The 57,671-nt window shown below is 67.0% G+C and carries 31 protein-coding genes and 2 pseudogenes (1 of these 33 running past the window's edge); 17 read left to right on the top strand and 16 right to left on the bottom strand.

The window, feature by feature from the left end:
* Positions 1–212 precede the first annotated feature (212 nt).
* The 7 genes from J2Y49_RS27700 to J2Y49_RS27730 all read right to left on the bottom strand — a co-directional run bounded on the left by J2Y49_RS27700 (position 213) and on the right by J2Y49_RS27730 (position 8,477).
* Positions 213–677 carry a hypothetical protein gene (locus J2Y49_RS27700; RefSeq protein WP_310118601.1) on the bottom strand — a complete coding sequence of 155 codons (465 nt, stop codon included), beginning with the start codon at positions 675–677 and terminating at the stop codon, positions 213–215.
* A 173-nt stretch (positions 678–850) separates the two neighbouring features.
* Positions 851–1,663: a phosphate ABC transporter ATP-binding protein PstB gene (gene pstB / locus J2Y49_RS27705; RefSeq protein ID WP_409017923.1), complete on the bottom strand. Its 813-nt coding sequence runs from the start codon at positions 1,661–1,663 to the stop codon at positions 851–853.
* Positions 1,664–1,731: 68 nt separating this feature from the next.
* Complete coding sequence (pstA, locus tag J2Y49_RS27710) at positions 1,732–2,613, bottom strand: phosphate ABC transporter permease PstA (RefSeq protein ID WP_310118602.1); 882 nt, start codon at positions 2,611–2,613, stop codon at positions 1,732–1,734.
* A gap of 4 nt (positions 2,614–2,617) precedes the next feature.
* A complete protein-coding gene (gene pstC / locus J2Y49_RS27715; protein WP_310118605.1) occupies positions 2,618–3,601 on the bottom strand; it encodes a phosphate ABC transporter permease subunit PstC in 984 nt (327 codons plus the stop codon).
* A gap of 112 nt (positions 3,602–3,713) precedes the next feature.
* A complete protein-coding gene (gene pstS / locus J2Y49_RS27720; protein WP_310118727.1) occupies positions 3,714–4,781 on the bottom strand; it encodes a phosphate ABC transporter substrate-binding protein PstS in 1,068 nt (355 codons plus the stop codon).
* Between the two features lie 186 nt (positions 4,782–4,967).
* Positions 4,968–7,565, bottom strand: coding sequence for a methyl-accepting chemotaxis protein (locus tag J2Y49_RS27725; protein ID WP_310118606.1), 2,598 nt, complete (start codon positions 7,563–7,565; stop codon positions 4,968–4,970).
* Positions 7,566–7,871: 306 nt separating this feature from the next.
* Positions 7,872–8,477, bottom strand: a complete 606-nt coding sequence (locus tag J2Y49_RS27730; RefSeq protein ID WP_310118607.1) for a glutathione S-transferase N-terminal domain-containing protein — start codon at positions 8,475–8,477, stop codon at positions 7,872–7,874.
* 212 nt (positions 8,478–8,689) lie between these two features.
* On the opposite strand from J2Y49_RS27730, the gene J2Y49_RS27735 reads away from it, so the two are divergent.
* The 3 genes from J2Y49_RS27735 to J2Y49_RS27745 all read left to right on the top strand — a co-directional run bounded on the left by J2Y49_RS27735 (position 8,690) and on the right by J2Y49_RS27745 (position 12,468).
* Entirely contained in the window at positions 8,690–9,277 is a 588-nt protein-coding gene (locus J2Y49_RS27735) for a hypothetical protein (protein WP_310118610.1), read from the top strand.
* A gap of 280 nt (positions 9,278–9,557) precedes the next feature.
* The gene (gene trkA, locus J2Y49_RS27740; protein ID WP_310118728.1) at positions 9,558–10,937 is read left to right on the top strand and encodes a Trk system potassium transporter TrkA; all 1,380 of its coding nucleotides are present in this window, start codon (positions 9,558–9,560) and stop codon (positions 10,935–10,937) included.
* 70 nt (positions 10,938–11,007) lie between these two features.
* Positions 11,008–12,468, top strand: a complete 1,461-nt coding sequence (locus J2Y49_RS27745; protein ID WP_310118611.1) for a TrkH family potassium uptake protein — start codon at positions 11,008–11,010, stop codon at positions 12,466–12,468.
* 44 nt (positions 12,469–12,512) lie between these two features.
* On the opposite strand, the gene J2Y49_RS27750 is transcribed toward J2Y49_RS27745, so the two are convergent.
* Together J2Y49_RS27750 and J2Y49_RS27755 are read right to left on the bottom strand one after the other, a co-directional pair.
* Entirely contained in the window at positions 12,513–12,731 is a 219-nt protein-coding gene (locus tag J2Y49_RS27750; RefSeq protein WP_310118613.1) for a hypothetical protein, read from the bottom strand.
* An 89-nt stretch (positions 12,732–12,820) separates the two neighbouring features.
* The gene (locus tag J2Y49_RS27755; RefSeq protein ID WP_310118614.1) at positions 12,821–13,792 is read right to left on the bottom strand and encodes a DUF4142 domain-containing protein; all 972 of its coding nucleotides are present in this window, start codon (positions 13,790–13,792) and stop codon (positions 12,821–12,823) included.
* A gap of 292 nt (positions 13,793–14,084) precedes the next feature.
* On the opposite strand from J2Y49_RS27755, the gene J2Y49_RS27760 reads away from it, so the two are divergent.
* The 3 genes from J2Y49_RS27760 to J2Y49_RS27770 all read left to right on the top strand — a co-directional run bounded on the left by J2Y49_RS27760 (position 14,085) and on the right by J2Y49_RS27770 (position 17,046).
* Positions 14,085–15,773: a GMC family oxidoreductase gene (locus J2Y49_RS27760; protein WP_310118616.1), complete on the top strand. Its 1,689-nt coding sequence runs from the start codon at positions 14,085–14,087 to the stop codon at positions 15,771–15,773.
* A 51-nt stretch (positions 15,774–15,824) separates the two neighbouring features.
* Positions 15,825–16,415, top strand: coding sequence for a mismatch-specific DNA-glycosylase (locus J2Y49_RS27765; protein ID WP_310118618.1), 591 nt, complete (start codon positions 15,825–15,827; stop codon positions 16,413–16,415).
* Positions 16,416–16,527: 112 nt separating this feature from the next.
* Positions 16,528–17,046: a hypothetical protein gene (locus J2Y49_RS27770; protein ID WP_310118619.1), complete on the top strand. Its 519-nt coding sequence runs from the start codon at positions 16,528–16,530 to the stop codon at positions 17,044–17,046.
* Between the two features lie 10 nt (positions 17,047–17,056).
* Here the strand turns inward: J2Y49_RS27770 and J2Y49_RS27775 are convergent, their stop codons facing one another.
* Complete coding sequence (locus J2Y49_RS27775) at positions 17,057–19,309, bottom strand: xanthine dehydrogenase family protein molybdopterin-binding subunit (protein ID WP_310118621.1); 2,253 nt, start codon at positions 19,307–19,309, stop codon at positions 17,057–17,059.
* A 3-nt stretch (positions 19,310–19,312) separates the two neighbouring features.
* A complete protein-coding gene (locus J2Y49_RS27780; protein WP_014249905.1) occupies positions 19,313–19,774 on the bottom strand; it encodes a (2Fe-2S)-binding protein in 462 nt (153 codons plus the stop codon).
* A 183-nt stretch (positions 19,775–19,957) separates the two neighbouring features.
* On the opposite strand from J2Y49_RS27780, the gene J2Y49_RS27785 reads away from it, so the two are divergent.
* The gene (locus J2Y49_RS27785; protein ID WP_310118622.1) at positions 19,958–20,872 is read left to right on the top strand and encodes a LysR family transcriptional regulator; all 915 of its coding nucleotides are present in this window, start codon (positions 19,958–19,960) and stop codon (positions 20,870–20,872) included.
* Between the two features lie 59 nt (positions 20,873–20,931).
* Here the strand turns inward: J2Y49_RS27785 and J2Y49_RS27790 are convergent, their stop codons facing one another.
* The 3 genes from J2Y49_RS27790 to J2Y49_RS27800 all read right to left on the bottom strand — a co-directional run bounded on the left by J2Y49_RS27790 (position 20,932) and on the right by J2Y49_RS27800 (position 44,340).
* Positions 20,932–40,647: a calcium-binding protein gene (locus tag J2Y49_RS27790; RefSeq protein WP_310118623.1), complete on the bottom strand. Its 19,716-nt coding sequence runs from the start codon at positions 40,645–40,647 to the stop codon at positions 20,932–20,934.
* 74 nt (positions 40,648–40,721) lie between these two features.
* Positions 40,722–42,191, bottom strand: coding sequence for an HlyD family type I secretion periplasmic adaptor subunit (locus tag J2Y49_RS27795; RefSeq protein WP_310118624.1), 1,470 nt, complete (start codon positions 42,189–42,191; stop codon positions 40,722–40,724).
* On the bottom strand, positions 42,178–44,340 hold the full coding sequence (locus J2Y49_RS27800; protein WP_310118625.1) for a type I secretion system permease/ATPase: 2,163 nt from the start codon (positions 44,338–44,340) through the stop codon (positions 42,178–42,180). Before J2Y49_RS27800 ends, J2Y49_RS27795 begins: the two co-directional genes overlap by 14 nt.
* Positions 44,341–44,801: 461 nt before the next feature.
* Between J2Y49_RS27800 and J2Y49_RS27805 the strand changes: the two are divergent.
* Positions 44,802–44,918 (top strand): annotated as a pseudogene (locus J2Y49_RS27805) (IS3 family transposase); the annotation flags it as partial.
* A gap of 236 nt (positions 44,919–45,154) precedes the next feature.
* Positions 45,155–45,259 (top strand): annotated as a pseudogene (locus tag J2Y49_RS27810) (IS630 family transposase); the annotation flags it as partial.
* 189 nt (positions 45,260–45,448) lie between these two features.
* Here J2Y49_RS27810 and J2Y49_RS27815 read toward each other — a convergent pair.
* Both J2Y49_RS27815 and J2Y49_RS27820 read right to left on the bottom strand, forming a co-directional pair.
* Positions 45,449–46,714 carry an aminotransferase class I/II-fold pyridoxal phosphate-dependent enzyme gene (locus J2Y49_RS27815; protein ID WP_310118626.1) on the bottom strand — a complete coding sequence of 422 codons (1,266 nt, stop codon included), beginning with the start codon at positions 46,712–46,714 and terminating at the stop codon, positions 45,449–45,451.
* Positions 46,698–49,682 carry an NB-ARC domain-containing protein gene (locus J2Y49_RS27820; RefSeq protein WP_310118628.1) on the bottom strand — a complete coding sequence of 995 codons (2,985 nt, stop codon included), beginning with the start codon at positions 49,680–49,682 and terminating at the stop codon, positions 46,698–46,700. Before J2Y49_RS27820 ends, J2Y49_RS27815 begins: the two co-directional genes overlap by 17 nt.
* Before the next feature lie 257 nt (positions 49,683–49,939).
* On the opposite strand from J2Y49_RS27820, the gene J2Y49_RS27825 reads away from it, so the two are divergent.
* The 8 genes in view from J2Y49_RS27825 to nadE are tightly spaced (at most 7 nt apart) and all read left to right on the top strand, a layout consistent with a single transcriptional unit that may run on beyond the window.
* The gene (locus J2Y49_RS27825) at positions 49,940–52,183 is read left to right on the top strand and encodes an excinuclease ABC subunit UvrA (protein ID WP_310118629.1); all 2,244 of its coding nucleotides are present in this window, start codon (positions 49,940–49,942) and stop codon (positions 52,181–52,183) included.
* Between the two features lie 7 nt (positions 52,184–52,190).
* Complete coding sequence (locus J2Y49_RS27830) at positions 52,191–52,976, top strand: class I SAM-dependent methyltransferase (RefSeq protein ID WP_310118631.1); 786 nt, start codon at positions 52,191–52,193, stop codon at positions 52,974–52,976.
* Complete coding sequence (locus J2Y49_RS27835; RefSeq protein WP_310118633.1) at positions 52,973–53,917, top strand: hypothetical protein; 945 nt, start codon at positions 52,973–52,975, stop codon at positions 53,915–53,917. Before J2Y49_RS27830 ends, J2Y49_RS27835 begins: the two co-directional genes overlap by 4 nt.
* Positions 53,914–55,209 (top strand): alanine racemase, encoded by a 1,296-nt coding sequence (locus J2Y49_RS27840; RefSeq protein ID WP_310118634.1) that lies wholly within the window; start codon positions 53,914–53,916, stop codon positions 55,207–55,209. The genes J2Y49_RS27835 and J2Y49_RS27840 overlap by 4 nt, the downstream gene beginning before the upstream one ends.
* Entirely contained in the window at positions 55,210–55,485 is a 276-nt protein-coding gene (locus J2Y49_RS27845; protein ID WP_310118636.1) for an acyl carrier protein, read from the top strand.
* Entirely contained in the window at positions 55,482–56,654 is a 1,173-nt protein-coding gene (locus tag J2Y49_RS27850) for a hypothetical protein (protein WP_310118637.1), read from the top strand. Before J2Y49_RS27845 ends, J2Y49_RS27850 begins: the two co-directional genes overlap by 4 nt.
* A gap of 3 nt (positions 56,655–56,657) precedes the next feature.
* Positions 56,658–57,548, top strand: a complete 891-nt coding sequence (locus tag J2Y49_RS27855) for a hypothetical protein (protein ID WP_310118640.1) — start codon at positions 56,658–56,660, stop codon at positions 57,546–57,548.
* Between the two features lie 6 nt (positions 57,549–57,554).
* A protein-coding gene (gene nadE, locus J2Y49_RS27860; RefSeq protein ID WP_310118641.1) for an NAD(+) synthase crosses the window boundary here: on the top strand, positions 57,555–57,671 show its start. The gene runs 774 nt beyond the window's last position; the window shows 117 of its 891 coding nt (coding positions 1–117); the start codon lies at positions 57,555–57,557; its stop codon lies off the right edge, out of view.

Genomic DNA, 57,671 nt, shown 5'->3' on the forward strand with positions numbered 1-57,671 from the left:
TCCAGCCCATCGCCAGCCTCCCAGCCGTCGAAAACCCGACAGAAGACTGACACTTCTATGTTGCGAGGGACTGACATTCTGACATTGCGCTTACAGAGTTCAAACACATAAGTGCAGTTATGGAAATCCGTGGCCACGCCTCGCACTGGCCACTGCTTTTACCACCTATCATGACCTGTCGGGTGGCTTCTTGCGGTGACGCATCGGACACGCTATTTTTCGTTACAGGTGGCGGGGTCTGTAAGGGATGCCGGGTAGCCTTCGGGTCCGTGGGGCGTGTTTCCCTCCCCAACCGCCACCTGTCTTCCCGTAACGCTCCTGATAACTTCGGGGATCTTCCTGAATTTGCGGATTTGGCGCTCGTTCGATCGATGGAAGGTCAACAGGTAGACTTCCCTCAGGTCTGCCGTGACTTTCAAACTTGCGATCCACCAGTTTGCATCAAAATAAGCCGCAACGACATGCCTCGCCCGGTCCGACCTGACCTCCCCGAAAGCCAAGATGTCGTTCAGCAATGAGAATCCTTCGCTCGTCCAGCGATGATGCCCATGGCTGTCCCTGGTTTCCGATGACAGGAAGAGGCGGGTCGTTTTGGCGCCGAGGTGTTTTTGGATATCGGCCGGCAGGCGCGCCACGACGATGATGCCAGAGGCCTCCGACTCAAGAAAATCCTTCACGCCGCAGCCGTTCCCGCCATCACAGTGAGCGGCCCGATCCTACCCCACTCGAGAAACGCACGAAAGGCGGCGGTTGAATGAACCGCCGCCCTGAACAGCTTCCAGTATGCAACCCAACCACAATTCCCCGCCGGCCTTCCCCTTGGTGGGAAGGCCTCGGCGGAGCATGGGCGTCAGCCGAACCGGCCGGTGATGTATTCGGACGTCTTTTCCTTGGTCGGGTTGGTGAATATTTCTTCCGTGTTCCCGAACTCGATCAGCTCGCCCAGATACATGAAGGCGGTGAAATTGGAGATGCGGGCCGCCTGCTGCATGTTGTGGGTGACGATGGCGATGCAGTAGTCGGAGCGCAGCTCGTCCACCAGTTCCTCGCACTTGGCGGTGGAGATCGGATCGAGCGCCGAGGTCGGCTCGTCCAGCAGCAGAACCGACGGCTTGACCGCGATGGCGCGGGCGATGCACAGGCGCTGCTGCTGGCCGCCGGACAGGCTCATGCCATTCTGGCGCAGCTTGTCCTTCACCTCGTCCCACAGGGCGGCGCGGCGCAGCGAGAATTCCACCCGCTCGTCCATCTCGGCACGGGACAGCTTCTCGTACAGCTTCACGCCGAAGGCGATGTTGTCGTAGATCGACATCGGGAACGGCGTCGGCTTCTGGAACACCATCCCGACGCGGGCGCGCAGCAGGTTCAGATCCTGCTTGGGCGACAGGATGTTGACGCCGTCCAGCATGACCTCGCCGGTCGCAACCTGCTTGGGATAGAGGTCGTACATCCGGTTCAGGATGCGCAGCAGGGTCGACTTGCCGCAGCCAGACGGGCCGATGAAGGCGGTGACCTGACGATCGTACAGCGGCAGCGAAACGTCTTTCAGCGCACGGTAGCCGTCATAGAAGAAGTCCAGGTTGCGGATGCTGATCTTCTCGGGCAGGCCGGCACCGGCGATTGGGCGGTCGGCACCGGCGCTGGGGATCATGCCGGGGGGCATCGCGTGGCTTCCGTGGGCGTGGCTGCCGTGGGCGGGGCTGTTGGCGTCCATGTGGGTCATCGTCATGGTTACTTTCTCGTCGAGCCGAGACCGGCCAGCAGCCGGGCGCCGATGTTGAGGAGCAGGATGGCGACCGTGATCAGCAGCGCGCCGCCCCAGGCCAGCTGGCGCCAGTCCTCATAGGGAGACATCGCGTACTGGAAGATGACCACCGGCAGGTTGGCCATCGGCGCGTTCATGTCCGCGCTCCAGAACTGGTTGTTCAGGGCGGTGAAGAGCAGAGGGGCCGTCTCGCCGCTGATGCGGGCGATGGCCAGCAGGACGCCGGTGATCATGCCGTTGCGCGCGGCGCGGTAGGCGACCATGGTGATCACCTTCCACTGCGGCGCGCCAAGGGCGGCCGCGGCCTCGCGCAGGCTGTTGGGCACCAGCTTCAACATGTCCTCGGTCGTGCGGACCACGACGGGGATGACGATGACCGCCAGGGCCATGGCCCCCGCCCAGGCCGAGAAATGGCCCATGCGGATGACCATCACCTCGTACACGAACAGGCCGACCATGATCGACGGCGCGCTCAGCAGCACGTCGTTGATGAAGCGAACCACCTCGGCCAGCTTGCTGTCGCGGCCGAATTCGGCGAGGTAGGTTCCGGCCATGATGCCGATCGGCGTGCCGACCAGGGTGGCGACCGTGGTCATGATGACGCTGCCGAAGATGGCGTTCAGCAGACCGCCCTCCCCGCCCGGCGGCGGCGTGTTCTCGGTGAACAGGGCGATGTTGATGGCCGACACCCCGTTGTAGAGCAGCGTCCACAGGATGGCGACCAGCCAGAACAGGCCGAAGCCGGCCGCACCGAGCGCCAGGGTCAGCGCCACCTTGTTGACGATGCGGCGGCGGTTGTACAGGCCGCCGGCCGGAGCGGCCAGCGTCGCGGAAGTTGACATGCTCATGGCCTCAGACTCCGGCCTGGCGCTGCAGGCGCAGCAGCATCAGCTTGGCGATCGACAGCACGGCGAAGGTGATCAGGAACAGGATCAGGCCCAGCGCCACCAGCGAGGCGGTGTAGACGTCGCCGACCGCCTCGGTGAACTCATTGGCGATGGAGGCCGAGATCGTCGTGCCCGGCGCCATGATGGAGGAGCTGATGCGGTGCGCGTTGCCGATGACGAAGGTGACCGCCATGGTTTCGCCCAGCGCGCGGCCCAGCCCCAGCATGACGCCGCCCATCACGCCGGTGCGGGTGTAGGGCAGCACCACGTTCCACACCACTTCCCAGGTGGTGGCGCCCAGCCCATAGGCGGATTCGCGCACCATCGGCGGCACCGTCTCGAAGACGTCGCGGGTGATGGAGGTGATGAAGGGCAGCACCATGATGCCCAGGATCAGCCCGGCGGTCAGGATGCCGATGCCGTAGGGCGGGCCCATGAACAGGTTGCCGATGCCCGGGATCTGACCCAGCGTGGAGATCAGGAAGGGCTGGATGGTCGACTGCATGAAGGGGGCGAAGACGAACAGGCCCCAGATGCCGTAGATGATGCTGGGGATGCCGGCCAGCAGCTCGATCGCGACGCCGAGCGGTCGCTTGAGCCAGGCCGGGCACATCTCGGTGATGAACAGCGCGATGCCGAAGCTGACCGGAATGCCGACAGCCATGGCGATGACCGAGGTGATCAGCGTGCCGTAAATGGGGGCGAGCGCGCCGAATTCCTCCGACACCGGGTTCCAGACTTCGGTCGTGACGAACCCGAAGCCGAACGCGCGCAGCGCCGGAAGCGCGCCGTCGATGAGAGAAACCGTGACGCCGCCCAGGATGAACAGGACGAGCAGCGCGAAAAAGAGCGTGGCGTTGCGGAAAGCCGCATCCTGCAGGCGCTGGCGGCGGGCCCGTCGGGCGGTGGAAGCGTGTGCGTCGGTCAAGGTCAGCGCGATCTCGGTCATGGCCGCTCCGTGAGGCGTGCGGTGGGGGCGGCGAAATTTCCGTCCCCACCGGCGGATCATGCCCCCGGGGCGCACCGTCTGACGGCGCATCCCGGGGTCGGGTTGGCCGTGGTTACTTGGCCGACGCGGTCCAGATCGGCTTGCCGTCGGCCTGGATCGACTGCGACCAGGTCTTCTGGACCAAGGAGACGACCGCCTCCGGCATCGGCACGTAATCCAGATCGGTGGCCATCTTGGCGCCGCTCTTGTACGCCCAGTCGAAGAACTTCAGCGCTTCGGCCGAGGTCGCGACATCCTGCGGGTTCTTGTACATCAGGATGAAGCTGGCACCGGTGATCGGCCAGCTCTCCGCACCCGGCTCGTCGGTCAGGATGACGTAGTAGCCCTTGGAGTTGGCCCAGTCGGCGTTCGCCGCGGCGGCCTGGAAGGCCTCGATCTTCGGAACGACGGTCTTGCCGTCCTTGTTCTGCAGGCCGAGATACGTGATGTTGTTCTGCTTGGCGTAGGCGTATTCGACGTAGCCGATCGAGCCGTCCGTCTGCTTGACCATGTTGGCCACGCCTTCGTTGCCCTTGGCGCCGATGCCGGCCGGCCACTGGACGGAGGTGTTGGCGCCGATCTGGGTCTTGAACTTCGGGCTGGTCTTCGACAGGTAGTCGGTGAACAGGAAGTTGGTGCCCGACCCGTCAGAACGGTACACCGGCGCGATGGCGGTGTTCGGCAGGTTGACGTTCGGGTTCAGCGCCTTGATCTGCGGGTCGTTCCACTTGGTGACCTCGCCCATGTAGATGTTGGCGAGAACGGTGCCCGACAGCTTGACCTCGCCGGACTTCAGACCCTTCAGGTTCACGACCGGAACGACGCCGCCCATGATCATCGGGAACTGGATCAGGCCGGCCTGTTCCAGCTCTTCCGGCTTCAGCGGCATGTCCGAAGCGCCGAAGGTGACCGTCTTGGCCTTGATCTGCTTGATGCCGCCGCCCGAACCGATCGACTGGTAGTTCAGGCCCGTGCCCGTCTCCTTCTTGTAGGCGTCGGCCCACTTGGCATAGATCGGGTACGGGAAGGTGGCGCCGGCGCCGGAGATGTCGGCGGCCGAGGCGACCGACAGCGGGGCGACCGACACGGACAGAACGGCCAGGGCACCGAAGGCGGCGCAACGAACGAACGCCGAGGTCATGGTTTTCACGGCAAAACTCCCGATAGGTTTGGACGGTGTCGTTGGGTTTGGGAAAATCCCGGCCTTCGCCGGAGGTCGTAACCCGCCTTCTTCGTCGCGGTGACCATAGCCACCGCTGGTGACGGGTTTGTTTTGTTTACGTGTCAGTTTTATGAAACCGACCCGATCTTGCCGGCTTCGCGATGGTCATCGCGCCGCCCGGATTTCCTGGAGGAACAGATGCACGGCGGAGCCGAGGCTGGTCGCCTCGTGCGACAGGCTTTCCGCAACCTGCAGCACGTCGCCGGCCTGGGCGCGCACCTTGGCCGCGGCTTCCGACAGGCCGGCGACATGGTCTGACGCCGCCTGGGTGCCCACCGCGACCCGGTGGGAGCTGTCGACGATGCTGGAGGTGATGGTCGCCTGCTCCTCCACCGCCGTGGCGATGGCCGAGGCATTCGATTCGATGCGCTGGACGCTGCCGGTCATGGTCGCCACCACCTCCGCCGTCTGGCGGCTGGCCGCCTGTGTCGCGGCGATCTGGCGGGCGATCTCGGCGGTGGCCTGGGCGGTCTGGCCGGCAAGGGCCTTCACCTCCCCGGCGACCACCGCGAAACCGCGGCCCATCTCCCCTGCCCTCGCCGCTTCGATGGTGGCGTTCAGCGCCAGCAGGTTGGTCTGGCCGGCGATCTCGTCGATCAGTCCGACCACGGTGCCGATCTCCCCCGCCGTGCTCGACAGATCGGCGACGGTGGCCTTCACCTGCTCCGCCCCGGCGGCGGTGTCGCCGATGATGCGGGCCGATTCGCCGGTGCGCTTGCTGATCTCGGCAATCGACTGCGAGATCTCCGAGGCGGCGGTCGCCACCTGCTGGATTCCCGCCGCCATCTCGCCGGACAGCTGCATCGCGGCCTCGGCGCGGTCGTTGGCGTTGGCGGCGATGTCGGTCAGCGAGCGGGCGCGCGCCGCCATCTGGCGGGCGGCGTCCGCCAGCGTCTCGACACTGCTCAGAACGTTGCTTTCGAACTGGTCGGCGATCTCCAGCATGCTGGTCCGGCGGGCCGACGCGGCGTTGCGGCGTTCGACCTCCACCTTTTCGTGCGCCTCTTCCATGGCGCGGGCGTTGGCGATGAAGACGAACAGGGCGCGGGCCATGTCGGTGATCTCGTCGTTGCCGTCGGCCTTCTGCTCCACCGTCAGGTCGCCGCCGGCTACCCGGCGCATGGCGTCGGCAAGCGCCTCCATCCGGCCGACGACGCGGCGCCCGACATAGAGGGAGACGATCAGCCCGGCCAGCAGCACACCGGCCGTCGCCAGCAGGATCTGCACCTGGTTGGTGCGCTCCAGCGCGGCATGGGCGGCGGACGCGCCGGCGGCGGTCGCTTGCTCGGCCGACTGGACCAGCCCGTCGACCATCGCGGTCAGGGCGGCGCCGGTGCTGCGGTTGCTGTCGATCAGCGCGGCATTCTCGGCATAGGCCGCCAGTTCGCCGCCGCGCAACGCCAGGATGCCGTCGTCGCCGAAGCCCAGCACCAGCAGCCGGTCGGCCAGCCGGCTGACCTCGGTGCCCAGATCGCCCTGCGCGTCCTGCAGGGACTTGCGGATGGTCGCGGCCAGCGGGTCCAGCGTGCGGCGCGCGGCGGCCAGACGGGCCGGCGTTTCCGCATTGCCGGCCTCGGCCAGCTTGCCGGCCAGCAGGTTGGCGTCGGCCATCAGGCCGCTCAGCACGGTGTAGCGGTGCTGAGCCTCCGGGACCACGTTGGTGGAGAGATCCTGCATCCGCTCCGCGATGGCGTTTCCGGCCTCGGCGATGCGCCCGCGGGAATTCAGCATCAGCGGCAGCATGCGGCTGTTGGCGTCGCGGTCCAGCCGGACGATCTCATCGACCGCGGCGGCCTGGGCCTCCGCCAGCTTGTGCGCTTCCGCTTCCCCGATGCCGGGGGTCAACTGGCGGACGCGGCGGGTGTAGACGCTCTTGTCGCCGTCACCATATGCCGCCAGTTCGTTGATCGCCGCGACGACGGGAGCGGCCGCCTCGCTCTTCGCCAGCGGGCGCAGGGCGCCCTGCAGGTCGGACAGCGCCGAATCGAAGTCGGTGGACAGCGACATCACCTTGGACCGGTCGGTCTCGAAGGCGCCGATCAGCAGCGCCTTGGCCAGCGCCGCCTCCGCGCCGCGCAGCTGGAACAGCGGGATCACCGTCTGCCCCAGTTCGCCGCCGATCGCCTCGGAGGATTGCGAGGTCGCCTCCACCATCGCGGCGATCGCCTGGGCAAGCTGTTCACGCGACGCCTGCATGTCCGGCTTCAGCGCCGCCAGCAGCCGGGCATGGGCGTCGCTCAACTCCGCCAGCCGGGCGCTGCGCTGTTCCTGCAGGCTCAGCCGGCGGCCGGTCGCCGCGCCCAGCGCGTCGATGGTGCCCAGAAGCGAACGGGCGGTGGCCGCCAGTTCGCCCATGCGGCCGATATCGCCATGTCCATCGGCCAGCCGGGCGAGCTGACCGTCCAGTTCCGCGCGTTGCGCCGCCATGGCACTGCGCAGCCGGGCCAGATCCTCCTCGGACGACGCGGCGTCGATCAGCGGCCCCAGCGCCAGCACCCGCGCCGTGGTGGTGGCGAGGCCATGCGCGGCGCTGAGCACCGGCACCTGCGTTCCAGTGATGTCGGCGACATGGCCCCGGACCGCGCCGTAGGACATCCAGCCGACGACCGCCGCGATGCAGGGCAGTGCCGCCACTGTGCCGAAGGCGATCAGCATTTTCGACTTGATGCCGGATCGCCGGCGCTGGTCGGCGCGATCTGCCATGTGGGCCACCCGTGGTCTGGAGGTTGTCCGCACCGGACCCGCGGTTCTCCGCAGGCCGGCCGACGCCATGGGTAGCCCCTCTCTTTGTATGTTTGGGTGACGCTTCGATGAAGTTTTCGCGACGCACAATCGAAATATCGCTGCGCCCGCGAAATCGCCGGTCCGGACGATGGTCGATGGCCGACCATTGGCCAGTCATGGTGAATCGAACGTAAACAGCGCTGTGAAGCAAAAGCGGCGCCCGCTGGTGTGGGGCGCCGCTTTATTACGCGTCTTCAGGGCAGAGCATTCGTCTTGTTGCGGACGTTAAACCGGCGGTGCGGTGCGCCGCAGGCTGTCGCGGTCGGCCGCCTTGTCGAACCAGGACGCAAGCGCCGGGCGGCCTTCGCGCCAATCCTCGTGGCCGAAACGGAAATCGAGATAGCCGAGCGCCGCCAGCACGGCGAGCGTGCCGATGGTGGCCTCGCCGGCCAGCGCCGCCGCGTCGGCCTCCAGCAGGTCGAGCGCGCGGGCGACCGCCTTGCGCTGGCGTTCCATCCAGCCTTCCGATTTTTCGCCGTCAGAGCGCATGGACTCCAGCCGGCGGAGGATGGCGGCGTCGCAGATGCCGTCGGCGATCGCCTGGAACCGAAGCGCGGTCCAGCGTGCCGGCCCTGCCGGCGGGAACAGCGGCGCCCGGTCGCCGAGCGAATCGAGATACTCGACGATGACCGGGCTGTCGAACAGGGTGGTGCCATCCTCCAGCGTCAGGGCGGGAACCTTGCCCAGCGGGTTTTCCTTGGGCAGGTCGGTGTCGGCCGACCACGGATCGGTCGCCATCCGCTCCACCCGATCCTCCAACCCGCGTTCGATGACGACCATCATCACCTTGCGCACATAGGGCGAGGTGGGGCTCCAGCGCAGTTTCAACATGGACGTTCCTTCGACAGTGTCGGCCTTCGTTCTTGTCGGTTGACGGAGGCTCCATTCCATATCCTGCCACCGAACCCCCCGGCAGGGGGAGCCATGAGCGTCCAGGGGCTGTATAAAGCCTGCAATTTGAGGTATTGTCCTCCATAGAGGTAGTCCATTTCGCCAGTCGGACCTCGCCAGATCGATCTGCCAGGAGGGGCGGTTAAGACATCATGGCTCTTGCATTCGAGCGGTTTGCCAAAGAAGCGACAAGCATAAATGAACGCCCACTGTTTTACCTATGGGGGGCGCAACTGGGATTTATCCTCCCGGATATCGTTTTTGTGACCTGCCTCGAGCAATTTCAGCAGGCTCCTTCGAAAGCGAAATCCCAGGTAATTTACGAATGGCTTCTTGATCCAGATACCAAGAAAGCAACCCAATTCAATTGGGGGGCAATGAATTTGCAGTCCGACGGGACGGGTGGATTCAGAAACAAAATCGACTATATCAATGAAGCGTCCAAATATTACATCAGCCGCAAGACGTGGGTGGGAAAGCTCAGGAATGATCGGCAGAGTCAGCTGGGCAACCATCCATCTCCCAGCATGTACGACCTAATACTCAATTTCGCACTTATGAACATCCAAACAGACAGCGGCTCCATTCCGTTCAGGACATTCACTCCGGATAAGGTAGATCGGTCGGAAAGCTACGTGATCAAGGGACTTAAATCTCTGGAGTTGCTGGAAAAAGATTTCCGGAAAGCTGGATTCAACACAGCAAAGATGGGATTTCGCCTGCCTTTTCGATTCCGTTGATCTTTCGTATTTTATCGGCGCCTTCTCCATGCTTGCAAAGCGATGGCTGGCACGCCATTGCCGCACATGCAACGTGAACGGGCGCCGGTCCACCAGAGCCCGCGCCAGCGGTGTGAACTTTCATCATCGACCTGCCCGGCCCCTGCACTGGCGGGTCTTTCCGTCCATCGACCCGCCATGGCCGATCCGCTTTGGCTTGCAACGCTTCGCCTTTGCCGTCATTTGCTGACATTGGCCGGTTGGGCCGGAGTGCATCGTGGACAGGCCGGGGGGCAAGCGCATGAAGGTGATCATCTGTGGGGCGGGGCAGGTCGGGGCCAGCATCGCGCGGCACCTCGCGCTGGAAGACAACGACATCACGGTGATCGACACCTCGACCGAGCTGGCGCAGCGGATGGACGAGAGCCACGACGTGCGCGGGATGGTCGGCTATGCCTCGCACCCGGATGTGCTGGCCCAGGCGGGCGCACGGGATGCCGACATGCTGATCGCCGTCACCCATTCCGACGAGGTCAACATGGTGGCCTGCGAGGTCGCCCATTCGGTGTTCAACATCCCGCTGCGCATCGCCCGCATCCGCAAGCAGGCCTATCTGCAGCCGGAATGGTCGGCGATGTTCTCCGCACAGCATCTGGCGATCAGCGTCGTCATCTCGCCGGAGGTGGAGATCGCCCACAGCATCGCGCGGCGCCTGCGCTCCCCCGGCGCGTTCGAGATGGTGCCGCTCGCCGACGGCAAGGTGCACCTGATCGGCGTCCACTGCACCAACAGCTCGCCCCTGCTCAACACGCCGCTGCGCCGCCTGACCGAGATGTTCCCGGACGTGCGCGCGGCCGTGCTGGCGGTCTTCCGCGACGGCGCCGGCTTCGTGCCCAAGGGGAACGACCAGCTGCGGCTGGGCGACGACGTGCATCTGGTGTGCCGCACCGCCGACATCGTCCGCGTCGTCGCCCTGTTCGGCCATACAGAGGCGCCGGCCCGCCGTTTGGTCATCGCCGGCGGCGGCAATGTCGGCTTCAACCTGGCGCAGATCGTCGAGCGCCACATGCGCGGCATCTCCATCAAGATGATCGAGGGCAACGCGGCCCGGGCGGAGCTGATCTCGCGCTCGCTGCGCTCCAGCACGGTCGTGCTGAACGGCGACGCGCTGGACCACGAGATCCTGGAAGAGGCGCAGGTCGGCCGGGCCGAGACCATCGTCGCCGTCACCAACGACGACGAGACCAACGTCTTCACCTCGCTGCTGGCCAAGCGCGCCGGCTGCGGGCGGGCGATCACGCTGCTGAACAAGACGTCCTACGCGCCGATCGTCGCCGGGCTGGGGATGGACGTGGTGGTCAACCCGGCGGCGGTCACCGTGTCTTCGATCCTGCGCCATGTCCGGCGCGGCCGGGTCGCGGCGGTGCAGACCATCGGCGACAATTTCGGCGAGGTGGTGGAAGCCGAGGCGCTGGAGACCTCGCGCGCGGTCAGCGGCCCCATCGGGTCCATCGGCCTGCCGGCCGGCATGATGATCGGCGCACTGGTCCGCGGCAACGAGGTCATCATCCCCACCAGCCAGACGGCGATCGAACCGCATGACCGCGTCATCGTGATGGCCACCGCCGATCTGGTGCGCAAGGTCGAAAAGCTGTTCGCGGTCGGGCTGGAGTTTTTCTGATCGGCCGTACGGCCCTGCCCGACACGTCAATCCCTGCCCGCCGCCGCCCATTCCCCTGACCAGAGACATCATGCCGAATTTCAGGCCGATCCTGTTCATCGTCTCCATCGTGCTGCTGGCGCTTGCCGCGACGATGCTGATCCCGGCCGCGGTCGATTTCGCCTATGGCAATCCGGACGCCGGGGTATTCCTCTATTCGGCCGCCTTCACCGGCGCCTGCGGCGGCGCGCTGGCGCTCGGCACCCGATGTCCCCTGCATGGCGGATTGTCGCTGAGGCAGGCTTTCCTGCTGACGCCGCTGACCTGGACCAGCACCGCGGCCTTCGCCGCCCTGCCCTTCCAGTTCGGCCATTTTCCGGATCTCTCGCTGAACTACGCCAACGCCTTCTTCGAAACCATGTCGGGACTGACCACCACCGGATCGACGGTCCTGGTCGGGCTGGACCGGACGACGGAAGGCATCCTGCTGTGGCGGGCGCTGCTGCAATGGATGGGCGGCATCGGCATCATCGGCGTCGCCATCGCGGTTCTGCCGGCGCTGCGGGTGGGCGGCATGCAGCTGTTCCGCACCGAATCCTCCGACCGGTCGCAGAAGGTGCTGCCGCGCGCCCAGCAGATCGCCAAGGCGATCGTCGCGGTCTATGCCGGGCTGACGGCGATCTGCGGGGTCTGCTACTGGCTGGCCGGGATGACCCCGTTCGAGGCGGTGGTGCATGCGCTGAGCAGCCTGTCAACCGGCGGATTCTCCACATCCGACAGCTCCATCGGGCATTTCGAAAGCCCGGTCCTGCATTGGCTGGTGACGCTGTTCATGCTGCTGGGCAGCCTGCCCTTCGTCCTGTATGTCCGCACCCTGACCGGCCAGCGCGACGCGCTGTGGAAGGACAGCCAGGTGCGCACATATCTGGGCTTCCTGGCCGCGGTGATTCTGCCGCTCAGCATCTGGCTGGCGCTGAAGCACGGGCACGATTTCCACGACGCCCTGCGGCTGGTGGCCTTCAACGTGGTGTCGGTCGTCACGACCACCGGTTATGCCTACACCGATTACAGCCAATGGGGAAATCTTGCGGTCGGCGTGTTCTTCGGGCTGACCTTCATCGGCGGCTGCACCGGCTCGACCGCCGGCGGCATCAAGATCTTCCGGTTCGAGGTGATGGTGACGGTGCTGCGCACCCATTTCCTCCACCTGATCTATCCCCGCGGCGTCTTCCCGCGCCAGTACGGCAACCGGCAGCTGGACGACGACGTGCTGGGATCGGTGATCGTCTTCTTCGCGCTGTTCTTCACCGCCTACAGCGTGATCACCATCGCGCTGATGGCCCTGGGGCTGGACTTCATCACCAGCGCCAGCGCCGCGGTGACCGCGCTGGCGAATGTGGGGCCGGGACTGGGCGACATCATCGGTCCGGCCGGCACCTTCTCGTCCCTGCCGGATTCGGCGAAATGGCTGCTGTCGCTGGCGATGCTGCTGGGCCGGCTGGAGCTGTTCACCGTGCTTGTGCTGTTCATGCCCCAGTTCTGGCGGGGCTGAGCGGCGCACGTGAGGGGCCGGCCGGGACCGGCCCCTTTCCGCGCTTATTCGTCCGGATTGCGGTTGGCCGCGTGATCCTGCAGTTGTTCGGTCTGCACGGTCTTGCTGTCCAGCCCGCGGGCGTCGGAATGGCGGGACTTGTCGCGGTTCGACAGGACTGCGTTGTCGCCGATGGAACCGGCCGGCAGGTCGGTGGTGGCGCCGGTTCCGGTGCCCTTGCCCTGTCCGCTGGGGCTCATGTGCTTCTTGCTGGCGTTCGCCATCCTTGCTTTCTCCGTCGGTTGGCCGGGGGCGCCGGGAAGTGGATTCCCGGCGCCGCTCGGCTGGTGTCGGCTCAAATCCGCCGAAAGCCTTACTGCGGGTTGCGCGGCTGGGTGCTGTCCAGGCTGTTGGCGGTGCCGTGGGCTGCGTCGTTCTTCATGTCGCCGCCCTTGTTCATGGTGCCGTGGTCGGCGTTGCTGCCGCCGCTGTTGCGCTGGCCCAGCGAGACGGTGTTGTCGTCATACTTGAACTCGGCCATCTGCTTGACCTGATCCTCGGTCACCTGCCGGGCGACGATGCGGTCGCCATTGGCGTTCAGCAGGGTGTAGTCCAGGGCCACCTGCTTGGCGCCAATGCCCAGAATGCCGCCGCGGTCCAGGATCACCTGGGTGGCCTTGCCCGATTGGGCGTCGAGGATGATGTCGGCGACATCGCCCAGCTTGCCGCCGTCCTCGCCATAGACGGCCTTGCCCATCATATTCTCGAAGCTGGTGCTCTGCTGGGCGGCACCGCTGGTGGAGGCGACGTTCGGGCGCAGGTCGCGGACCTGGCGCAGATGCTGCTCCAGGGTCGGCAGGGTCTGCTCGGCGAAGCGCTTCAGGTCGGCGTCCTGGCCTTTCTCGGCCTGGGTGCGGAACAGGGTGACGGCGGTCTGGTGAGCGTCGATCTGACCCTGCAGATAGGCGGAATCGAACTGGTCGCCCTGCTGGCCGCGCAGCTGGTCGAGCTTCTGCTGGTGTTCGGAATCGAGCTTGGTCGGCAGCGTCATCGACTTCTGCTGGGCCATCGCCTTCATGGCTTCCGACGTCTTGGTGTGGTCGGCCACCATGTGGTTGCCGAACTGCTTGACGCCATTGTCCTTGGCATGGTCCTGCGCCAGCTTGCCGGCCTGGATCTCGAACATGTCGCTCATCGCGGCTTTCTCGGCGAAGGTCATGTCCTGCTGCGAAATCTGCCCCTTCTCGGTCACGGTCTTCTGCGGCGTCGGCGTCTGGGCCAGCGACAGCGCCGGGGCGGAGAACAGGATCAGGGCGGCGGTGGCGAGAAGATGATGGCGTTTCATGGCGGCGGTTCCTGCGATTGAATGTTGCCGGTGCACGTTCGTCCTGGCCCTTCCGGGAAATCCGAGGCACCGTTCTTCCAACCTTCAACCGACCACAGCAACCGGCGTTCCCGTCGTCATTCCCAGCAGCCGGGGCAGTGCGGACCGGCTATCCGGATCGTCCGGGGTGCCGCGCTTGCGCTGAGTACCGGAGTAGTGCGGCGCGCCGGGGGTATAGCCGAATGCGTGCTCGGCCTAGGCTACGTGTCCGGGGCAAGAAGGGACGGCTTATATCCCTGGTACGGAGGCCAGTTTGCTTCGTGACGCCCGCCATGTCCTGAACGGCACCCATATCGATTGCGACCTGTGCGTGATCGGTGGTGGCGCCGCCGGCCTGACCATTGCGCGCGAGCTGGCCGGCAGTTCCTGCAGCGTCGTCCTGCTCGAAGGCGGCGGACTGGAGGTCGAGGGCATCTCCCAGGCGCTGTATGCCGGCCGCAACGTCGGCCTGCCGTATGAGCGGCTGACCACCGCGCGCAGCCGCTATCTGGGCGGCAGCACCAACTGCTGGGGCGGATTCTCCCGCCCGCTGGAGCCGGGGGATTTCGCCGAACGGCCCTGGATCCCCGGCAGCGGATGGCCGATCCCACGCGAAACCATGATGCCCTATTACGAGCGCTCGCAGAGCGTGCTGGGCCTGGGTCCGTTCGACTACGACAATGATTTCTGGATGGAGCGGGTCGGCGGGCCGAAGGCGGCGCTGTTCCCGGTGGAAGACGGGGGCGGAGACGGCTTCGAGAACCGCGTCGCCCAGCTCAGCCCGCCGATCCGCATGGGCGAGGCCTACCGCGCGGAGATCGGGCGCGCCGCCAACATCACCGCCTTCCTCAACGCCAACGTCACCGGCCTGGATACCAACCCGACCGCCACCGCGGTGGAACGGGTTCAGGTCCGCACGCTGGACGGACCGAGCTTCACCGTCGGCGCCCGGCTGTTCGTTCTGGGCTGCGGCGGCATCGAGAATGCGCGCATCCTGCTGCTGTCCAACAAGGTGCAGGCGGCGGGCCTGGGCAACGGCAACGATCTCGTCGGCCGCTACTTCGCCGACCATCCGCGCTTCAAGACACCGCCGATCCGCCTGACCCAGCAGGGGCGGCACCGCACGCTCTACGACGTCAGCCTGTGCCTGGCGCGGCGGCGGCTGCGCCGTCCGCATCCGTCGGTGGCGCTGGCGCTGTCGCCGACGGCGGAGCTGCAGGAACGCCACGCGCTGCCCAATTCCCGCACATATCTGGTCGCCTCCTACCATTCGGGGGCGCTGGACGCCTTCAAGGCGATGCGCGACCTGCGGCTCCTGCCCTCGCGCCACAGCTGCCGGCGCTTCGGCGTGTCGGAGGACGAGGCGGTGAGCCTGCTGCGCAATGCCGGCCCGCGCATCCTGCGCAGCATGCCGCAGCTCGCCCATGCCCTGTTCGACAGCATCATCGATCCGGGCTGGCTGTCCCGGCGCTTCACCCTGGAAACGGTGCTGGAGCCGGTTCCCAACCCCGACAGCCGGGTGACGCTGGACCATGCCACCGACCCGTTCGGCTGCAACCTGCCGCGGGTGGACTGGCGGCTGACCGAGCAGGACCGACGGGGCGCGGCCGAGACCCAGCGCCTGCTGCGCGAGGATCTGCTGCGCCGCGGCCTGATCAAAACGGACGGGCCGCAGGACGAGCCCGCAGAAGCGACGATGGCGGATGTCGGCTGGTGCTGGCACCACATGGGCACGACGCGCATGCACGAATCGCCGCGTCACGGCGTGGTCGATGCGGAAGGCCGTGTGCATGGCGTCGGAAACCTCTACATCGCCGGCAGTTCCGTCTTCCCCACCATGGGCGCCGACCACCCGACCATGACCATCGTGGCGCTGGCCTTGAGAATGACCGACCGCATCCTCGCGATGCTGCAGGACGAACGGAGCAGTCCGCCTGCCCCCGCGGTCGCCGCCTCGCTTTGAGCGGGGCGGCGGAGTCCTATATTTCCTCTCCCTGCGGAGAGGAACCGACCGATGGACCTGTTCGACGATGTTCCGGCCCCTTCCCCGGAAGGGATGCCGCCTGCCGCCGGACCGTTGCCCGACATCGTGGCGCCGGGGCTCGATTGCCTGTTCGTGGGCTTCAACCCCGGCCTGCGGTCGGGCGCGCTCGGCCACCATTATGCCGGGCGCGGCAACCAGTTCTGGCGCCTGCTGTTCGAGGCCGGACTGACCCCGCGCCTCTACCGGCCGGAGGAGGACGCCACCCTGCCGGCCATCGGTCTGGGCTCCACCAATCTCGTCGCCCGCGCCACCGCCAGCGCCGCCGAGCTGTCGCGGGCAGAGTTGCGCGGCGGAGTGCCGCGGCTGGCACGGATCGTCGCCTTCGTCCGGCCACGGGTGCTGGCCTATACCGGCAAGGGGGTCTATCTGGCGGCCACCGGCCTGCCCGACGCGCCCTGGGGCGTGCAGGAGCGCGGGCTGTTCGACGGCATCGCCGACGTGGCGGTGCCGTCGCCGAGCGGCCTCGCCCGCCTGCCCTTCGAGGAAAAGCTGCGCTGGTTCCGCGAAGTGCGGACGGAGATCGAGCGGCGGCGGTCCGCTACGTCCGCAATTCCTGGCTAGTCGGTAGAGATAACTGTCCTGACGGGGTGTATCGGCCGGGAGCGGGCGGCTGCGGGGGGCAATCCCCCTGCCCCGGCAAATCTCCGGGAAAGGCGAGGATGCGGAAACGGCCTTGAGCCATGCTGTGCGCCGCATGACCGCCATCGACCGACACAGCATCCCTCACGACCCACTGCCCGCTCCCGAGACCGTTATGGTCGCCCGGCGACTGCGGCGGCGCCTTTGGACGGTGCTGGCGCTGGCCGTCCTGCTGCTGGCCGGGGTTCTGGGCGCGGCCTGCCACCTCACGGTGCTGACGCCCGCCATGAAGGCGGCCACCGCCGCCGCGGACCCCTGGGGACCGCAACTGCCCCGGCCATCCCTTCCGGCCATCCAGTCCCAGCGGATCGCCCGGCTTCTGCGCATCGAGCCGCCAGGCAAAAAAGAACCGGCTGAGACCTCCGTCGCCGCCGGTCCGATGCGGATCGATCCCGCAATAAAGCTGCTGGTGGATCAGGGCTGGCCCGGCCGCCGCCCGGCGGCGATTCCCGCCGCCACGCGGACAGCCGGCATCGCCCCGTCCCCGCAACCGATCTCAGCCCAACCGGTCCCCGCCCAACTGACGGCGGGAACCAAGCCGGCTTCGCCTTAGCTGCCCCGTCTCAGCTGACGATGCCGCCGCGGCTGAAGGGAAGCGTCTGCTGCGGCTGGCCGGTCACCGAGAAGACGGCGTTGGCCACCGCGGGCGCGGCGGTCGGGACGCCGGGCTCGCCGGCGCCGGTCGGCCGTTCGCCGGACGGCACGATGTGCACCTCCACCGCCGGCATGTCCGACATCCGCATCGGCAGGTAGCTGTCGAAGTTGGCCTGATCCACCACGCCATCGGTCATGGTGATCTCGCCGCGCAGCGCATGGCCGATGCCCCAGCCGGTGCCGCCCTCCATCTGCGCCTTGACGATGTCCGGGTTGATCACCTGGCCGCAGTCGATGGCGACGACGACCCGGTCGACCTTGACCTGACCCTTGGCGTCGACCGTCACGTCGGCGACATGGGCGACATAGGTGTTGAAGCTCTCATGCACGGCGACGCCGCGGCCCTTGCCCTGCGGCATGGGCTGGCCCCAGCCGGCCTTCTCCGCCGCCAGCTTCAGCACGCCGGCCAGACGCGGATGGTCCTTCAGCATCTCCAGCCGGAAGGCCACCGGATCCTTGCCGGCCGCCTTGGCGAGCCGGTCGATCATCACCTCCTTGGAATAGGCGGTGTGTGTGTGCCCGACCGACCGCCACCACAGGGTGGTGACCGGCGAGGCGACGGTGTGCGCGTCCACCGCCAGATTCGGCACGGCATAGGCCATGTCCGAGGCGCCCTCGACCATCGTCGCGTCAACGCCGTTCTTGACCATCACTGCCTCGAACGGCGTGCCGGCCATGAAGCTCTGGCCGACGATGCGCTGCTTCCAGGCGACCAGGGCGCCCTTGGCATCCACCGCGGCCTTGATCCGGTGCAGGAACAGCGGGCGGTAGCGGCCGCCCTTGATGTCGTCCTCGCGCGTCCAGACCAGATGCACCGGCGCCTTGGGATAGGCCTTGGCGATCATCACGGCTTCGGCGATGTAGTCGGCGTTGGTGGTGGCGCGCCGGCCGAAGCTGCCGCCGGCCCATTGGGTCTCGATCTTCACCTGCTCCGGCTTGCAGCCCAGGATGTGGGCGGCGACCATCTGCTCGACGCCTTGGAACTGGGAGCCGGCCCAGATGGTGCAGCCACCCTCTGGGTTCAGCGTCACCACGGCGTTCAGCGGCTCCATCGGAGCATGGGCGAGATAGGGGAAGACGAAATCGCCTTCCACCACATGGCCGCCCTTGGCGGCGGCCTCGGCGAAGGCCTTGTCGGCGTCGCCCTTGCCGGCGGCGACCGCGCCCGGCTGGTCGGCCAGCTTGCGGTAGTCGGCCAGCATGGCGTCGGTGCCGCGCATCTCGGACTTGGCATCGTCCCAGGTGACCGTCAGCGCCTCGCGGCCCTTCATGGCGGCCCAGGTGTTCCTGGCGATCACCGCGACGCCGACCGGCAGGCTCACCACCTCGATCACGCCCGGCACCTTACGGGCCGCCGCGTCGTCGACGCTCTTCACCATTCCGCCGAAGCGCGGGCTGCGGGCCAGAACCGCCGTCACCTGACCCGGGCGGCGGATGTCCATGGCGAAGATCGCGGTGCCGTTGGTCTTGCTGATGTGGTCCAGCCGGTGCAGGTCCGGCTTGCCGATCAGCACATAGTCCTTGGGGTCCTTCAGCTTGACCTGCTGCGGCACGGGCAGCTTCGCCGCCGCCTCCGCCAACTCGCCGAAGGTGAGGCTGCGGTTGCTGGCGGCATGGCGGACGACGCCCTTCGACACCGTCACCTCGCCGGCCGGCACGGTCCAGCGGGCGGCCGCGGCGGCGACCAGCATGGCACGGGCGGCGGCACCGGCCATCCGCAGCTCGTCCCAGCTGTTGGCGATGGCGGTGGAGCCGCCGGTGCCCTGGATGCCGAAGAAATGGTTGGCGTAGAGCTTGTTGTCGGCCGGGGCGAAGGCGCCGCGCACCTGGGCCCAGTCGGCGTCCAGCTCCTCCGCCACGATGGTGGCGAGGCCGGTAACGATGCCCTGGCCCTTGTCCAGATGCTTGGCCAACACGGTGACGGTGTTGTCCGGCGCCACGATGACGAACAGCTGCGGGCGCGGGTCGGCCGGGCCGACAGTCTTCGCCGCGGCCTCGGCGGCCAGCGCCGGCAGCGGCACATGCGCGCCGATGACCAGCGCGCCGGCCCCGGCGCCGATGGCCTTCAGGAAACCGCGGCGCGACGGGGCGGGCAGCGGCTTCAGCGCGAGGGGTTCGCCGAACCCATTTTGGGCGGCCTGACGGATCAAATGATGCAGCATGGATCAGGCCCTCATCGTCTGGGCGGCATCCTTGATCGCCGCGCGGATGCGGACATAGGTGGCGCAACGGCAGACATTGCCGTCCATCGCCGCGTCGATGTCCTGGTCGGTCGGGTTCTGGTTGTCGGTCAGAAGCGCGACCGCGCTCATGATCTGGCCCGACTGGCAATAGCCGCACTGGACGACGTCCAGCTTCTGCCACGCCGCCTGGACGGCCTGCGCCGCCTTGCCCTTCACGCCCTCGATGGTGGTGACCTTGCTGTCCGGCCCCAGCATGCCGACCGGGGTTTGGCAGGCGCGGGTCGGCGTGCCGTCGACATGGACGGTGCAGGCGCCGCACTGGGCGACGCCGCAGCCGAACTTGGTGCCGGTCATGTTCAGTTCGTCCCGCAGAACCCACAGGAGGGGCATGTCCTCGGGCACGTCGACCTGACGGTTCTCGCCGTTGACGTTGATGCGAATCATGGCTCTTGCCTCTTTCTCCCTGAACGGAACCGCCGGAGTGTGGTGACGACGAGTCCGTTGCCCGGTTGCGGGCGTTGGCTACGAATTGGAGATTTCTTGATTGTTGGCTGCTGGGTCAGCTCTGCCTCGACAGAATACACCGTCTAGTGCACAATGAAGTAGGCGGCTTTGGTTCATATCGTCATGAAGGCAATTCATAACCCGGCGCTCGACCTGAACCTGATCAAGGTGTTCGACGCGCTGCTCGAAACCCGCAACGTCTCCCGCGCGGCCGAGGCGCTGGGCGTCAGCCAGTCGGCGGTCAGCCACGCGCTGGGCCGGTTGCGCACGCTGGTCGGCGATCCGCTTTTCGTGCGCACCGGCAACCGGATGGAGCCGACGCCCCGCGCCCAACGGCTGGCGGAGCCTCTGCGCGACCTGCTGGTCGGCGCCGCCCGCGCCCTGTCGGCGGAGGAGGATTTCGACCCTCATCGGGAGGAACGGAGCTTCAGCATCTCCACCCCCGATTCCATGCAGGCAGTTCTGCTGACCGGCATCCTGCGCGATGCGGCGGAGGGAGACCTGCGGGTGTCGGTGGCTCTGCGCAGCCTCGATCCCGACGCCATGCTGGATGCGCTGGACGACGGCACCCTCGATCTGGCGATCGGCTATTTGCCGGAAGTACGGCGCTGGCATGACCGGCAGGTCCTGTACCGGGAGACCCATGTCTGCCTGTACAACCCGGATCTCGTGCCGGTCACTCCGCCGATCGGGCTGGAGGATTACACCCGCTATCCGCACCTGATGCCGTCGCTGCGCGGCGGCCTGACCAGCTTCATCGACGACGAACTGGCCGCACTCGGCACCCGGCGGCGCGTTGCCGCCTCCACCACCCAATTCCTGGCGATCCCCATGATCCTGACGCGGGCGCCGATGCTGACCTCCCTGCCCGCACGACTGGCCAGTCTGTGCGCCGACTCGCTGGGGCTCGCCACCAGCCCCCTGCCCTTCGATGTCGGCGATTACGAGGTGTCGATGATCTGGCATCGCCGCAACACGGGTTCTCCCTCGCACAGCTGGCTGCGCCAGCGCATCGGCGAGGAGGCGGCGAAGCTCTGACGGGAAAAGGAAAAGGGCGCGGGGCGGGATGCGTCACCCACCCCGCGCCGCAACCACCATCAGCGCCAGGCGGCGGTGATGGCGGTCTCGATCTGCGGATAGGCATCGGGATCGATGCTCATGGTGCCGGCCGCCGGCGGAGCGAAGCCCGCCATGGCCTGCACCAGCCGGTCCACCATGGAATCCAGCAGCACGGCCCCGTCGGCCGTCTCGATGCTGTCCATGTGATGTTCGGCGCCGCCGTACCAGCCGGCGATGGTCACCTTGTCCGCCGTGCCGACCACCTGCACCTCCAGGTCGTTGCCCGTCTTGGTGAACCACAGCTGGCGGGCGTCGATGCCGGCCTCGAACACCAGGCGGTCGGTGCCGATGTCGCTGTCATTCTCGACGATGCGGTCCCGGTCGTCTCCGCGTCCGAACCGGTAGATGTCGTCGCCCAGCCCGCCGGCCAGCGTGTCGTCCCCGGCCCCGCCGCTCAGCGTATCGTCGTTGAGGACGGATCTGGACACCACGACGCTGTTGCTGGCGAAGCCGACGATGTCGGCACGCCCGTCGCCGTCGACGTCGGCGGTCTGCCGCGGATAGGTGTTCTGGGTGTTCCAGCCACCATAGCCATAGTCGCTGGTGCCCTGGCGAATCCGGCTGAAGGTGCCGTCCGCCTGACCGAACGACACGTAGGCCCCGTTGCTGGCGAAGCCGACGATGTCCATCCGGCCGTCGCCGTTCACGTCCGCCAGTTGGCGGGGATACTGGTCCTGGGTCGTCCAGCCGCCCGTGTTCTTGGTGAAATTGTCGCTGTAGGCGACCTTCATCGGGGCGAAGGTGCCGTCGGCCCGGCCACGGGCGACGAAGACCTGATCGCCACCGAAACCGACGATGTCGGCCATGCCGTCGCCATCGACGTCACCCAGAAGACGGGGATAGTCATTGTTGTTGGTCCAGCCGTAGCCGGTCGTGAAGCTGCCGTTGTAGGCGAGAGTGACGGTCCCGAAGGTTCCGTCCGCCTGCCCCAGCGCGGTCACCACGCCGGTGCTGGAGAAGCCGACGATGTCCGCCCGGCCGTCGCCGTTCACATCGCCGAGCTGCCGGGGATATTGCCCCATGTTGGTCCAGGTCGTGCCGGAGGTCAGATTACCGCTCAGCGCCGTCTGCGCGGTCGCGAAGGTTCCATCCGACTGACCCTGGGCCACCCGCACCACGCCGCTCGCGAAGCCGACGATATCCATCCGGCCGTCGCCGTTCACGTCCGCCAGTTGCCGGGGATTGATGTTCTGACTGTTCCAGCCGCCGTAGGTGGGCGTGAACTCCCCGTTGTAGGCGACCTGAACCGGTCCGAAGCTGCCGTCCGCCCGCCCCAGGGCGATCTGGACCGATGTGCTGGAAAAGCCGACGATGTCCGCCCGGCCATCGCCGTTCACGTCGCCGAGCAGGCGGGGAACATGATCCTGCGTGTTCCAGGTGACGGAGAAGGCACCGCTGAACACCGTCTTCATCGTATCGAACATGTAGGTGCCGCTTCCCGCCCCGCCATCGCCGACCAGACTGTCGTTGCCGTCGCCGCCTTCCAGCACATCCCGCCCGGTGCCACCCACCAGCGTGTCGGCGCCGGCCCCGCCGGAGAGCCGGTCATCGTCCGCGTCGCCTGCAAGCACATCGTTGGCGTCGCCGCCGTCCAGTGTGTCCTGTCCTGTGCCGCCCACCAGGGTATCGACGCCAACGCCGCCGGCCAGCCGGTCGTCACCCGCACCGCCGGTGAGCATGTCGTTGCCCTCGCCGCCGTCCAGGCTGTCGTCACCGTCGCCGCCCGACTGGCTGTCGTTGCCGCCGCCGCCCAGCAGGGTGTCGTTGCCGGCCTCGCCATAGGCAATGTCATAGTCGCCGGAGCCGGCAAGATCGTCCCGGCTGTCCAGCAGGTCGTCGCCCTCGCCGCCATGCAGTTCGTCGCTGCCGGTGCCGCCCACCAGCGTGTCGTTCCCGCCGTAGCCGGCCAGCACATCCTTGCCGCCCTGCCCGTCGATCCGGTCGCCGTTGACATAGCCGGCCAGAGCTTCGTCACCGTCGCCGCCGACCGTTTCCAGCCGCAGCGCGGGATCGGACAGCTGCACCTCCGTACCGTCGTGGAAACGGACGGTCTGCAGATAGTTGCCGCCGTCTCCCCCGCCGCTGAATCGGTTGGAGATGACCACCTGTTCCGGCCGGTCGCGGAAGCGCAACACCAGATTGTTGTCGAAGCGTGCGAAATAGAGCTGGTCGGCTTTGAATCCCTCGCCGAACAGCAGCGTGTCGTTGCCGCCGCCGCCCAGGACGGTGTCCCGGCCGCCGTCATAGACGACCAGATCGTCGCCGGCGCCGGTGTCGATGGCATCGTCGCCGGCGCCGCCCATCAGGGTGTCGTTGCCGGCATCGCCATAGAGGATGTCGTTGCCGTCGCCGCCGGACAGGCGGTCGCCGTCGGCACCGCCAAAGAGCGTATCGTGACCCAGACCCCCCGAAAGCTCGTCGGCACCGGCATCGCCCTTCAGATAGTCGTTGTCCGCCCCGCCATCGAGGCTGTCGGCCCCGTCGCCGCCGAACTGGGTGTCGTTGCCGGCACCGCCCTCCATCGTGTCGTCGCCGGTGCCGCCCTCCATATAGTCGGTCCCGGCCAGCCCTTCGATCCGGTCGTTTCCGGCATCGCCATACAGGGCGTCGTCGCCGCCGCCGCCGCGCACGGTGTCGTCGCCGTCCTCGCCATAGAGGCTGTCGTGGCTGGCGTCGTCGTCGCTGCTGTCGATCAGGTCGTTGCCGACCCCGCCACGGACCAGATCCCATCCCGCCCCGCCATACAGGCTGTCGTCGCCGCCATAGCCGTGAATGGAGTCGTTTCCGCCGCCGCCGCGGATGGTGTCCGACGCGGCATAGCCTTCCAACGTGCGGGCGGTCGCATCGTCCCGGGTGTCGATGACGAGGCCCGGATCGCTCAGGTCGACGGTGCGCCCGTCGGCGAACAGCAGCGTCTGGAGGTAGTTGGCGCCGTTGCCGGCTCCGCTGAAGCGGTTGGCGACGACGATCCGGTCAGGCTTGCCGTCGAAGCGGATATGCAGGTTGTTGCCGTAGCGTTCGAACCGCAGGTCGTCGCGGCTGAAGCCGTCGTCGAAGGACAGCCTGTCGTTGCCGCCGCCGCCGACCACCGTGTCGGCACCGCCCTGGTAGAGCACGAGGTCGTCGCCGGCCCCGGTCACGATCCAGTTGGCGCCGGCACCGCCGGCCAGCGTGTCGTTGCCGTCCTCGCCATCCAGCGTATCGGCATCGTCGCCGCCGGACAGCATGTCCGCGCCGATACCGCCATACAGCGTGTCGGTCCCGGCCCCGCCGGCCAAGCTGTCGTCGCCGGCCTCGCCGAACAGGTAATCGTTGCCGTCATCGCCATGAAGGGTATCGTCGTCCGCCCCGCCGTGCAGGCTGTCGACGCCCGCCCCGCCGCTCAGGCTGTCCCTGCCGGCATTGCCCTCGATGCTGTCGTTGCCGGCGCCGCCCAGGATCAGGTCTTCGCCGTCGCCGCCATAGAGCGCATCGTTGGCGGCACCGCCATAGAGCGTGTCGTTGCCGGTCTCGCCATAGGCGGTGTCGCCGCTGGCCGTCTCGTCCCGGCTGTCGATCAGGTCGTCGCCGCCGCCGCCGTACAAGGCATCGGCGCCGGCGCCGCCATACAGCGTGTCGTTGCCGCCATAGCCATAGATGGCGTCGGTGCCGCCGTTGCCGCGGATCACATCGCCGACGTTGTAGCCCGCCAGCTCATGCCCGACGTCGCTGTCGCGGGTGGCGATCACCAGATCGGTGCGTGACAGGTCCATCGTGCCGCCGTCGGCGAAGCGCAGGGTCTGCACATAGTTCGCCCCCTCGCCGTTGCCGACCGCGCTGAAGCGGTTGGCGACGACGATCCGCTTGGCCAGGTCGTCGAAGACCAGATGCAGATCCTTGCCGAAGCGTTCCAGCCGCAGGCCCGCCTGGGTGTAGTCCTCGCCGAAGACCAGTTCGTCGTTGCCGCCGCCGCCGACCACGGTGTCGGCACCGCCTTCGTAGAGGATGCTGTCGTTGCCGGCGCCGCCGTCGATGGCGTTGGCGCCCGCACCGCCCGACAGCGTGTCGTTGCCGGTCCCGCCATACAGCGTGTCGTTGTCGGAGCCGCCGGACAGGCTGTCGGCGCCGTCGCCGCCTTCGAAGTAATCGGCGCCGGCACCGCCCGACAGCGTGTCATGGCCGTTCCCGCCATACAGTGCGTCGTTGCCGTCCCCTCCGGTCAGCAGGTCGTCGCCGGCATAGCCATAGAGGGTGTCGTTGCCGCCGCCGCCATCGATGCTGTCGTCGTCCTTGTAGCCGTACAGGGTCTCCGCCGTCGCCTGCCCATGTGTTTCCATCACGATGGTCTGGGCCGACAGGTCGATGGTGCGTCCATCCGCGAACTTAACGGTCTGTACGAAATTCGCGCCATCGCCGTCGCCGCTGAAGCGGCCGGCCAGGACGATGCGGTCGCCGGTGTCGCGGAAGATCAGGTGCAGGTCGGTGCCGATGCGGGAAAGATACATCTGCTCCAGCGTCAACCCGGCCCCCAGTTCGAGCGTGTCGCTGCCGCCGCCGCCGGCGATGCTGTCCACGCCGTCACCGGAGGTGAAGCGGATCAGGTCGTCGCCGGCGCCGCCGTCGATGGCGTCGTTGCCGGCCCCGCCGTCCAGAGTGTCGTTCCCGGCCTGACCGTAGAGATAGTCGGCCCCGGCGCCGCCGTCGATCAGGTCGTCGTCGGCACCGCCATAGACGACGTCGGTGCCACCACCGCCATAGATCGTGTCGTTGCCAGTCCCGCCGTAGGATTGGTCGTTGATTCCGCCGGCGTTCGGATCGTCCCGGTTGTCGATCAGGTCGTCGCCGGCTCCGCCATGCATCTCGTCCGACCCCGCACCCCCACGGATCGTATCGTTGCCGGCACCGCCGAGAATGGTGTCATTGTCGGCCCCACCCGACAGGCTATCGTCCCCCAGACCACCGTTCAGCACGTCGTTGCCAATACTGCCGGAAACCGCGTCGTCGCCGGCAGGTTCGCTGGGGGAGGACGCCGGCAGCGCCCCGCCGAGCCCCCAAGTGGAATAGTTCTGTCCGTTGTCCCAAAGCCATCTTGGGGCACCGCCGATCGGCAACCCATTGACCTCGATGCCGGTCACGATCGCTCCACGTACCCAATAGGTTGTGAAGCGCTCATACTCTTCGTGCACGACTTCCAGCGTCAGGTTTGCGGCGGTCGAACGGTCGGTGACCGTCAGGACAAAATCTTGAACATTTCCGTAATACTGTTGGAAATAACTGTAGTACGCAGTCACCCGTGTATCCAATAGCAGCGTTCCATCCAGCCAAACACGCAAGCGCGGCCAATTATATGCATACGGATTTGCACCCACTCGCAGGCGGATTGTGATGGCCTCGTTACCGGTGGTCGATATTTCATCGCCCCACAGACGGTCTTCGCCATTCCCTGCGTTAAGATCATCATTACCGGCACCGCCGAAGATCATGTCATTGCCGCCACCTCCGAGGATGGTGTCGTTGCCCGCCTCTCCATAGGCGGTGTCGCCCCCGGCCGATCCGGCGGCGTCGGCTCGGTTGTCAAGAAGGTCGTCGCCGCCGCCGCCATAGAATATGTCCTGACCACTGCCACCCGTCAGCGTGTCGTCGCCGTCATAGCCGTAGATCGTGTCGTTGCCGGCCTGCCCGTCGATTGTGTCGCCGACATTGTAGCCTTCCAGCTTCTCGCTTCCGGTGCCACCGATCGTCTGGATCGCCAAATCCTGCCGGGTCAAATCCTCCCGCGATCCATCGGCGAACAGCAGGGTCTGCGCATAGGCCGCCCCGTCGCCGGCACCGTTGAAGCGGTCCTTGACGATGATCTGGTCCGTCCGGCCGGTGAAACGTACATGGAGATCATTGCCGAAGCGGGAGAAATAGAGCGTCGCCTTGTCGAAGGACGCATCCAGTTCGATGACGTCGCTGCCGCCGGTGTTGTAGACGATGTCCTGGCCGCCATCGAAACGGATGACGTTGCTGCCCGCTCCGCCATAGAGGGTGTTGTTGCCGGCGCCGCCGATCAGCGTGTCGTCGCCGGCATCGCCATAGAGCGTGTCGTCCCCCTCGCCGCCGTCCAGCCTGTCGAGGCCGTCGCCGCCCTCCAGCCGGTCGACACCGGTGCCGCCGGCCAGCGTGTCGTTCCCGGCCCCGCCATAGAGCGTGTCGTTGCCGGCCCCGCCATCCAACGTGTCGTTCCCGCCATAGCCATGGATCGTGTCGTTGCCGTCCACGCCCTGGATCAGGTCGCCGACATTGTAGCCCTCCAGTGTCTCAGACGCCGCGGTCGCCAGGGTTTCCAGCTTCAGCGTCGGATCGGTCAGGTCCACCTCCTGCCCGTCGGCGAACTGGACGCGCTGGACATAGCTCGCCCCGTCGCCGGCACCATTGAAGCGGTTCTTCAGCACGATCTCGTCGGCCGCGCCGCGGAAGCGCAGATACAGGTCGTTGCCGAAGCGGGCGAAATAGAGGTCCTCCCGCCTCAATGCGGTGCGGATCTCCAGAACGTCGTTGCCGCCCGCGTTGGTGACGGTGTCGCGCCCGCCGTCATAGCGGATCACGTCGTCGCCCAACCCGGTCAGGACGGTGTTGGTGCCCGCCCCGCCTTCCAGAGTGTCCGCGCCGTCGCCGCCCTGAAGGCTGTCGTTGCCGTCGCCGCCTTGCAAGCTGTCGGCGCCGGCGTTGCCCTCCAGCCAATCGTTGCCGGCATTGCCCTCCATCCGGTCGTCGCCGTCTCCGCCGGCGAAGGTCTCGCCCGCATCGCCGCCCAGGATGGTGTCGTTCCCCGCCTCGCCATAGGCGACATTCAGCGCGGCGCCGGTGCCGGTGTCGTCCCGGTTGTCGATCAGGTCGTTGCCGTCGCCGCCGTAATATTGGTCTTTCCCAGCGCCGCCGATCAGCGTGTCGTCGCCGGCCCCGCCGGTCAGGCTGTCGTTGCCGTCGCCGCCCTGCAGCAGGTCGTTGCCGTCGGCACCCTCCAGCCGGTCGTCCCCCGCCCCGCCGATCAGCGTGTCATTGCCCGCATCGCCATAGAGCTGGTCGTTGCCGGCCCCGCCATCCAACGTGTCGTTCCCGCCATAGCCGTGGATGCTGTCGTTGCCGCCCACGCCCTGGATGAGGTCGCCGACATTGTAGCCCTCCAGCGTCTCAGACGCCGCGTTCGCCAGGGTTTCCAGCTTCAGCGTCGGATCGGTCAGGTCCACCTCCTGCCCGTCGGCGAACTGGACGCGCTGGACATAGCTCGCCCCGTCGCCGGCACCGGCGAAGCGGTTCTTCAGCACGATCTCGTCGGCCGCGCCGCGGAAGCGCAGATACAGGTCGTTGCCGAAGCGGGCGAAATAGAGGTCCTCCCGCCTCAATGCGGTGCGGATCTCCAGAACGTCGTTGCCGCCCGCGTTGGTGATGGTGTCGCGTCCGCCGTCATAGCGGATCACGTCGTCGCCCAGCCCGGTCAGGATGGTGTTGATGCCCGATCCGCCTTCCAAGGTGTCGGCGCCGTCGCCGCCCTGAAGATAGTCGTTGCCGGCACCGCCCTGCAGGCTGTCGGCACCGTCGCCGCCATTCAGGCTGTCGTCGTCGGCATCGCCGGACAGGCTGTCGTTGCCAGTGCCGCCTCCGATGGAATCGTTGCCGGCGCTGCCAAGGATCAAGTCGTCGCCCGCTCCGCCGTAAAGCTGGTCAGCGTCGTCACCGCCTTCCAGCGTGTCGTTGCCGTCGCCGCCTTCCAAGCTGTCGGCGCCGATGCCACCGATCAACCGGTCGTTGCCGTCGCCGCCGAACAGAGCGTCGTTGCCCGATCCGCCGTCCAGCAGGTCGTCACCGCCATAGCCACGGATGGTGTCGGTGCCGCCCAGTCCGCTGATGGTGTCGTTGGCGTTGTACCCCTCCAGCGAGTCGTTGAACTCGCTCGCCACCGTTTCCAGCACCAGGGCGGGATCGGTCAGATCGGCGCGGTCGCCATTGGCGAACAGCACGGTCTGGACATAGCTAGCCCCGTCGCCGGCCCCGGCGAAGCGGCCGGTCAGAATCACCTCGTCGCTGCGATTGCGGAAGCGCAGATACAGGTCGTTGCCGAAGCGGGCGTAATAGAGATCGGCCTTGGTCAGCCCGCCGCCGATCTCCAGCACGTCGGCGCCGCCTTCGTTGGTGATGGTCTCGCGCCCGCCATCGAAGCGGATGATGTCGTTGCCGGCCCCGGTGAACAGCCTGTCGGTGCCGCCGCCACCCACCAGCGTGTCGTCGCCGTCGCCGGCCAGCAGACTGTCGTCGCCGTCATCGCCCTCCAGCAGGTCGTTGCCGTCCCCGCCATCCAGCGTGTCGTTGCCGATGCCGCCCAGCAGGCTGTCACTGTCGGCGCCGCCGGACAGGAAGTCGGCGCCGTCGCCACCGGACAGGGAATCGGCTCCCGCCTCGCCATAGAGGCTGTCGTTGCCGGTGCCGCCGGAAAGCAGGTCGTTGCCGATGTCGCCATACAGGGCGTCTGCTCCGTCGCCGCCCTCCTGCACATCGTCGCCGCTGCCGGCATAGAGGCGGTCGTTGCCTGCACCGCCGTCCAGGCTGTCGTTGCCGGTATAGCCGTGAATGGTGTCGTTGCCGCCCTGGCCGCGGATGATGTCGCCGACGTTGTAGCCTTCCAGCGTCTCGCTGGCGTCGGTCGCAACCGTTTCCAGCGCCAGATCCTGCGCCGTGACGGCATAGTCCGTGCCGTCGGCGAAGCGAAGCATCTGCACGAAGCTGGTCCCGTCGCCCGCCCCGCTGAAGCGGCCGGTCAGGACGATCTGCTCCGCCGAATTGCGGAAGCGGATGTAGAGATCGTTGCCGAAGCGCGCGAAGTAGAGGTCGGCGCGGGCGATGCCCGGCCCGATCTCCAGAACGTCGCGGCCGCCCTCGTTGGCGATGGTGTCGCTGCCGCCGCCAAAACGGATCAGGTCGTCGCCGGCCCCGCTGGAGAGCGTGTCGTTGCCGGCGCCGCCGGCCAGCGTGTCGTTGCCGTCCCGGCCATAGATGGTGTCGGCACCGGTGCCGCCATCGATGCTGTCGTTGCCGTCCTCGCCATCGATGCTGTCATTGCCGCCGCCGCCGTCGATGCTGTCATTGCCGGTACCGCCCACTAGGATGTCGGAACCGCCGCCGGCCAGGATGGTGTCGTCGCCGTCGCGGCCCAGGATCACGTCCCGTGCGCCATCGGTGCCGGGATCGTCGCGACCATCGATCAGGTCGTCGCCCATCCCGCCGTCGATCGAATCCGATCCGGTGCCGCCGATCAGCGTGTCGTTGCCGGCATAGCCCAGGATCGTGTCGTTGCCCGCCGTCCCCTCGATCCTGTCGCCGACATTGTAGCCCTGCAGATACTCCGCCGCGGCGGTCGCCACCGTCTCCAGCGCGATGTCGGTGCGGGTCAGCTCGAAGCTGGTGCCGTCGGCGAAGGCCAGCCGCTCCACGAAGCTGGTCCCGTCGCCCGCCATGTTGAAGCGGCCGGTCACCACGATCTCGTCGGCCGGCCGGCCGCGGAAGCGGATGTGGAGATCGTTGCCGAAGCGCGCGAAATAAAGGTCGCCATAGCCGATGCCGGGACCGAATTCGATCCGGTCGAAGCCGGCGCTGTCCAGGATGTAATCGCGGCCGTCGCCGATGCGGTAGACATAGACGTCGTTGCCGGTGCCGCCGTCCAGCGTGTCGTTGCCGATGCCGCCGATCAGCGTGTCGTTGCCGCCGCCGCCGCTCAGCCGGTCGTCGCCGTCCTGGCCCAGCATCACGTCGTCGGTGGCCGTCCCGGTCAGCAGGTCGCCGCTGCCGCCGCCCAGCATCGCCAGTTCGCCCAGCGGCATCGTCGTGCCGTCGGCGAAGCTCAGCCCGGCCAATCCACTGGTGCCGTCGCTGGCGGAGAAATGGTTGACGATGCGGACCTGCCACCCGGTGGCGCGGACCTGCACGATCAGGTCGCCGCCGGAGCGCGTCAGCACCACGTCCTTCCAGTCGAGGCCACTGGGCATCCCCACGATGTCGCCGCTGCCGGGGAACACCATCAGGTCGGTGGCGATGCTGTCGAAGCGGAAGACCGACGGCCCGTCGCCGCCGATGAAGACGTTGCCCGCCCCCAAGTTCCACGGCGCGCCGGCCGAGAAGGTGACCTGATCCAGCTGGTTCCGGAAATGGTTGACCACCAGCACGTTGACCGTGCCGTCGGCCGACAGGATGCGCAGGTCGTCATGCTCGCGCACCAGCCGCAGGTTCGCCGGGGGAATGCCCGCGGTGAAGGCCAGCCGGTTGTCCTCGCCCGCCGGGTGGATCGTCACCGGGCCGCTGTTGGTCGCCACGCTGTAGCTGTTGTTGCCGCGGCTGCCGATCAGGATGCCGTTGCCGGCGACCGTCCAGTTCTGCCCGTCCGCATAGGCGATGGTGGCAAGGCCGGAGCCGCTGCCCGCCACCCCGGTGGGGCCGAAATGGTTGACCGCCACCAGATCGATGCTGCCGTCATCGGTGAAGATGTGCAGGTTGACGCCGTCCCGCTCCATCCGCACCAGCGCCGGATCGACGCCGGGACCGAAAGTCAGCCGGTCGGTGCCGCCGCCGGCGAAGACATATTGCCGGCCCTGGCCGGGAAGCACGGTGAAGTCGTCCGTTCCCTGCTGGCCGAACATCACGTTGTCGCCGAAGACGTCCAGTGTGACGCCGCCGCTGAAAGTGACGGCGTCGAGCCCGCGCGACAGGCCGTCGGTGGGTGCGGTGAAGTGGTTGACCACGCGCACCGTGCGCCCGCTGCCGATGAAGACCACGACCAGATCGACGCCGTCCTGCCGCAGGGTCACGTCGCCGGGCGAGACGTCGGGGCCGAAGTCGATCTGGCTGCCGCCGCCGCCGGCATGGATGATCTGGCTGGCCGGCCCGGTCCTGCCGATGGTGAAGCGGTCGCCGCCCCCGCCGCCGATCAGCGTGTAGGGCGACGACAGGTCGAAGGTCCGTCCGTTGGGGAACTCCAACTGGCCGACGCCGCCGAAATAGTTTAGGACGGTCACCACCTGCTGCGTGCGGTCGATGAAGATCTGCAGGTCGGAGCCGGTGCGGATCAGCCGCACCTCCGTGCTGTCGATGTCGTCGAAGACCACGCGGTCGCCGCCCTCGGCATAGATGGTCTTCGACCCGCTGTCCTCGCCGACCAGGAAGACGGTTCCGCCGGGGCCGCCGAACAGCAGCCCGTCGCCTGTCAGCGGCAGGACAGAGCCGTCGGGACGCTTCAGCGACTCCATCGGCGTGCCAGCGAAATGGTTGACGATGGTCAGCGCATCCGCGGTGCCGTCGATGGTGATGCGCAGATTGTCGCCGACGCGCGCCACGCGGATCTTGGATCCGTCCACCGTGTCGACGAAGCGCAGGGTGTCGTCGCCGATGCTGTCGGGATAGACGATGACGTCGCCCATGCCGCGCTGGATCACGAACTCGTCATGGCCGGTGCCGCCGATCAGCACCCGGCCGCCCTGGATGTTCCAGGTGGTGCCGTTGTCGAAGACCAGATCGCCGATGCCGTTCATGGCGAAATGGTTGACGACGATCATCTCGTTCGGCTGGCCGACGATGCTCAAATGCAGGTCGTTGCCGACACGCACGACGCGGGTCTTGCCCGGGTCGGCGTCGATGGACAGATGCTGGCCGGGCGCACCGGGATAGATGAACATCGGACCCGCGGGGATCGTCTCCGCCCCGGCGCCGCTGATGAAGACATTGATGCCGGCAATCGGCCAGACGACGCCGTTGGGGAAGACGATCTCGGGGATCGTCACCACCCCGCCGGTGGCGAACTGGTTGACGATGGTCATGCTGTCTGTGCCGGCGGTGACCCGCAGGTCGTTGCCGATCCGGGTCAGCCGGACGGTGGACGGGTCGATGCCGGGCGCCACCTCGATGCGGTCGCCGCCGCCCTGGCCGCCGCCGCCATAGACCACGACATTCCCCATGCCGGGCGACAGGACGAAGCGGTCGGCGCCGTCGGTGCCGATGCGGGCATTGGGGCCGCCGACCGTCCAGACCTTGCCGTCGGCGAAGGCGATGTCGCGCGCCTCGTTGCCCAGGAAGTGGTTCAGGACCTTGACCCTGTCGCTGCCGTCGCGCATGACGATCTCGAGATCGTCGCCGTCCCGCCGCACCAGCGTGTTCAGGCTGTCAAAGCCGGTGCCCAGCCGCAGGCGGTCGCTGCCGCCGCCGGGGAAGAGCGAGACGTGACCGATGCCCGGCTGGGCGGTGAAGGTGTCGGTGGCGCTGGTGCCGACCATCAGGCCGGCGCCCCAGATGTTCCAGGTGTCGCCGTCGATGAAGCGCAGCGTGTGCACCCCGCCGCTCGCCCCGCCGGAGAAGTGGTTCAGCACGGTCAGCTTGTCCGGCAGCGTGCGCAGGCCGATCACCAGATCGTCGCCCACCCGCTGCATGGTGACGCTCGCCTTGTCGATGCCGGGACCGATGAGGATCAGGTCGTTGCCGCCGCCGGGCAGGATCGACTTGGCGCCGCCGCCCAGCGTCAGGGTGTAGCTGTCGTCGCCGGCCCCGCCGATCAGCATGGCCGGATCGGACAGGTTCCAGAAGCGCCCGCCGGCATAGACGTTTTCAAGCAGCGACGCGCCCCAGCCGCCGGCGAAATGGTTCAGCACCGTGACCTTGTCCGCCGTCCCCTTCACCGAAATCACCAGATCGTCGCCCTGGCGGGTGAAGCCCAGCGCGGCGGCGCCGATGGCGGCGGCGACGTTCAGCATGTCGACGCCCTTGCCGGCGAACAGGGTGACGGCGCCGTCGCCCGGCTTGAAGGAGAACACGTCGCCGGTGTCGCCGCCGATGCGGAACCCGGTGCCGGGGTCCAGCGGCCACACCGTGCCGTCGGCGAAGCTCAGGCTGCGCAGCACGCCGTTGCCGGCGCCCGTGTCGTTGAAGTGGTTGAGCACCACCACCCGGTCGGTGCTGCCGGCGATCTGGATCACCAGCTTGTCGCCGTCGCGGCGCAGAGCCACCTGCGACGGGGCGATACCGGCCGCCAGCGCCAGCCCGTCGCTGCCGCCGCCGGTCGCCAGCACGCGCTCTCCCAGCCCGGCGCCCAGCTCCACGCTTTCGTCGGCGGCGGTGCCGGCGATCAGGCGGGTGTTGTCGATGGCCCATTCGGTGCCGTCGCCGAAGCGGATCGTCCGGTAGCCGTCCGGATTGCCGTCGAAATGCTGCTTGATCACCCAGGAATCGGTGCTTCCCTCGTAGGAGAGTCGCAGGTCGTCGCCCTCGCGGCTCAGCCGCATGCGGTCGGGGTCGACGGTCAGCGCGAAAGCGACGGTATCGGCACCGGCGCTGCCGTAGAGCGTCGTCTGCCCGCCATCCAATCCGAACACCACGCGGTCGTCGCCGCCGCTGCCGATCACCACGTCGTTGCCGCGCACGCGCCAGCGGGTGCCGTCGGCCAGCTCGACCGCCTCGACCCCGCCATTGCCGGCGCCGGCCAGCGCCTCCGCCGAGAAATGGTTGAAGAGCAGCAGCGAGCGGTCGGTGCCGGCGATCCGGATCTCCAGGTCGTCGCCCTTGCGCGACAGACGCAGGTCGTCGGCGGTCACATCGTCACCGAAGCGGATGACGTTGACGCCGGCATCGGCATGCAGGCTGTGGCTGCCGAACCCCGGTTCGATGGCGACGGTGTCGTCGCCGGTGCTGCCCAGCAGCAGGTCGTCGCCCCACACCGGCCAGACCACGCCATCGGCGAACTCGATCCGGCGGACGCTGCCGTCGCCTGCCCCGGCGGCTCCATTCGCGGCGAAATGGCCCATAATGGTGACGCGGTCGCGGGCATAGCCGTCCTCTCCGGCCGGACCGCCCTGGGCGTCGAACAGGACATGGAGGTCGTCGTCGATCCGCACCAGATGCGCGATCTCATGCCGGAAGCCGGAGCCGAACCGCACCGTGTCGTTGCCGCCCTCGCCGAACACCACCACATGGCCGGCACCCGACGGCGCGGTGAGCACGTCGTCCCCCGCCGTGCCGGTGACCACGAGGTCGCCGAACATCCGCACGCCGTCCTGGACATAGACCGTGGTCGTGCCGCGGCTGTACCGGTTGTAGAGGACGGAGCCGACGGTCTCGGCACCGCCGCGCTTCCAGCCGGATTCCTTGAAAGTCACCAGATCGTCGCGGTTGCCGGTGACGTAGAGCGGTGCGCCGCCGGTGTCGGTGAGAATGCCCTGCTCGTTCAGGATCAGAACCTGGCGGCCGGAATGGGTCAGGTCGACCATCTCCAGGCCGTGAACCCCGCCGACATCGGCGCCGGTCACGACCAGCCGTTCCCCCTCGAAGCGAAGCGTGTCGAAACCGCTGCCGCCGTCCAGGCTGGCGAATCCGTCGTCCAGCACCCGCAAGGTGTCGTCGCCGGCCCCGCCGGACAGACTGTCGGCGCCGCCGCGGCCGTCCAGATAATTGGCGGCGCCGTCGCCGGTCAGGCTGTCGGCCAGCCCGGTGCCGATCAGGGTCTCCACCCCGTCCAGACGGTCGCCCTCGGCATGGCCGCCGCGGCCGATACCGGTGGCGAGGTTGACCGATACCGCCGCGTCTGACGCCGAATAGTCGGCGGTGTCGATCCCCGTCCCGCCGCTGAGCGTGTCGGCGCCGGTCCCTCCGAACAGGGTGTCGTTGCCGCTGCCGCCGCGCAGGCGGTTGGCCCCGGCATCGCCGGTCAGCCGGTCGTCGGCGACCGAGCCGGTCAGGTTCTCGATCCCGATCAGCCCGTCGCCCGCGGCATCGCCGCCTTCCGCCGTCCCGTCGGCAAGGCTGACCGTCACCGCCGCCGCTGAACCGGTGTAGTCGGCGGTGTCCGATCCGTCGCCGCCGGTCAGCGTGTCCGCCCCCGCGCCTCCGCGCAAAATGTTGTCCTGCCCGTCGCCGGTCAGCAGGTCGGCGCGGGCGGAGCCGATCAGGTTCTCCACCCCGATCAGCACATCCCCCTCCGCCGTGCCGCCGAGCCCGGTTCCGGCCGCCAGATCGACCGTCACCGCCGCCCCGGACGCCGAATAGTCGGCGGTATCGCTGCCGGTGCCGCCGATCAGCGTGTCGGCGCCGGCACCGCCCACCAGCGTGTCGTTTCCGCCCGCCCCGTCCAGGATGTTGGCGCCGCCGTCGCCGGTCAGCCGGTCGCCGAAGGCGGAACCGGTCAGGTTCTCGACGCCGGTCAGCCGGTCGCCCTGGGCGTCGCCGCCCGAACCGCTGCCGCTCGACAGGCTGACGGACACCGCGGCGGCCGAGGCCAGATACTCCGCCGTGTCGATGCCGTCGCCGCCGATCAGCGTGTCCGCCCCGCCCAGCCCGGCCAGCGTGTCGTTGCCGCCGCGCCCGTCGAGCCGGTTGGCGTTCGCATCGCCGGTCAACCGGTCGTCCTGGTCGGAGCCGGACAGGTTCTCGACCCCCGTCAGCACGTCGCCTTCGGCATCGCCTCCCGAACCGATGCTGGCGGCGAGGTTCACGTCGATGCCACCGGTCGAGGCCGCATAATCGGCGCTGTCGATGCCGTCGCCGCCGATCAGCGTATCCGCCCCGGCGCCGCCGGACAGCCAGTCGTCGCCGATGCCGCCGTCCAGCCGGTTGCCGCCCGCGTCGCCCGACAGGCTGTCGCCATGGGCGGAGCCGGTGACGTTCTCGATCCCGGTCAGCACATCGCCTTCGGCATCGCCGCCGGAACCGCTGCCGGCCGCGAGATCGACGGTGATGCCGCCTGCCGATGCAGAGTAGTCGGCGGTGTCCGTCCCGTCGCCACCGGTCAGCGTGTCCGCCCCGCCCAGCCCGGCCAGCGTGTCGTCACCCGCTCCGCCGTCCAGCAGGTTGGCGTTCGCGTCACCGGTCAGCCGGTCGTCATGGGCCGAGCCGGTCAGGTTCTCGATCCCCGACAGCAGGTCGCCCTCGGCATCGCCGCCGAGACCGGTCCCGGTCGACAGGTCCACCGCCACCCCCGAGGCAGAGGCCGAGTAATCGGCAAGGTCGATGCCGTCGCCGCCAACCAGCGTGTCGGCGCCGTCGAGCCCGGCCAGGGTGTCGTCTCCGCCGGAGGCGTCGAGGCGGGTGGCCCCGGCATCGCCGGTCAGCCGGTCGGCGAAGGCGCTGCCGGTCAGGTTTTCGATGCCGGTCAGCACGTCGCCCTCGGCGTCGCCGCCTGTCCCGGTGCCGCTCGACAGATCGACGGACACGCCGCCGGCCGACGCCGAATAGTCGGCAAGGTCGATGCCGTCGCCGCCGATCAGCGTATCGGCGCCGGCAAGCCCGATCAGTGTGTCGTTGCCGCCCCGGCCGTCAAGCCGGTTGCCGGCCGCATCGCCCACCAGCAGATCGTCGTGATCGGAACCGGTCAGATTCTCGATCCCGGACAGCAGGTCACCCTCGGCATCGCCGCCGGCCGCCGTTCCCGCCGCCAGATCGACGGACACGCCGCCTGCCGATGCCGAATAGTCGGCGGTGTCCGTCCCGTAGCCGCCGGCCAGCGTGTCGGCGCCACCGGCCCCCGCCAGCGTGTCGTCGCCGGCCCCGCCGTCCAGCAGGTTGGCGCCGCCGTCTCCGGTCAACCGGTCGTCATGGGCCGAACCGGTCAGGTTCTCGATCCCCGACAGCACGTCGCCCTCGGCATCGCCGCCGCTGCCGGTGCCGGCCGCCAGATCGACCGTCACGCCGGTATCGGAGGCAGAATAGTCGGCGGTGTCTGTCCCCTCGCCGCCGGCCAGCGTATCCGCGCCGCCGGCCCCGGCCAGCAGGTCGTCGCCCGCGCCGCCGTCCACGCGGTTGGCGCCGGCATCGCCGGTCAGCCGGTCGCCGTAGGCCGATCCGATCAGGTTCTCGACGCCGGCCAGCCGGTCGCCCTCGGCATCCCCGCCGGACCCGGTGCCGGCCGCCAGATCGACAGTCACACCCGCGCCGGACCCGGCATAGGTTGCGGTGTCGATGCCCTCGCCGCCGTCGATCGCGTCGGCGCCGCTGCCTCCGTCCAGCAGATCGTCGCCGGCCCCACCCGACAGGCTGTCGTCGCCGGCCCCGCCGGCCATGCTGTTGTCGCCACCGTCGCCGGCCAGCGTGTCGGCGCCGCCGCCGGCCAGGATCGTCTCGACGCCGGAGACATGGTCGGCCATCCAGCCGCCATGGCGCACCTCGCCGCTCTGCAGGTCGATGGAGATCGCACCGGTCTCCGCCGAATAGTCGGCGATGTCGATGCCGTCGCCGCCGATCAGCACGTCGTTGCCGCCGCCGCCCTTCAGCACGTCGTTGCCGGCACCGCCCAGCAGGGTATCGGCGCCCAGCCCGCCGGTGAGCGTGTCGTCGCCGTCGCCGCCGTCGAGATGGTCGCCGGTGTAGTCGGCGCCCACCGTCAGCCGGTCGTTACCGGCCCCGCCGATCAGCGTGTCGCTGCCCAGGCCGCCATCCAGCGTGTCGTCGCCGGCCCCGCCGTCGAAGCGGTCGTCGCTCCACACGCCGTCGCCGTCCGTCACCAGATCGTCGCCGTCGCCGGCAGCCACCATGTCCCGGCCGCCACCGCCGACGATGGTGTCGGAACCGCTGCCGCCGTCGATGGTGTCGTCGTTCTCGCCGCCGTCGATCCGGTCGTCGCCGGCCCCGCTGCGGATGCTGTCCGCCCCGATGCCGCCGAGGATGAGGTCGTTCCCGCTGCCGCCGTCCAGCATGTCGCCCACGTCGCCGCCCAGCAGCGTGTCGTTGCCGCTGCCGCCATAGAGCCGGTTGGCGTCGGTTCCGCCATCCAGCAGATCGTCGCCCATCCCGCCATACAGCAGGTCGGCGCCGCTGCCGCCGAACAGGCTGTCGTTGCCGGTTCCGCCGTCCAGCGTATCGTCCTCGCTGCCCCCGTCCAGCGCATCGTTGCCGGAGCCGCCGAACAGACGGTCGCTCTGCGATCCGCCGCGCAGCGTGTCGGCACCCGACCCGCCGCGCAGGGAATCCTCGCCCCAATCGCCGGCCAGCAGGTCGTCGCCAGCCCCGCCCAGCAGCGTGCCGCCACCGCCGCCGCTGCCCAGCGTGTCGTTCCCGGCACCGCCGTCGAGAGTCTCCGCCTGCCAGTCGCCCATCATGGCATCGTTGCCGCCGTCCTGCGCCTCCGCCGCCTCCAGCGCCCGTTCCTCGGCCGGCGACAGCCCGTCGATGTCGGCGGCACCGTCGTTGCGGGTCGCGGTCACGCCGATGTGGAAGACCCGGTCGGTGGCAAGCCCTCCGGCATCGGTGGCGCGGACGGTCACCGCATGGGCGGGAGCCTGCGCATAGTCCAGCGCGGCCCCGGCGGCGACGGACAGAACCCCGGTCGCCGCGTCGATGGCGAAGCGCCCGCCGGCATCGTCGGCAAGGCTGTAGGTCAGCGCGTCGCCATCGGGATCGCTGCCCCGCGCGGTGCCGACGACGGTCCCGGCCGGCGCCTGCTCGGCGACGGCGGCATCCTCCAGCGTCACGGCGGACGGCGCGTCGTTGACGCCGGTCAGCGTGACGGTGACGGTCTGTGCGGTCACCCCGCCCCGGCCGTCCGACACGTCGATGCGGAAGCTGTCGGAGCCGGCATAGTCGGCATTGGGCCGGTAGGTGAAGCGGCCGTCGGCCTCCAGCACCAGCCGGCCATGCGCCGGACCGGCGCCGACGCCGTAGGTCAGCGCGTCGCCGTCGGGATCCACCGCGCCGACCGAGCCGGTGACCTGCATGTCCTCCGTCCCGGTCAGCGCCTGATCGGCGGCGACCGGCGCCCGGTTGGGCGCCGCGACGACCATCCCGGCCAGATCGGCGACCGCCACCGGCCGGCCGTCGACCGTCACCTCCAGCGCGTTCCAGTTGTTGGCGGCCACGCGGATCGCCTGACCGGTGAAGGCCTGTCCGTCGTCGCCGTGCAGACGGATGAAGTCTGCGAGCTGGACGAGATCGGCCGCGACCGCGGCGGTCACCTGGCCGGCGGTCAGCGCCACGCGCAGCCGGTCATAGCCCGCCCCGCCGTCGAGCGTGTCGTTGCCCGCCTGATCCGACAGCACATGGTCCAGCGTGTCGTCGCCTCCGCCGGCGCGGACCAGATCGGTCCCGGCGCCGTCGGCCAGCCGGTCGGCGCCAAACCCGCCGGTCAGCGTATCGTCGCCGTCGCCGCCGTCCAGGGAATCGCCGCTGTAATCGTCGCCCACCGTCAGCCGGTCGTTGCCGGTCCCGCCGATCAGCGTGTCGCTGCCGTATCCGCCTTCCAGCGTGTCGTTGCCGGCCCCGCCGTCGAAGCGGTCGTCGCTCCACACGCCGTTGCCGTCCGTCACCAGATCGTCGCCGTCGCCGGCGGTCACCACGTCCCGGCCGCCGCCGCCGAGGATGGTGTCGTTGCCGCTGCCGCCGTCGAGGGTGTCGTCGTTCTCCCCGCCATCGATGCTGTCGGCCCCGTCGCCGCCGGAAATCAGGTCGTTGCCCGTCCCGACGGAGATCACGTCGTTGCCGGCCCCGCCGTCCAACGTGTCGTTGTTGCTGCCGCCCAGCAGCGTGTCGTTGCCCGTCCCGCCGAACAGGCTGTTGGCTCCCGACCCGCCGTCCAGCCGGTCGTCGCCGTCGCCACCGTCCAGCCAATCGTTGCCATCGCCGCCCAGCAGCGTGTCGTTGCCGGCCCCGCCGCTCAGCGTGTCGGCGCGCCAGTCGCCGGTCAGCAGATCGTCGCCGTCGGTGGTCACGGTGCTGGTCATGGGCTTGTTCTCCGGAAATGTCGGCCCGGTTGCTTCGGGGCCTTGCGGCTGCGGGATCGGGAAAGGTTCGGGACTCAGCGCTCGCGCATCGCGTCGTGGACGTGGGCGAGCACCGGGGAAAGCAGGTAGTCGAGGATGCGGCGGCGGCCGGTCTTCACCTCCGCCGTCACCGCCATGCCGGGAGCCAGCGCGATGTCCTCGCCGGTCTCGCCGCGGATGACGGTGCGGTCCAGCGCGATGCGCGCCGAGAATTTCGGGCCGTCGCGGTCGGCCGCCGTCACCGGTTCGGCCGCCCCGGTGCGTGCCGCCGCCCCGTCCGGCGGCAGGATCACGTCGTGCGAAACCGCCGCGACCGTGCCGGGCAGCAGCCCGTAGCGGGTAAAGGGAAAGGCGTCGACCTTGATTTCCGCCGGCATGCCGGGGTGGAGGAAGCCGATGTCCTTGTTCTCCACCTGCACCTCGACGACCAGGGTGCGGCTGGCCGGGACGATCACCATCAGCGGTTCCGCCGCCGTGACCACCCCGCCGACCGTGTGGACGGAGAGCTGCTGGATCACCCCGCCGACCGGTGCGGTCAGAAGCTGGCGCTCCCGCCGGCGCGCCGCCTTGGTCAGTTCCTGGCGCAAGGCGGCGGCGCGGTTCTCGGCATCGGCGAGGTCGGTCATCGCCCTGCCGTCGAACTCCGCGATCACCCGCCGCCGCTCGTCGCCCAGCCCCTTCAGCGCCGCCTCGGCCTCGGCCTCGCGGTTCTTCGCGGCGACGGCGCCATACTCGACCTCGGCAAGCTCCTTCTCCAGCTCCAGCAGGTCGAAGCGCGGGCTGTAGCCGCGCTGGGACAGGTTCCGCTTGGCCTGCACCTGCTCACGGATCAGCGGCAGGGTGGCAGCCAGCCGCGCCTTCTCCGCGGCCAGCGCCGCGATCTCCGCCCGGCGCTGGCGCTCCTGGCTGCCGATGGCGTCGAGGGCGGCGTCGCGGGCCGTCAGCTGGTTGGCCAGGATCGAGCGCTGCAGCGCCACCAGGGCGGCGTCGGCGGCGTGCGGCGGGTCGAAGCCGCGCCGGCCGGCCAGAGCGGCGCGCAGGCGGGCCGCCTCGGTCTCCGCCACCGCCAGTTCCCATTCGGCGCGCCCGGCGTCGGCGTCGCTGTCGGTGGGGTCGAGCTCCAGAAGCACCGCCCCCTGCTCCACCTGCTGCCCCTCGGTGACGCGGATGGCGCGGACGATGCCCGGCTCCAGCGTCTGCACCAGCTTGTTGCGGTCGCTGGGAATGACGCGTCCGCGGGTGACGGCGGTGATGTCGATGTGGCCGATCCACGCCCACGCCACGGCGGCGACGGCGAAGGCGACGATCAGCAGCGACACCGCCCTGGCGAACGGCGAGGGCGGCGTGTCCATCGCCTCCAGCGCCGCCGGCAGGAATTCCAGTTCGTGTCCGCGGCGGGGGCGGATGCGCGGCGGCGGGGGCGGGTTTGGCGGTGGCGCGGCGGGAGCGGCCGGCGCGGCGTGCGTCGCGACCACGGGTTCGGTCGCGGTCTCAGGCGACGCCATGGCCGACCTCCGCCTCTCCGCCCGCCTGCATCCGCCACAGCGCCGCATAGCGCCCGCCGAGCCGGATCAGGTCGTCATGGGTGCCCTGTTCGGCGATCCTCCCCTCCTCCACCGTGACGATGCGGTCGCAGCCGCGCACGGTGGACAGCCGGTGGGCGACGATCAGAACCGTGCGGTTGTCGCAGATGCGGCGCATGTTGGCCTGGATCGCCGCCTCGCTCTCGACATCGAGCGCGCTGGTCGCCTCGTCAAAGATCAGGATGCGGGGATCGGTGGCCAGCGCGCGGGCGATGGCGATGCGCTGGCGCTGTCCGCCCGACAGGCTGGCGCCGCGCTCGCCGATCACGGTATCGTAGCCTTCCGGCAGGCCCAGGATGAAGCGGTCCGCCCCGGCCAGCCGCGCCGCCTCGACGATCCGGTCCATCGGCATGCCGGGATCGGCAAGGGCGATGTTGTCGCGGATGGAGCGGTTGAACAGCACGTTCTCCTGCAGGACGACGCCGATCTGGCGCCGTAGCCACGCCACGTCCACCAGCGACAGGTCCACGTCGTCGATCAGCACACGGCCGGTCTCCGGGACATAGAGCCGCTGCACCAGCTTGGTCAGCGTGCTCTTCCCAGAGCCGGACGAGCCGACGATACCGACCGACTCCCCCGCCTCCACCGTCAGGTCGATGCCCTGGAGCGTGGGGGAGGCATCGGGGCGATAGCGGAATCCCACCCGATCGAAGCGGATACGGCCGCGGATGGCCGGCAGCGGCAGCCGCCCCGGCTTCGCCGCCGGTTCCGGCGTGGTGTTGAGGATGTCGGCCAGCCTTTCGACCGAGACGCGCGCCTGCTGGAAGTCGTTCCACAGCTGCGCCAGCCGCAGCACCGGCGACGACACCCGCCCCGCCAGCATGTTCACCGCCACCAGGGCGCCGATGGTCAGCGCGCCGCCGATCACCTCCTGCGCGCCGACATAGAGCAGGGCCGCCAGGGTCAGCTTGCTGACGAGCTGGACGGCCTGGCCGGCGACCACGCCCAGGCTGGTCGCGCGAAAGGCGGCGCCGACATAGGCGGCCAGTTTCTCCTCCCAATGGCGGCGCATCTCCGGTTCGACCGCCATCGCCTTCAGCGTCTCGATGCCGGAAATGCTCTCCACCAGGAAGGCCTGGTTCTCCGCCCCCAGGGCGAATTTGGCTTCCAGCCGCCGGCGCAGGATCGGGGTGACGGCAAGGCTGATCGCGGCATAGACCGGCAGCGACGCCAGCACGATGCCGGTCAGCGCAGGGCTGTACCACCACATCACCGCCAGGAAGACGACGGTGAAGACCAGATCGATGACCAGCGTCAGCGCCGATCCGGTCAGGAAGTCGCGGATGCGGTCCAGCTCGCGCACCCGCGCTACGTTGTCGCCGACCCGGCGCGCCTGGAAATAGGGCAGCGGCAGCGCCAGCAGATGGTCGAACAGCCGCGCGCCCAGCGTCACGTCGACCCGGCTGGTGGTGTGCGAGAACAGATAGCTGCGCAACCCGCCCAGCACCGTCTCGAACAGCGACACCACCACCAGCCCGATGGTCAGGATGTCCAGTGTGGTCAGGCTGCGGTGGGCCAGCACCTTGTCGACGACGACCTGGAAGAACAGCGGACTGATCAGCCCGAACACCTGCAACATGAAGGAGGCGAGCAGGATTTCCGAGAACAGGCGCCGGTATTTCAGCAGGGCCGGCACGAACCAGCCGATGCCGAAGCGCACCTGGGCCAGATCCAGCCCTGCCCGCCGGGCCATCAGCACCAGTTCGCCCGACCATGCCGGTTCGACCACCGCCCGCGGCAACGCCAGCGGCTTCGATTCCAGCGGATCCTGGATCAGCACGCGGTCGCCGTCGATCTTGGCGATGATGAAGTAACGCCCGTCGCGCCGCCTGGCGATGGCCGGCAGCGGCGTGGCGGCCAGCCGTTCCCAACGGGTGGTGACGGATCGCGCCTTCAGGCCGAAGCGCTTCGCCGCGCGCAGGATGTCAAGCGTCTCCATCGCCCGGCCGCGGGCAGCCTGGTCATGACGGAGCTGCTCCGGATCGGCGGGATGGCCCATGAGGCGCAGCATGAAGGTCAGGCATGACAGCCCGGTATCCGGAATCACGCTGTCTTCCACCAGACGTGGCATGCCTCATTTCCTGGATTGCATCGCGAGACCATGCTTGCGTCAGCGAATGTGCCGCTCGCGGAAGACAGCCGATAAGCTGCCGTCCCGCCGCGCAGCAGGCCAGCGCGTGCATGCCCACCAATAGATTTCCGATAAACGAGAAAAGTTACCTTTCTGTGCTACTTTAATAACGTTGGCCACTTGCCAAAATCAACGAAAATTGCGTTTGTATTCCGCGCATCTACCTAAGATAATATTCCCTTAGCACTGCGAAGCTAATTTTCGTAAAATTTGATGTGGCCGGCCACTGGAGCATGTGGCGCATGAGTTAGGCCTGCAGACTTCGGTGCTGCGGAACTGGCGGCGGGTTGCCAAAGGCCACCCACCGCGCTCACGGTCCGACGCTGCGGCCACATCCGACACCGCCGTGCCGGCGAAGCCGGATGAGCAGACGGCGGAGATCGCGCGGCTGCGGGCGGCCGGGGATGCGGCAGTCCATGTCGCGCAAGGGCTGCTGCTACGACAAAGCTCCCATGGAGAGCTTCTTCCACACTCTCAAGGTCGAGCTGGTCCATCGTACTCGGTTCGAAACCCGCGACCACCGAACCGGAGCACGATCGCTGGTCCCGGCCACCTTGACCGTCCAAAATGTCGCAGGTTTGGCGGCACGACCATACGGTTGCGGCTGGACCTCGGCTTCCTATGGGCTAAACTGGACGCGACGTCACCCTGGGCGATGTCCAGGTTGCGGCTGGACCACGGATTTCCATCGGCTACACGAGAGCGGCTTCCGACCGGACTGAATTCGGAAGCGCGTGAGGGTTTTCTTATCCGCGGGCAGCCGGTGCTCGATCCCATCCGCGTGGTGTCCCTCGACGAAACCTGGGCCAGCAGCAACATGACCCGGCGCCATGGCCGGTGCGTGCGCGGCCGGCGCATCACCGGCATCGAAAGCCTCTTCAAAATGCCGGCTATGCAACCGCTTCGATCGCGGCAAGGGCTTCGTCGTACTCGCGAAGCGGCAGCTGGTCGAACGATCGCTGTCATGGCTCAGCCGGTGCCGCTGCTTCGCTCGGAAACATCTATTCAGAACAATATCTTTGAATCATGCAAGAGATTATTGGAGTAATTATTTGAAATTATATCTTTCTGCCATGACCTTTGCGAAATTTTCTATGTGATGCGGCTCTGATAAGAAATTCAACCTGACGATCTCTGTTCCCTCTTCGAAGGCAAACAACATGCTTGCTCCGAGCATTACGGGCATTTTCATTGCTTGGCAGAAACTTAATAGGGAGTCCCGCATTTGAACGTGCTTTTCCGGGCGCGTGCCCCAAGGAATACGCATGGACCCTATATATCCGTTAACAATCGGATTCAGCTTGAGGCTTGATCCAGAAAGAAAAGATTCAATTATTTCCCGGCGAGTCAAAATTTTTTCTCTGCAATGATCAAGCATCCCCTTAAATTGGGCCGGAGATTGCGCAAATTCATTAAGAACAGCCAAGCTGAAACCGTCCAACCCTCCGGTTACAGCCCATTGCAGTGACTCATAATGGCTCCTCAAGGCTGGCGGATGAAGCGCAGCGGCAATGCGGAAGCCGTTAAGTCCAAGCGGCTTGAAGAAGCCACGCAGTCGGATTACCGGAGCATCAGCAACAAACCGTTCCGACTGCGACAGCCACGATGGGAAACGCATCTCCATCGCCTCATCTATGACAAGCCAACATCCCTGCGGAATCAAATCGATCAGTTGCTCAACGATGGATAAATTCTGATCGATTCCCAAACCAAATTTTGGCTGCGATATCCAGAATACGGTTGGAGATCTTGCTGTCTTCACATGATTTTGGATACCGCTCAGATATCCGCTGTCGGCATATGTTGGAAGTAGGGTTACATTGAAGCCAAGAAGATTCATCTGATAAATAGAGCCGAAATACAGTGGCGTGTCTGCAACAATATGAGTCACCCCCATATTTTTGAGGGCGAACAAAGTTCCGAGGCTGGCTGTCGTTACGGACGAAAAAATGCTAAAGCTGTCGTGACGGTATTTTCGACGATCCCAGCATTCAAGCAATGAACCGATTCCTGTTTTGGATTGTCCTAGATTATTGCCATGATCGACGTGATATCTTGCCGCGACGAAGGAAGCCGCCGATGTGGTGGTCGGAACGATCTTCAAGCCGGCGTCGGTGTCACGCCACCCCGATGGATCCATGGTTATCGCACCGGATTCGACGATGTCCTTGAAGTATTTCTCGTAGATCTCAGGAAAGTCATCCTGTGAGAATGGCGAAGATGAAGCCGTTGCGACATTGCCCGGCGGCCAAGCTTCGGCAATTTTCCGCCGCATCGGCTGGGATATCCACCTCGCTCTAGATATCCAGGACATGAATGAATCCTTCATTATCTCCCGCGATCAAGCGCTTGCCGTGCGAATCCACCGACAAGGTCGTGAAACCGCAGACACTCTCATAGACCTTCAGGAGTCGATTGTCGGTAAGGTCCCATAGCCGCACGGTTCTGTCGGTCGAGCCAGTCACAATCAGATTTGTGCCGGGCACGAATGCCACCGACCAAGGCCATCCCTGATGCCCGGGGATACGGAGAATTTCCATCCGGTTGACGAGATCCCACAGGATAACCGTGTGGTCGGCCGAACCGGATAGCAGGCGTGTGCCGTCGGCGTTGATATCAATGGCCCACACACTGTTCTCATGACCCACGAGATAATCCAATCTGGCAAGTCTGGGCAGCGTCCACAGGATGATTTCCCCTGTCGACGATCCGGTAGCAACCGTTCCACCATCCGGGGTTACTTTGAGATTCCAGATCCAATCGGGGATATCGGAAGGCGTCCCGGCATTTCTGGAGAGCGGAGGCCTTCTTTCCGTTGTGGTGTGCCAAAGGTGCAAGAGGCCTCCGGATCCGCCATACACGACATCGGGGCCGCTTCCAACCGGTGTCGTGGTGAGAATGATCTCGTTGTCGGCGTTCTTGCTTTTGGGTTGACCGGTAGCGCTCCAATTTTCACCGATCTCCCAAATTCTTACGTTGCCGTTGCCGCAACCGCTGGAAATCCAGCGGCCGCAATGACTCGGCACAGCGGACCAGACGGCCGCGTCATGCGTGCCAAGAACAGCACAGTTCGATGGCTCCATCACATCCAGGATGCGCACATGACCATCCTTGGACGCGCTGACAGCATGACGGCCGTCCGGCAAGAATCGGAGACCGATGACCCAATCGGAGTGCTTGTGCACCCTTGCGGACGTCCACCTCTCAGAATCGGTCCAGTCGGCAGCCTCGTATTCACTGTTATGCAGCCATTTGCTGTTGAACAGCAAATCCTGGGACTCCCTCTGCAGGCCGGCGGCCATCAGGTGATGGAACAAGTAATCGTAGCAGTACTGGTCGAGTGGCCCGGCCGCCCAGTCGGCGCCGCAGGCGCTCCGGTAGGCCTCCACCAGCTCGGCATGGATAATGTGCTGATTGGGGACGGTGGACTTGAGATATTCACCATAGATATCGTGGATCAGATATCGCCCATCACCCTTGTACGGCATCAGGAGAGAAATATCTGTCAGGAGATCAGCTAGGCCCTGGGCAGAAATATATCCTGTGCTGATTGGCTTCCACAGAAGCGCGAGGGTGGTCAGCGGAATAGGGACGTTCGATGGAAAGATGGCGCAACGCAAGAATGCGGCCTTTACCCACTGGTTCTCTTCCTTCAGATCATCGACGCTTGCCCTGAGAGCCGAAGCGACATCGTCATATTCGTAATCAGGCAAGGAGATCCGAAAATCACCGATTGGAGCTTGGTCCAGCCAATCCAGCACGCTCCTCCAATTGCGGTCCCGCCGCTTCGCGCTGCGGCCGATGACCGCAAGCATTAAAGGAAGATGGCCGCACCGCTTGGCGACGAGAGCGAGAATGCGTGCCTCTTTCCCTTCGAGGCGCTCGCTGGCAGTGGCAAGGAGTCGGCAGGCCTCCTCCTGCTCCATGGGCTCGATCGCCACATGGCGCGCCAGTACCTTCTCGCCGACATGATGGTTGCGGGTGGTGATGAGCAAATTGCTGCGGTCACCGATGTCTTTAAACGCTTTAAGGTGTTCTGCATTCCACACGTCGTCAAGGATGATCAAACAGGAGAGGCCTTGAGTGAGTTGGGCGATCTGCGTCCCTGCTTGGCGCCACGAGGGCAGCCGCGGCGGCGGTGCGCCGGTAAGCCATTCGATCAGCTGTTCCGGCAATTGCGTCATGTTCCTGACGTTGCGGCCGACCGGCAACCAGCAAATGCCGTCAGGATAGCGGTCACGCACCGCCTGGTCACGGGCGACCGCCGCAGCCAGAGCACTTTTTCCCACGCCCGGCATGCCGAAAAGACATACGGGCTGAGGACGACCATTCGCGCCGGGTGGGATGAGCAGCGCATCGCGAACGTGTTCCGAGTAGGCACCCCGGTGCACATAGTGGGCGGGAAGATGCGGCAGGCTGACCACGCGGCGTTGGCCATGGCTTATGTCCGGCTGCACGGAAATCCCGTCCCGCGAGAGCTTGTCGATCAGGGAGGCTCGATTGCAAGCCGCGCTCAGTGACCCCTGAACGAGAAAGTGGGAGATCAAAGTCGACCACGCAATCGCGGACCCGCCGGGCTCCACGAGCACGCTCCGAAGCAGGGAGTTGGCAGCCTCGCGGTCCCGTCCATTGCATCCAATGTCCAGCACATGAACGAAGAACATCTTCAGGAACCTGCCGAGATGCTCCTCGGAGGGCGCGGTGCCGCATTCCTGAAGCCAGGCCGCCCGCATCAGCTCAAAGAACTGATTGTTTGCCTTCTGTGCGCGGTTGGACAACGGCAGGTTCGCGTGCTGACTGGGGGCCGACTGGCGGAGTTGGTTCAGTAGGCTTGGCAACACCTCCCGAACGACGTTTGCCGATAATGGGTCGACGATAAGCACAAGGCGGTCGCGGTCGGGATTGAGAGGGCCCCGCCGAAGTCCCGCTCCCGAGCCCCTCTGGCAGTCGAGATATTGCCGAACAAGCTGTTGCAGCGCACCAGCAAAGCGGGCTCCTCTGTCCCCCATGGACAGCCCCTTCTTGGCCTGGACAAAAATCCGGCCGCCGCGGTTGGTCGGGACAACCAAATCGTCCACACAGGTCCCTGCCTGACAATAAATTTCCAAAGGAAATGTTGCCGCTGGCAAAGCCCATGGCAAGTCACGGCCGTTGCCCGCCAGCAAGCTCACCGCAAACCAGGCGGCGACCTCGACCTCGAACAAAACCCCGCCCGTGTTGGCCCTGCCACCGCCGTTTCCCGGCCGAAACTTCCTGTGTTTTCCCTCGTCCAAAATCTCCATAGTATTCCATCCGGTGACGGGTTCTGTGCACCAATAGACATTACAATGACTTACAGATAAAGACATAGATGATAAGACTCAGTATGCGACTTATCGACGCATTGATAACATAGGATTTGAATACTTAGGTATGTATCTTCTTGTAATTGACGCTTGATTTTTGGAGATTGCATATATATCGATGGAGATCGAGATCTTAGACTATCAATCGCAAATCGATATTCGACAAGATCTTATAAGAATTCGGACAAGCATCCATGGATATCGTTATTTCTGGTGCATGTGAGAATAATCTCAAAAGTGTAGACGTCCGGATACCGAGAAATAAGCTTGTCATTGTGACCGGAGTCTCAGGCTCTGGTAAATCGTCACTTGTATTTGATACCTTGTTTGCGGCTGCGCAGAGCGAACTTCTCAACTCCATTAACACCTATGCGCGGCAAGCGATGCAGCGATTCAGCCCGCCGCAGGTCAACGAGATCGAAGGACTATCTCCGGCAATTGCCATAGATCAGCGGCCGCTGGCCCGTAACCCCAGATCGACGGTTGGGACGGTTACAGACATTCATTCCTTTCTTCGGCTTCTTTTTTCACGAGTTGGGAATCCAATTCTGTCGGCAGGTGAATTCTCGTTCAACACACCGAAAGGCGCATGCGAGGCGTGTTCTGGACTTGGTGTCAGCCTTGAGGTCGAGAAGGCACTGCTCCTCGACATGAACAAGTCGCTGCAGCAAGGGGCAATCCGCCATCGCACCTGGAAGGTCGGCGGCCGTTACTGGAACATCGTCGCCGCTGTCGGCATGTTCGACATGAACAAGCCCTTGTATCAGTTTTCCAATGAGGAGATGGACAAATTGTTGCATCATCCTCCTTTGGAATACAGCAACCGTGATCCCGGATACGTACAGACCTTTACTTACGAAGGGATCGTCAGCCGTCTGATGAAGCGGGCGTCAGACAGCCGCGGCGGGAAGGAGTACGACGATCAGTTCTTCGTCAACGCTCCCTGCCGTCAATGCGGAGGGTCCAGACTGAACGCTGCAGCCCGGGCTGTGGAGGTCTGCGGCCACAGCGTCGTCGATTTGCTCAACATGGAGGTGCGGGAACTCAGACCCCTGCTGAATGGCCTTGAGGGTGCGGTCGCCCAGCGAATCGTCGGCGCCGTAACCGGACGGCTGGAGCATCTGGAGCAGGTGGGCGTGGGCTACCTCACGATGAACCGCTCCATCGACACTCTGTCCGGTGGCGAGGCGCAGCGAGTCAAGCTTGCCCGCCAGCTCGGCAGTGCGTTCCGCGAGATCATCTACGTTCTCGACGAACCGTCCGTCGGGCTGCACCCGGCGGACAGCGAACGGCTGGTGGTGCTGCTGCGCTCGCTGGCCGCCAAGCCGAACTCGGTGGTGGTGGTCGAGCACGATCTGGCGATCATCCGGAAAGCCGACGTCATCGTCGACGTCGGGCCCTACGCCGGAGCCCATGGCGGGGAAGTCCTCAAAGTCGGAACGCCGGAAGAAATCGCCGAAACGGACAGCCCGACCGGATTGGTTCTATCGGGAAGGCACACGATACCCGTACCGAAGCGCCGCCGCAAACGCACCCAGGCGCTGGAGGTGCGGCAGGCCAACCTCAACAATCTCAAGGGCGTCAGCGCACATTTTTACAAGAGCGTGCTCAACTGCATCACGGGGGTTTCCGGATCGGGCAAGAGTTCTCTCATCAAGGAACTGCTGCGCCAGATACCGAACGCGATCGTCATCGACCAGTCGCCGATCGGCAACTCCTCGCGCTCGGTCGTCGTCACCTACGTGGAAGCCTTCGACGACATGCGGGCCGAGTTCGCCCGCGCGACCGGCATGCCGCCGGCGCTGTTCGCGTTCAACAGCGAAGGCGCCTGCCCAGTCTGCGAAGGATTGGGATACACGCGTCTGGACATGCATTTCCTGGGCGACGTGAAGGAGGTGTGCGAGGCGTGCAACGGCCGGCGGTTCAATGAGAAGACCCTCGGCTACCGCTATGCCGGCCGCACCATCGCAGACATTCTCGACCTGACGGTCGAGCAGGCGCAGGATGTTTTCCGCTCGTCCGAAGTCCGCAAACGCTTCCAGCTTCTCCTTGAAGTGGGCGTCGGCTACCTGCGCCTCGGGCAGAGCCTGACCGAGCTGTCAGGGGGAGAGCGCCAGCGCATCAAGATCGCCGAGCGCCTCAGTAAAAAAGGCTACACCTACGTCCTCGATGAGCCGACCCGCGGGCTTCACCCGGTGGATGTGGGCATGCTGGTCCGCATTCTCGACCGACTGGTCGATGCCGGGAACACCGTGGTGGTCGTCGAGCACGACCTCGACCTCGTAAAATGTGCGGACTGGATCGTCGATCTCGGCCCCGGCGGCGGCATGGAAGGCGGCACCATCGTGGCCCAAGGCACGCCCGAAGAGGTCGCCGCCAATAAGAATTCGGTGTCCGGCAAGTATCTGGCCGAGGCGCTGGGCATAACGACCCGGTGAGCAGCCAATGAGTTTCTACGATGCTATGGCCGAATTCTACGATCCATGGGCGTCGGGCGATCCCGCCTGCGAGCCGAGTTGCGCCTTCTATCGCGGTCTCGGCCTTGCGAACGGCGGAACCCTGGTCGAAGTGGGGGTCGGAACGGGTCGGATCGCCATAGAATTGGCCAGCCTCGGCCGTCCGGTCATCGGGATCGATGCGTCGGAGCCGATGCTCGCCGTCTGCCGCCGCAATGCGGAGGCGGCTGGGGTGCCGGACCGCCTGACGCTCTGCCGCATGGACGCACGCCGGCTAGGTCTCCGCGGCGTAGACCTGCTGACGATCCCCTTTCGCACCATCGGCCACTTCGTCACTCCGGACGACCGGCGCGCGGTCTTCACCCAGGTCCATGCGGCGCTGGCGTCCGGCGGCCGCTTTGCCTTCGATCATTACGTCTTCGACCGGGCCTGGGCCGAAGCGCACGACGCCGTGCCGCGCCTGATGCATGCGTCCATCTCCAGCACCGGAGCGGGCCTCGTCGTCTGGGACACTTACCGGTACGATTTCGCCGCCGGCCGAATGGACTGTCTCATAACGGTGGAACGCACCGCTTCCGACGGAACCGTCGTCAGCCGCCGGCACAACGCCTTTCCCTTCGCATGGGTCGATGCCGCCGAAGTGCGAACTCTGGCGGCCGAGGTCGGCTTCGACATCGAGGCGGTATATGGCGACTTCGACGGCGGTGCTTTTTCAGACGCTTCCTCCAATCAGGTGTGGATCCTTCGCAAGGCGGGGGAGGGCATGGTCCGATGACGGGACGGCCGCTGCCCCCCTATTTCGGCAAATCCAGGGATACCGCAGCGGCGGCTCTCACGATGCTCGTGGCGGCGGCGGGGTTGCCTGACCCCGTTCACGCCGACTGCGCCACGGGACGCCCATTCGCCGTTCAGGCGCCGCTATCCCGCCCGACCTCGTGGCTGACACCATCGGTGGAGCCGCTGGCCGGCCTCGTCAACGGGCTGCGGATCTGTGGCTGCCCACCGGACATGCTGCCGATGCCGTCGGATTCCGGCGCCCGCGAGGGGTTCTGGGCGGCGCAGGCCAAGTGGCTGGCGGGGGGGCCGGTTGCCATCGGCCCCTTGAGCCGCTCCAGGCTCTGGGATTTCCTGGAGGACCGCTATCATGCCGAAGGCGGAGGTTTCGTGGTGATGATCGGCCTCGAAGCGGACGGAACCCTGATCGTCCACGATCCCGCCGGCTTCCCGCTTCGCATGGTGCACCGGGACAAACTCGCCGAAGCCGCCGAACCGGACGGCCGCACCTCCGCGGTGCGGGCGATCTCGGCAGCCGCACCGCCGGCCGGTGACGCGGCGGTGCTGGAACTGGGCATCGCCGTGCGCCGCGCGGCGGCCACAGGCGGCAGCGCGATTCGCGGCCTCGCCGACCGGATCGAGGCCGAGCTGCGGTCGAGCGAGCGAGCAACCCTGGGTTTCGGGATCTCCGGACGCGGGCGGTCGCTTGCCCGCATCGCCGGTCTCCTCGCGGCGTCGGACCTGGGCGCGAATCTGGACGCGAATCTGGGCAGAGCGCTCGATCGGCACCGGCGAGCCTGCGCCGACGCGCTCGACGCGGTCCGCGACACCGACCGGCGCCACCTCGCCGACGCCTTGCGGGACTTGGCGGAGCACGAGGACGGATTGGACGAGATCCTCGAGCGGGGCAAATCCCGCATGACCGGGCGAAGCGTGGCATGACCGGCGGCATGACGATCCCGCCCCTGCCGGCCGGTTGGAAGGACCGGGTGCGATGGGCTGCGGACAGGTTCGGTACGCCACTCTTCGTCTATTTCCACGACACGATGGAGGACCGGCTCGCGACCCTGCGGGCGGCCCTGCCCGACGGCGCGCACCTCTACTATTCCGCAAAGGCGAATCCGAACCCTTGGATCCTGCGCTTCTACACCGACAGGGGCCTTGGCGTCGAAGTGGCTTCGCAGGGCGAACTTTCGACGGCGTTGCGGGCAGGCGTTCCGGCCGGGCGGATCATCTTCGTGGGTCCGGCCAAGACCGACGACGAACTCGCCGCTGCGGCCGCGGCCGGCGTGGAGGCCCTCGTCGTGGAATCGGTGACCGAACTTGACCGCCTTGCCCGGCTGGCGTCCAGCGACGCTCCGGTGCCCGTCGCCCTGCGTCTGGACCTGGGACGATCGGGCGGGCGCCTTGCCATGTCGGGCGATACCCAGTTCGGCATGGATGTCGAGGATGCCGGGCGCGCGCTGAAGAGCGCGCTCTTCCTGCCGTCCTTGCGGATCGTCGGGCTGCATAGCTACGCCGGTACCCAGCAGGCGTCGGTGGAAGAGGTGACCGCTACCTGCCGGTCCCTGATGGAGCAGGCTGCCAGGCTCCAGGAGGCGACGCCGGCGCGCCTGACCTTCCTCGACTTCGGCGGCGGGTTCGGAACACCGATCCGGATGCGCGACCCTTCCCCCGACTGGAGCGGGCTGGGAGCCGCGCTGGCCCCCCACATGGCCGAGTACCGCAAGCGCCATCCCTGGACGGTCCGCATGGCCTTCGAGTCCGGCCGTTTCCTGATGGCTCCCGCCGGCCTCCTGGTCGCCACGGTCCAAGACGTGAAGATCAAGAACACCCGCCGGTTCGTGCTGTTGGACGGCGGCATCGCACAGTTCGGCTTCGATGACCACTATCGCGGCGCAAGGCCGCCGATGATCGAGGTGCTGACGTCCGCCGACGGGCCGGCGGACGCGCCGCCCGTCAAGGCAACGCTCTGCGGCCCGCTGTGCACGCCGGCCGACCGGATCGCGGCGGAGATCGACCTCCCCGCATTACGGCCCGGCGACCGCGTGTGCGTCCTCAACGCGGGTGCCTATGGGTTGACAGGCAATCCCGGCCTTTTTCTCGGCAGAGGCTTTGCGGCGGAAGCCGCGGCGGTCGCGGACCGCGTCCACCTCATCCGCCGCCGGTTCACGGCTGAGGAGTTCGCGGCCCTGACCATTCCGCCCGATGCCGCTCCAGGTGAGGTGAGATAAATGAGCATGAGATTGGAAACCGGACGGGCGACCCCCGCCGACATCATCGACGTGATCCGCCGCGAATTCCAAGATCGCTTCGCGGGCCGGCAGATCGACCCCGCCGCGCACCTGACTTCGGACCTCGGCCTGGATTCCATGGACATCGTGCGTTTGCTGGTGAGCCTGGAGGATCGGTTCAGCATCCGGTTCGACCCGGATGCCGTGGATCTCGACGCCGTCTTCACCAGTCCCGACACGTTGGCGACTCACATCGGCAATGAGTGCGGCGGATGACCATGGACATGAACGACACCAACCCGTTCCTTTCGCGCCTCATGGCCAAGATCCGGGAGCCGCGTCCGCCGCTTCCCCCGAACCAGCCGTTCTTCAACCGCATCGAACGAGTTCCCGCCGGGCTTTACGGCGAGGTCTGGTTCCGCACGGGGGGCTGCCGCTGGGACCGGCAGGGCGGCTGCACCATGTGCAACTACGGCCGGTCCGAGCCGCCGCAGCCCGACGCCATGGTGGAGTCGGTCCGGCAGGCGCTCCTGGCGCTGGAGCATCCGGTCGACGAGCTGATGGTCTCGCCCTCCGGCAGCCTACTCGACCCTGCGGAGGTACCGGAGGAGGCGCGCCGCCGCATCTACGCCCTGATGGCCGCCCATCCGGCCTCAGTGCTGCTGCTTGAGACCCGTTCGGAATGGGTCACGCCGGAGACGGCCGACGAACTGCTTGCCATCCGGCCGCCGGGACGCGGCGTCACCGTGGAGATGGGACTGGAATCGGTCGACCGGTGGGTCCGCCGCTTCTGCATCAACAAGGGCGGTTCCCCGGCCGACTTCGCGCGGGCGTCCGGGCTGCTTCGCGAGCGGGGATTGGGCGTCTACGCCAATGTCTGCCTCGGCACCGCCTTCCTGTCTCCGGCGGAAGCGATCGACGACGCCGTCGCGACCGTACGCTGGGCGCTGGACAACGGGGCGGATCGCGCGGTCGTGTTTCCGCTGCATATCAAGCCCTATACCCTGCTCGACGTGCTGAGCCGCGACGGCGGCTACGCGGCACCGTCATTATGGTCGCTGGTCGAGGTTCTGCACCGGCTCGGTCCCACGCTGGCCGGCCGCGTCGAGATCGCCTGGTACCGCAGCTATTACGACCGGGAAGGCAAGATCACCCGGTCTCCGGACACCTGCCCGCACTGCCGCGACGCAGTCGTCGGGCTTCTCGACGACTACCGGGCCCGACAGGACCACGGCACCGTGGACACTCTGTCGGCTTATCCCTGCACATGCCGGGACGCCTGGGCCGCGTCCCTCGCGGCGACGCATGGTGCGCGCGCCGACCGGGTGGCCACGGCGTACCGTTCGCTGGCCAACGCATTCGGACTGGGAAATTGGCTCGCCGCCAACGGCGGCGATCTGATGGCGGCGCTGTACGGGGCCCCCTCCGGACGGAAGGGGGACTGATCCATGCCGCTGTGGCTCTCCCGACCGACCATGATGCTTGCGCCGGACAGCGGCCGCGGACGTGACGCGCGGTTCGATTTCTATGTCGAAAACGCGGCCGCGCGCCACGGAACGGCCCCGCCCGTCTTCGCCGGTCTTTCCGGGGCCCCGGACGCGGACCATCCGGAAGCCGAGACGCTGGCCGGCGCGGCAGTGCGGCTTGCACTGCTCGACGCGCCTCCGGGCGCCGTGCCGACGCGGCTTCACGATTGCCGGAGCAGCCCTTCGATCGGCAGCCCGGCACCCTCTTACAAGCTTCTCGCCAAAGCGGGCCTGGACCGTGCCGTCCCTCTGGCGTTGCATGGGCAGGGCGGCACCGAGACGATCCAGGCCATTTTCCTGCGCCTGTGCGAGAGCGCCGGCGAGAGTGAACTGACGGTCCTCTCGGGCCTTCACTGGCCGGTCGGAAGCGGGGAGGACGCGGCATCCCGCGCCGCTTCAGCCGCTGCGGCCGCCCTGGTCTGCCCTTTCCCGCCACCTGCGGGCGGGTACCGCCTGCTTGGCGCCGCCGTGACCCGCCACCCGGCAGACGGACGCGCCGCCGCGCTGGCCGCCGTCCTTGGGGAGGCGCTGGAGCGGGCGGGCATGGCGGCCGGCGATATCAGCTGGACCGTGGCGCAGGAGGGAGCGGCGGATCCGCCGATGGTGCTGTCCACCGCGATGCCTGCCGCGCGTCTGGCGCGACGGACGGCGCGGCGCGGCATCGATCTGGGATGCGCCGACCTGCTGGTCTCCTTGCACGAATTGAGTGCGACGCTTTCCGCCGGAACGCCGGGGGCGCTCCTCGCAGCCGGGCAATTCATGTCGGCGGCAGCTTTGATCGTGGTTCCCGAATTGTCGATAGCGGAGCGGTAAGGAAACATGGAAGCACTGCTCAACACCGAGGACGTCGGCCGGGAGTCGGTCCGGATCGTCAACGCCCTGCGCCGTGAACTCGACGGCGTGTCGGCGGTGATCGGTCTGTCGGGCGGTCTCGAC

It is taken from the genome of Azospirillum sp. BE72, assembly GCF_031455875.1.
In the GTDB taxonomy this organism is placed as follows: Bacteria; Pseudomonadota; Alphaproteobacteria; order Azospirillales; family Azospirillaceae; genus Azospirillum.

Bases quoted from the DNA above. Each gene is read 5' to 3' on its own strand.
- J2Y49_RS27835 (WP_310118633.1), top strand. From the start codon at position 52,973: ATGACGGGACGGCCGCTGCCCCCCTATTTCGGCAAATCCAGGGATACC.
- J2Y49_RS27735 (WP_310118610.1), top strand. From the start codon at position 8,690: ATGGCTCTTGCATTCGAGCGGTTTGCCAAAGAAGCGACAAGCATAAAT.
- J2Y49_RS27850 (WP_310118637.1), top strand. From the start codon at position 55,482: ATGACCATGGACATGAACGACACCAACCCGTTCCTTTCGCGCCTCATG.
- J2Y49_RS27730 (WP_310118607.1), bottom strand. From the start codon at position 8,477: ATGTTGAAACTGCGCTGGAGCCCCACCTCGCCCTATGTGCGCAAGGTG.
- J2Y49_RS27775 (WP_310118621.1), bottom strand. From the start codon at position 19,309: ATGCTGCATCATTTGATCCGTCAGGCCGCCCAAAATGGGTTCGGCGAA.
- J2Y49_RS27830 (WP_310118631.1), top strand. From the start codon at position 52,191: ATGAGTTTCTACGATGCTATGGCCGAATTCTACGATCCATGGGCGTCG.
- J2Y49_RS27725 (WP_310118606.1), bottom strand. From the start codon at position 7,565: ATGGCAGATCGCGCCGACCAGCGCCGGCGATCCGGCATCAAGTCGAAA.
- J2Y49_RS27820 (WP_310118628.1), bottom strand. From the start codon at position 49,682: ATGGAGATTTTGGACGAGGGAAAACACAGGAAGTTTCGGCCGGGAAAC.
- J2Y49_RS27755 (WP_310118614.1), bottom strand. From the start codon at position 13,792: ATGAAACGCCATCATCTTCTCGCCACCGCCGCCCTGATCCTGTTCTCC.
- J2Y49_RS27780 (WP_014249905.1), bottom strand. From the start codon at position 19,774: ATGATTCGCATCAACGTCAACGGCGAGAACCGTCAGGTCGACGTGCCC.
- J2Y49_RS27750 (WP_310118613.1), bottom strand. From the start codon at position 12,731: ATGGCGAACGCCAGCAAGAAGCACATGAGCCCCAGCGGACAGGGCAAG.
- pstC (WP_310118605.1), bottom strand. From the start codon at position 3,601: ATGACCGAGATCGCGCTGACCTTGACCGACGCACACGCTTCCACCGCC.
- J2Y49_RS27825 (WP_310118629.1), top strand. From the start codon at position 49,940: ATGGATATCGTTATTTCTGGTGCATGTGAGAATAATCTCAAAAGTGTA.
- trkA (WP_310118728.1), top strand. From the start codon at position 9,558: ATGAAGGTGATCATCTGTGGGGCGGGGCAGGTCGGGGCCAGCATCGCG.
- J2Y49_RS27845 (WP_310118636.1), top strand. From the start codon at position 55,210: ATGAGCATGAGATTGGAAACCGGACGGGCGACCCCCGCCGACATCATC.
- J2Y49_RS27790 (WP_310118623.1), bottom strand. From the start codon at position 40,647: ATGACCAGCACCGTGACCACCGACGGCGACGATCTGCTGACCGGCGAC.
- J2Y49_RS27785 (WP_310118622.1), top strand. From the start codon at position 19,958: ATGAAGGCAATTCATAACCCGGCGCTCGACCTGAACCTGATCAAGGTG.
- J2Y49_RS27815 (WP_310118626.1), bottom strand. From the start codon at position 46,714: ATGTCCTGGATATCTAGAGCGAGGTGGATATCCCAGCCGATGCGGCGG.
- pstB (WP_409017923.1), bottom strand. From the start codon at position 1,663: ATGCCCCCCGGCATGATCCCCAGCGCCGGTGCCGACCGCCCAATCGCC.
- pstS (WP_310118727.1), bottom strand. From the start codon at position 4,781: ATGACCTCGGCGTTCGTTCGTTGCGCCGCCTTCGGTGCCCTGGCCGTT.
- J2Y49_RS27765 (WP_310118618.1), top strand. From the start codon at position 15,825: ATGGACCTGTTCGACGATGTTCCGGCCCCTTCCCCGGAAGGGATGCCG.
- J2Y49_RS27745 (WP_310118611.1), top strand. From the start codon at position 11,008: ATGCCGAATTTCAGGCCGATCCTGTTCATCGTCTCCATCGTGCTGCTG.
- J2Y49_RS27840 (WP_310118634.1), top strand. From the start codon at position 53,914: ATGACCGGCGGCATGACGATCCCGCCCCTGCCGGCCGGTTGGAAGGAC.
- J2Y49_RS27855 (WP_310118640.1), top strand. From the start codon at position 56,658: ATGCCGCTGTGGCTCTCCCGACCGACCATGATGCTTGCGCCGGACAGC.
- pstA (WP_310118602.1), bottom strand. From the start codon at position 2,613: ATGAGCATGTCAACTTCCGCGACGCTGGCCGCTCCGGCCGGCGGCCTG.
- J2Y49_RS27800 (WP_310118625.1), bottom strand. From the start codon at position 44,340: ATGCCACGTCTGGTGGAAGACAGCGTGATTCCGGATACCGGGCTGTCA.
- J2Y49_RS27795 (WP_310118624.1), bottom strand. From the start codon at position 42,191: ATGGCGTCGCCTGAGACCGCGACCGAACCCGTGGTCGCGACGCACGCC.